Annotated in this window: 51 protein-coding genes and 1 tRNA gene (1 of these 52 running past the window's edge); 27 read left to right on the top strand and 25 right to left on the bottom strand. The window is 54.6% G+C overall.

What is annotated here, in order from left to right; genetic code table 11:
- The 8 genes from infC to ACXJJY_RS04390 form a co-directional block, all read left to right on the top strand.
- A protein-coding gene (infC, locus tag ACXJJY_RS04425) for a translation initiation factor IF-3 (RefSeq protein WP_456385527.1) crosses the window boundary here: on the top strand, nucleotides 1–521 show its 3' portion. The gene continues 73 nt to the left of window position 1, outside the view; only the last 521 of its 594 coding nucleotides appear in the window; its start codon lies off the left edge, out of view; it ends in the stop codon at nucleotides 519–521.
- 140 nt (nucleotides 522–661) lie between these two features.
- A complete protein-coding gene (gene rpmI / locus ACXJJY_RS04420; RefSeq protein WP_456385498.1) occupies nucleotides 662–859 on the top strand; it encodes a 50S ribosomal protein L35 in 198 nt (65 codons plus the stop codon).
- 119 nt (nucleotides 860–978) lie between these two features.
- Nucleotides 979–1,329: a 50S ribosomal protein L20 gene (gene rplT, locus ACXJJY_RS04415; protein ID WP_456385497.1), complete on the top strand. Its 351-nt coding sequence runs from the start codon at nucleotides 979–981 to the stop codon at nucleotides 1,327–1,329.
- 100 nt (nucleotides 1,330–1,429) lie between these two features.
- Nucleotides 1,430–2,440, top strand: coding sequence for a phenylalanine--tRNA ligase subunit alpha (gene pheS, locus ACXJJY_RS04410; protein WP_456385496.1), 1,011 nt, complete (start codon nucleotides 1,430–1,432; stop codon nucleotides 2,438–2,440).
- 226 nt (nucleotides 2,441–2,666) lie between these two features.
- Nucleotides 2,667–5,111 carry a phenylalanine--tRNA ligase subunit beta gene (gene pheT, locus ACXJJY_RS04405; RefSeq protein WP_456385495.1) on the top strand — a complete coding sequence of 815 codons (2,445 nt, stop codon included), beginning with the start codon at nucleotides 2,667–2,669 and terminating at the stop codon, nucleotides 5,109–5,111.
- Nucleotides 5,112–5,114: 3 nt separating this feature from the next.
- A complete protein-coding gene (locus tag ACXJJY_RS04400) occupies nucleotides 5,115–5,411 on the top strand; it encodes an integration host factor subunit alpha (RefSeq protein ID WP_456385494.1) in 297 nt (98 codons plus the stop codon).
- Nucleotide 5,412: 1 nt separating this feature from the next.
- Nucleotides 5,413–5,793 carry a MerR family transcriptional regulator gene (locus tag ACXJJY_RS04395; protein WP_456385493.1) on the top strand — a complete coding sequence of 127 codons (381 nt, stop codon included), beginning with the start codon at nucleotides 5,413–5,415 and terminating at the stop codon, nucleotides 5,791–5,793.
- An 88-nt stretch (nucleotides 5,794–5,881) separates the two neighbouring features.
- Nucleotides 5,882–5,958 (top strand) — tRNA-Pro (locus ACXJJY_RS04390).
- A gap of 92 nt (nucleotides 5,959–6,050) precedes the next feature.
- Here ACXJJY_RS04390 and ACXJJY_RS04385 read toward each other — a convergent pair.
- From ACXJJY_RS04385 to mtnA, 3 genes are all read right to left on the bottom strand, one after another.
- Nucleotides 6,051–6,866, bottom strand: a complete 816-nt coding sequence (locus ACXJJY_RS04385; protein WP_456385492.1) for an STAS/SEC14 domain-containing protein — start codon at nucleotides 6,864–6,866, stop codon at nucleotides 6,051–6,053.
- A gap of 216 nt (nucleotides 6,867–7,082) precedes the next feature.
- Nucleotides 7,083–7,730 carry a class II aldolase/adducin family protein gene (locus ACXJJY_RS04380; protein WP_456385491.1) on the bottom strand — a complete coding sequence of 216 codons (648 nt, stop codon included), beginning with the start codon at nucleotides 7,728–7,730 and terminating at the stop codon, nucleotides 7,083–7,085.
- Nucleotides 7,731–7,761: 31 nt separating this feature from the next.
- Nucleotides 7,762–8,859: an S-methyl-5-thioribose-1-phosphate isomerase gene (gene mtnA / locus ACXJJY_RS04375; protein WP_456385490.1), complete on the bottom strand. Its 1,098-nt coding sequence runs from the start codon at nucleotides 8,857–8,859 to the stop codon at nucleotides 7,762–7,764.
- A gap of 658 nt (nucleotides 8,860–9,517) precedes the next feature.
- On the opposite strand from mtnA, the gene ACXJJY_RS04370 reads away from it, so the two are divergent.
- The 5 genes from ACXJJY_RS04370 (at nucleotide 9,518) to ACXJJY_RS04350 (ending at nucleotide 18,134) form a co-directional block, all read left to right on the top strand.
- Nucleotides 9,518–11,602 carry an HDOD domain-containing protein gene (locus tag ACXJJY_RS04370; RefSeq protein ID WP_456385489.1) on the top strand — a complete coding sequence of 695 codons (2,085 nt, stop codon included), beginning with the start codon at nucleotides 9,518–9,520 and terminating at the stop codon, nucleotides 11,600–11,602.
- Between the two features lie 223 nt (nucleotides 11,603–11,825).
- The gene (locus ACXJJY_RS04365) at nucleotides 11,826–13,730 is read left to right on the top strand and encodes a response regulator (protein WP_456385488.1); all 1,905 of its coding nucleotides are present in this window, start codon (nucleotides 11,826–11,828) and stop codon (nucleotides 13,728–13,730) included.
- A gap of 213 nt (nucleotides 13,731–13,943) precedes the next feature.
- On the top strand, nucleotides 13,944–15,803 hold the full coding sequence (gene sppA, locus ACXJJY_RS04360) for a signal peptide peptidase SppA (RefSeq protein WP_456385487.1): 1,860 nt from the start codon (nucleotides 13,944–13,946) through the stop codon (nucleotides 15,801–15,803).
- Between the two features lie 315 nt (nucleotides 15,804–16,118).
- Nucleotides 16,119–17,087, top strand: coding sequence for a hypothetical protein (locus ACXJJY_RS04355; RefSeq protein WP_456385486.1), 969 nt, complete (start codon nucleotides 16,119–16,121; stop codon nucleotides 17,085–17,087).
- A gap of 120 nt (nucleotides 17,088–17,207) precedes the next feature.
- Nucleotides 17,208–18,134: a universal stress protein gene (locus ACXJJY_RS04350; protein WP_456385485.1), complete on the top strand. Its 927-nt coding sequence runs from the start codon at nucleotides 17,208–17,210 to the stop codon at nucleotides 18,132–18,134.
- Nucleotides 18,135–18,360: 226 nt separating this feature from the next.
- Here the strand turns inward: ACXJJY_RS04350 and ACXJJY_RS04345 are convergent, their stop codons facing one another.
- Nucleotides 18,361–21,210: a M16 family metallopeptidase gene (locus ACXJJY_RS04345; protein ID WP_456385484.1), complete on the bottom strand. Its 2,850-nt coding sequence runs from the start codon at nucleotides 21,208–21,210 to the stop codon at nucleotides 18,361–18,363.
- 173 nt (nucleotides 21,211–21,383) lie between these two features.
- Between ACXJJY_RS04345 and ACXJJY_RS04340 the strand changes: the two genes are divergently transcribed.
- From ACXJJY_RS04340 to dinB, 3 genes are all read left to right on the top strand, one after another.
- Nucleotides 21,384–22,211 (top strand): SDR family NAD(P)-dependent oxidoreductase, encoded by an 828-nt coding sequence (locus ACXJJY_RS04340; RefSeq protein WP_456385483.1) that lies wholly within the window; start codon nucleotides 21,384–21,386, stop codon nucleotides 22,209–22,211.
- Nucleotides 22,212–22,322: 111 nt separating this feature from the next.
- Nucleotides 22,323–22,592, top strand: a complete 270-nt coding sequence (locus ACXJJY_RS04335) for a hypothetical protein (protein WP_456385482.1) — start codon at nucleotides 22,323–22,325, stop codon at nucleotides 22,590–22,592.
- Nucleotides 22,582–23,718: a DNA polymerase IV gene (gene dinB / locus ACXJJY_RS04330; RefSeq protein WP_456385481.1), complete on the top strand. Its 1,137-nt coding sequence runs from the start codon at nucleotides 22,582–22,584 to the stop codon at nucleotides 23,716–23,718. The genes ACXJJY_RS04335 and dinB overlap by 11 nt, the downstream gene beginning before the upstream one ends.
- Before the next feature lie 29 nt (nucleotides 23,719–23,747).
- Here dinB and ACXJJY_RS04325 read toward each other — a convergent pair whose 3' ends face one another.
- Complete coding sequence (locus ACXJJY_RS04325; RefSeq protein WP_456385480.1) at nucleotides 23,748–24,005, bottom strand: hypothetical protein; 258 nt, start codon at nucleotides 24,003–24,005, stop codon at nucleotides 23,748–23,750.
- Nucleotides 24,006–24,189: 184 nt separating this feature from the next.
- Nucleotides 24,190–24,384, bottom strand: a complete 195-nt coding sequence (gene rpmB, locus ACXJJY_RS04320; protein ID WP_267926312.1) for a 50S ribosomal protein L28 — start codon at nucleotides 24,382–24,384, stop codon at nucleotides 24,190–24,192.
- A gap of 709 nt (nucleotides 24,385–25,093) precedes the next feature.
- On the opposite strand from rpmB, the gene ACXJJY_RS04315 reads away from it, so the two are divergent.
- The 5 genes from ACXJJY_RS04315 to ACXJJY_RS04295 all read left to right on the top strand — a co-directional run bounded on the left by ACXJJY_RS04315 (nucleotide 25,094) and on the right by ACXJJY_RS04295 (nucleotide 31,110).
- A complete protein-coding gene (locus ACXJJY_RS04315; RefSeq protein ID WP_456385479.1) occupies nucleotides 25,094–27,418 on the top strand; it encodes a PAS domain S-box protein in 2,325 nt (774 codons plus the stop codon).
- On the top strand, nucleotides 27,415–28,059 hold the full coding sequence (locus ACXJJY_RS04310) for a response regulator (protein WP_456385478.1): 645 nt from the start codon (nucleotides 27,415–27,417) through the stop codon (nucleotides 28,057–28,059). Before ACXJJY_RS04315 ends, ACXJJY_RS04310 begins: the two co-directional genes overlap by 4 nt.
- A gap of 265 nt (nucleotides 28,060–28,324) precedes the next feature.
- Nucleotides 28,325–29,674: a cytochrome c biogenesis protein ResB gene (gene resB, locus ACXJJY_RS04305; RefSeq protein ID WP_456385477.1), complete on the top strand. Its 1,350-nt coding sequence runs from the start codon at nucleotides 28,325–28,327 to the stop codon at nucleotides 29,672–29,674.
- A gap of 66 nt (nucleotides 29,675–29,740) precedes the next feature.
- Nucleotides 29,741–30,592, top strand: a complete 852-nt coding sequence (gene ccsB / locus ACXJJY_RS04300; RefSeq protein WP_456385476.1) for a c-type cytochrome biogenesis protein CcsB — start codon at nucleotides 29,741–29,743, stop codon at nucleotides 30,590–30,592.
- A 116-nt stretch (nucleotides 30,593–30,708) separates the two neighbouring features.
- A complete protein-coding gene (locus ACXJJY_RS04295; protein WP_456385475.1) occupies nucleotides 30,709–31,110 on the top strand; it encodes a cytochrome c3 family protein in 402 nt (133 codons plus the stop codon).
- 250 nt (nucleotides 31,111–31,360) lie between these two features.
- Here the strand turns inward: ACXJJY_RS04295 and glyS are convergent, their stop codons facing one another.
- The 14 genes from glyS to ACXJJY_RS04225 form a co-directional block, all read right to left on the bottom strand.
- On the bottom strand, nucleotides 31,361–33,439 hold the full coding sequence (gene glyS / locus ACXJJY_RS04290; RefSeq protein ID WP_456385474.1) for a glycine--tRNA ligase subunit beta: 2,079 nt from the start codon (nucleotides 33,437–33,439) through the stop codon (nucleotides 31,361–31,363).
- Nucleotides 33,432–34,175 (bottom strand): GTP cyclohydrolase, FolE2/MptA family, encoded by a 744-nt coding sequence (locus ACXJJY_RS04285; protein ID WP_456385473.1) that lies wholly within the window; start codon nucleotides 34,173–34,175, stop codon nucleotides 33,432–33,434. The genes glyS and ACXJJY_RS04285 overlap by 8 nt, the downstream gene beginning before the upstream one ends.
- 276 nt (nucleotides 34,176–34,451) lie before the next feature.
- Nucleotides 34,452–34,817, bottom strand: coding sequence for a response regulator (locus ACXJJY_RS04280; protein WP_456385472.1), 366 nt, complete (start codon nucleotides 34,815–34,817; stop codon nucleotides 34,452–34,454).
- An 11-nt stretch (nucleotides 34,818–34,828) separates the two neighbouring features.
- Nucleotides 34,829–35,827, bottom strand: coding sequence for a galactose-1-phosphate uridylyltransferase (gene galT / locus ACXJJY_RS04275; RefSeq protein ID WP_456385471.1), 999 nt, complete (start codon nucleotides 35,825–35,827; stop codon nucleotides 34,829–34,831).
- 162 nt (nucleotides 35,828–35,989) lie between these two features.
- On the bottom strand, nucleotides 35,990–36,352 hold the full coding sequence (dksA, locus tag ACXJJY_RS04270; RefSeq protein ID WP_456385470.1) for an RNA polymerase-binding protein DksA: 363 nt from the start codon (nucleotides 36,350–36,352) through the stop codon (nucleotides 35,990–35,992).
- Nucleotides 36,353–36,385: 33 nt separating this feature from the next.
- Entirely contained in the window at nucleotides 36,386–36,922 is a 537-nt protein-coding gene (moaC, locus tag ACXJJY_RS04265) for a cyclic pyranopterin monophosphate synthase MoaC (RefSeq protein WP_456385469.1), read from the bottom strand.
- Complete coding sequence (gene dnaJ / locus ACXJJY_RS04260; RefSeq protein WP_456385468.1) at nucleotides 36,923–38,053, bottom strand: molecular chaperone DnaJ; 1,131 nt, start codon at nucleotides 38,051–38,053, stop codon at nucleotides 36,923–36,925. It abuts the gene before it with no gap.
- Between the two features lie 142 nt (nucleotides 38,054–38,195).
- Nucleotides 38,196–38,462, bottom strand: coding sequence for a DNA-directed RNA polymerase subunit omega (gene rpoZ / locus ACXJJY_RS04255; RefSeq protein WP_456385467.1), 267 nt, complete (start codon nucleotides 38,460–38,462; stop codon nucleotides 38,196–38,198).
- Nucleotides 38,463–38,608: 146 nt separating this feature from the next.
- Nucleotides 38,609–39,913, bottom strand: a complete 1,305-nt coding sequence (locus tag ACXJJY_RS04250; protein WP_456385466.1) for an adenylosuccinate synthase — start codon at nucleotides 39,911–39,913, stop codon at nucleotides 38,609–38,611.
- Nucleotides 39,914–40,241: 328 nt separating this feature from the next.
- Nucleotides 40,242–40,835: a hypothetical protein gene (locus tag ACXJJY_RS04245; RefSeq protein ID WP_456385465.1), complete on the bottom strand. Its 594-nt coding sequence runs from the start codon at nucleotides 40,833–40,835 to the stop codon at nucleotides 40,242–40,244.
- A gap of 102 nt (nucleotides 40,836–40,937) precedes the next feature.
- A complete protein-coding gene (locus tag ACXJJY_RS04240; protein ID WP_456385464.1) occupies nucleotides 40,938–42,524 on the bottom strand; it encodes a multiheme c-type cytochrome in 1,587 nt (528 codons plus the stop codon).
- A 156-nt stretch (nucleotides 42,525–42,680) separates the two neighbouring features.
- Nucleotides 42,681–43,886 (bottom strand): NrfD/PsrC family molybdoenzyme membrane anchor subunit, encoded by a 1,206-nt coding sequence (nrfD, locus tag ACXJJY_RS04235; protein WP_456385463.1) that lies wholly within the window; start codon nucleotides 43,884–43,886, stop codon nucleotides 42,681–42,683.
- Nucleotides 43,886–44,686, bottom strand: a complete 801-nt coding sequence (locus tag ACXJJY_RS04230) for a 4Fe-4S dicluster domain-containing protein (protein ID WP_456385462.1) — start codon at nucleotides 44,684–44,686, stop codon at nucleotides 43,886–43,888. The genes nrfD and ACXJJY_RS04230 overlap by 1 nt, the downstream gene beginning before the upstream one ends.
- The gene (locus tag ACXJJY_RS04225) at nucleotides 44,683–45,231 is read right to left on the bottom strand and encodes a hypothetical protein (protein ID WP_456385461.1); all 549 of its coding nucleotides are present in this window, start codon (nucleotides 45,229–45,231) and stop codon (nucleotides 44,683–44,685) included. The genes ACXJJY_RS04230 and ACXJJY_RS04225 overlap by 4 nt, the downstream gene beginning before the upstream one ends.
- 413 nt (nucleotides 45,232–45,644) lie before the next feature.
- On the opposite strand from ACXJJY_RS04225, the gene ACXJJY_RS04220 reads away from it, so the two are divergent.
- The 3 genes from ACXJJY_RS04220 (at nucleotide 45,645) to tatC (ending at nucleotide 47,461) form a co-directional block, all read left to right on the top strand.
- Complete coding sequence (locus tag ACXJJY_RS04220) at nucleotides 45,645–46,001, top strand: nitrous oxide-stimulated promoter family protein (protein WP_456385460.1); 357 nt, start codon at nucleotides 45,645–45,647, stop codon at nucleotides 45,999–46,001.
- 237 nt (nucleotides 46,002–46,238) lie between these two features.
- Complete coding sequence (tatB, locus tag ACXJJY_RS04215; protein WP_456385459.1) at nucleotides 46,239–46,742, top strand: Sec-independent protein translocase protein TatB; 504 nt, start codon at nucleotides 46,239–46,241, stop codon at nucleotides 46,740–46,742.
- Nucleotides 46,739–47,461, top strand: coding sequence for a twin-arginine translocase subunit TatC (gene tatC / locus ACXJJY_RS04210; protein ID WP_456385458.1), 723 nt, complete (start codon nucleotides 46,739–46,741; stop codon nucleotides 47,459–47,461). Before tatB ends, tatC begins: the two co-directional genes overlap by 4 nt.
- A 23-nt stretch (nucleotides 47,462–47,484) precedes the next feature.
- On the opposite strand, the gene ACXJJY_RS04205 is transcribed toward tatC, so the two are convergent.
- The 5 genes from ACXJJY_RS04205 to ACXJJY_RS04185 form a co-directional block, all read right to left on the bottom strand.
- Nucleotides 47,485–48,693, bottom strand: a complete 1,209-nt coding sequence (locus tag ACXJJY_RS04205) for a tetratricopeptide repeat protein (protein ID WP_456385457.1) — start codon at nucleotides 48,691–48,693, stop codon at nucleotides 47,485–47,487.
- Nucleotides 48,694–48,742: 49 nt separating this feature from the next.
- Complete coding sequence (locus ACXJJY_RS04200; protein ID WP_456385456.1) at nucleotides 48,743–49,768, bottom strand: radical SAM protein; 1,026 nt, start codon at nucleotides 49,766–49,768, stop codon at nucleotides 48,743–48,745.
- On the bottom strand, nucleotides 49,765–50,256 hold the full coding sequence (locus ACXJJY_RS04195) for a nucleoside deaminase (RefSeq protein WP_456385455.1): 492 nt from the start codon (nucleotides 50,254–50,256) through the stop codon (nucleotides 49,765–49,767). The genes ACXJJY_RS04200 and ACXJJY_RS04195 overlap by 4 nt, the downstream gene beginning before the upstream one ends.
- Nucleotides 50,257–50,315: 59 nt before the next feature.
- Nucleotides 50,316–52,487 carry a PAS domain S-box protein gene (locus ACXJJY_RS04190; RefSeq protein WP_456385454.1) on the bottom strand — a complete coding sequence of 724 codons (2,172 nt, stop codon included), beginning with the start codon at nucleotides 52,485–52,487 and terminating at the stop codon, nucleotides 50,316–50,318.
- 268 nt (nucleotides 52,488–52,755) lie between these two features.
- Nucleotides 52,756–53,508 carry a substrate-binding periplasmic protein gene (locus ACXJJY_RS04185; RefSeq protein WP_456385453.1) on the bottom strand — a complete coding sequence of 251 codons (753 nt, stop codon included), beginning with the start codon at nucleotides 53,506–53,508 and terminating at the stop codon, nucleotides 52,756–52,758.
- A 338-nt stretch (nucleotides 53,509–53,846) separates the two neighbouring features.
- Between ACXJJY_RS04185 and ACXJJY_RS04180 the strand changes: the two genes are divergently transcribed.
- The 3 genes from ACXJJY_RS04180 (at nucleotide 53,847) to ACXJJY_RS04170 (ending at nucleotide 57,418) form a co-directional block, all read left to right on the top strand.
- Nucleotides 53,847–54,197, top strand: coding sequence for a hypothetical protein (locus tag ACXJJY_RS04180; protein ID WP_456385452.1), 351 nt, complete (start codon nucleotides 53,847–53,849; stop codon nucleotides 54,195–54,197).
- A gap of 312 nt (nucleotides 54,198–54,509) precedes the next feature.
- Entirely contained in the window at nucleotides 54,510–55,622 is a 1,113-nt protein-coding gene (locus ACXJJY_RS04175) for a sensor histidine kinase (RefSeq protein ID WP_456385451.1), read from the top strand.
- Nucleotides 55,619–57,418 (top strand): sigma 54-interacting transcriptional regulator, encoded by a 1,800-nt coding sequence (locus ACXJJY_RS04170; protein WP_456385450.1) that lies wholly within the window; start codon nucleotides 55,619–55,621, stop codon nucleotides 57,416–57,418. The genes ACXJJY_RS04175 and ACXJJY_RS04170 overlap by 4 nt, the downstream gene beginning before the upstream one ends.
- Nucleotides 57,419–57,671 lie beyond the last annotated feature (253 nt).

Below are 57,671 nucleotides of genomic sequence, written 5' to 3'. Positions count from 1 at the left end.
CGCAGAAACAGGAAATCAAGATCAAGGTTAACGAACAGATTACCTATCCGGAAGTTCGGCTCATAGGTGCCGACGGAGAACAGCTGGGCATCGTCTCCACCAAGGAGGCCGTAGACAGGGCGTACGATCAGGATCTGGACCTGGTCGAGGTGTCAGCCTCAGCCAAACCTCCGGTCTGCCGGATAATGAACTACGACAAGTTCCGTTACGAGCAGAAGAAAAAGCAGCAGGAAGCCAAGAAAAAACAGACGGTTATCGAGACAAAGGAGATCAAGTTCAGGCCAAAGACCGAAGAGCACGATCTCAATTTCAAGATAAAGAAAATCAAAAAGTTCCTGGCTGCCAAAAACAAGGTCAAGATCACCATGCGCTTCCGGGGCCGTGAAATCATTTATGCCCAGTCCATTGGTCTGGACGCGCTGAAGAAAATCGCCGATGAACTGCGCGACGACTGTGTCATTATCCAGGAGCCGAAGATGGAAGGTCGTCAACTGGTCATGTTTGTCGGTCCGAAAGCTTAATGGCAACGGCGGACCTGGTTGGATCGGTTTTTTGACCACCACTTTTTTCGGACAGACGACAGGAATGCATGATCCCGGCCTTATAATAGAAAATATTTGATTACCGGCCAGAAAAGCTTGACATAGCAAGGAGATATACCATGCCTAAAATGAAAACAAACCGGGGAGCGGCCAAACGCTTCAAGGCCACAGGTTCCGGTAAAATTAAGAGAAACAAGGCCTACAGCAGTCATATTCTGACCAAAAAGTCCACTAAGCGCAAACGTAACCTGCGCAAATCCTCTCTGATCTGTAGTGCTGACATGAAGGCTGTACAGCGCATGCTGCCCTACCTGTAAGCAGATAAAGAAGACAAAAACCCTGTCTTCAGACAAAAGAGTCAGTACGAAAACACATTGTTCTCCCGGAACTTTAATCGTGAAAGGGATGACAGAAAAACATTATCTGGAGTAGAAAGATGCCTCGCGTAACACGTGGATTCAAAGCCCGACGCAGAAGAAACAAAGTCCTGAAAATGGCCAGGGGGTACAGGGGTGGCAAGCATCGGCTCTATCGGACCGCCACCGAAGCAGTGGACAGGGCACTCTGTTTTGCCTATCGCGATCGCCGGACAAAAAAACGTGAATTCCGTCGGTTGTGGATCACCCGCATCGGCGCTGCCGCCAAGATGAACGGTACCAGCTACAGTAAGCTGATCCATGGCCTGAAGGAATCCGGCATTGAACTGGACCGCAAAGTCCTGTCCAACCTGGCCATTGTTGATCCCAACGCCTTCACCCAGGTTGTAAAGGCTTCCGGCGTCAACTGAGAGATCGGGATAGAGTCATCCTGTTCCATCAATTGATGAAAACCAGCGGCCGTACAGGCCCTTCTGGAACCTTCAGAAATATTATCCACTTCTCTATTCAATGGAAGAAGAACTAAAACGCCTCAAGGCTGAGGCTGAAGAGGCCTTGGCGGCCATCACCGATGCTTCCGACCTTGAGCCGTTCCGTGTCCGGTTTCTAGGCAGAAAAGGATCGCTGTCCACAGTCATGCGCCGGCTGGGACAGGTTCCCAGGGAGGACCGGCCCCGCCTCGGACAGCTTGCCAACAGTATCAAGCAGGAGATCTCGGACCGGTTCGAGTTCCTGAAAGGTTCACTCGCCACTGGTGATACCGGACAGTCCAAAGGCAGAGAAGACCTCAGCCTGCCGGGACGCAACCTGCCCTTTGGCAAGCTCCATCCCGTCACCCAGGTCATGGAAGAGATCTGCGCCATTTTTGAGGGCATGGGCTTTGCCGTGGCCGAAGGCCCCGATGTGGAGCTCGACCACTACAATTTTGAGGCCCTGAATATTCCCAAGCACCATCCGGCCCGTGACATGCACGACACCTTTTATGTCACGGAGTCCATCTTGCTGCGTACCCACACCTCGCCCATGCAGGCCCGGATCATGGAGACACAGGATCCACCCCTGCGCTATATTGCCCCGGGTAAAGTTTACCGTTGCGATTCTGATATTACGCATACCCCGATGTTTCACCAGGTTGAAGGATTCCTGGTGGACCGGGATGTTTCCTTTGCCGATCTGAAAGGCGTCCTCACCAGTTTTACCCGCCGGATGTTCAAGGATGATCTGGCCCTGCGTTTTCGCCCGAGTTTTTTTCCGTTCACCGAACCAAGCGCAGAGGTGGACATAGCCTGTGTCATCTGTGGCGGTTCGGGTTGCCGGGTCTGCAAGAAGACCGGGTGGCTGGAAATCCTCGGGGCCGGGCTGATCGACCCCGAAGTTCTCAAAATGGTCGGCTATGATCCGGACGAGTATTCCGGGTTCGCCTTTGGCCTTGGAGTGGAACGTATTGCCATGCTCAAGTATGGCATTGACGACATCCGTCTCTTTTACGAAAACGATCTTCGCTTTTTAACTCAGTTTTAACCCATAACAGATTATAGTGCGGGCAGCGATCCGACTTCTGTTTCGGAAACTGACGCATCATAGCTGGGCTAAACAGCTTGCTTGTTGTTCCGGCCCAGCGAGGTTTGTTCCGAGAAAATTATCCGGTATCCGGCCAAAAACCTTGTCCCGTCCCTGACGGTGTTCAGGGTTTTCATGATTCGTAGTGCAGGAGCTGCTGCCCTGCTGGTGTGTAACAGGTATATTCATGAAATTCACCATCAACTGGTTAAACGAGTATGTCCCGGTCAAGGACCTGGACCCTGCCCTGCTGGCAGACAAACTGACCATGCTCGGCCTGGAAGTAGAAACCGTGCAGGAGCTGTACAGGGGCGTGGAAGATATCGTAACAGCCCGGATTCTCCAGGTTCGCAAGCACCCCAATGCGGACCGATTGACCCTGTGCGATGTTGAGGTGGGCGATGAAACCATCCAGATCGTCTGCGGGGCCCCCAATGTCCGCGAGGGGCTGGTCACCGCCCTGGCCCGTCCGGGTACGGTTGTCGGCTCCATGAAGATAAAAAAGGCCAAGGTCCGAGGCGAAGTCTCCATGGGCATGCTCTGCTCGGAAAAGGAGCTGGGGTTAAGTGAGGATCACTCGGGAATCATTGAGCTGGACGACTCCATTGCTGCGGGCTTGCCCCTGGTCGAGGTGCTCGAGCTTGACGACACCATGATCGAGATCGATCTTACCCCGAACCGGCCTGACTGCGCCAGCGTCATCGGCATCGCTCGCGAGATTGCCGGCATTACCCGGCAGGGGCTGACCATTCCGGTGACCGATCGCGATGTGCCTGTACCGGACAACGACGGCCAGGAATTTTCGGTCCGTATCGACGAGCCGGAACTTTGCCCACGATACGCTGCCACCAAGCTTGTCGGCGTCACCATAAAACCTTCCCCCTGGTGGCTCCGGAAACGGCTCATGGCCGTGGGCATGCGTCCCATCAACAACATCGTCGACATCACCAACTACGTTATGCTCGAATATGGCCAACCACTGCACGCCTTTGATTTCCAGAAACTGGCCGGTGGCGCCATTGTCGTCCGATGCCCATCAGGGGACGAGATGACCTTCACCACCCTGGATGGCGTTAAGCGATCAATATCACCAGATACCCTCATGATATGCGACCGGGACAAACCGGTGGCCGTAGCCGGGGTCATGGGTGGACTTGACTCTGAAGTGACCGACTCCACCACCGAGGTGCTGCTGGAGTCGGCCTGCTTTGACCCGGTTTCCATACGCCGCACGGCCAGAAAACTCAACCTTCCCTCCGAGGCTTCCTACCGCTTCGAGCGGGGTGTGGACCCTGGCGGCTGCGCCAGGGCCATGGAACGGGCTGTCCAGCTGATGGTTGAACTTGCCGGAGCCAAGGTGAAAGGTGCGCCCAGGGATATCTATCCGGGTAAAAAGGAACCCCTTATCCTCAATCTGCGTGTCCAGCGGGTGTGTCAGCTGATCGGCATGGAGCTTGGAGCCACCGAGATCGCCGAATATCTGCGCGGTATCGGCTTTGTAGTGGAGGGCTCCGGAGAGGTACTCAATGTGCAGGTGCCCAGCTTCCGAATCGACATCGAACGGGAAGTCGACCTGGTTGAAGAAATCGCAAGACTGGTAGGATACAACGATATCCCTACCACCCTGCCCAAAATCACCATGGACTATCCCGAGCGTGATCCACTGCGGACTCTACGCCAGGACATTGCCGACCTCCTGCGGTCCAACGGTTTCTGCGAGGCCATCAACTACTCCTTTGTTTCGCAAAAACACTGGGACATGATGAGACTTGGCGAGGATGATCCGCGCCGCCAGGCTACCCGGCTGCTCAACCCGCTCACCGAAGAGCAGGCCGTCATGCGGTCCATGCTGTTACCGGGACTGCTGGAAAATATCCGCCGTAACATCAATTATCAGCAGACTGATATCCGATTGTTCGAAATCGGCAAGACCTTTATCCAGCGTAAACAGGGGCACCAGCCTGAAGAGCGTTTTCAGCTCTGCGTGGTCATGAGCGGTAACCGGTATCCCGGCGCAAGGCCTCTTTACTTTTCCGGCTTGCAGGCAGACTTTTTTGATGTTAAGGGAGTGGCCGAATCGCTGCTCCGGGAACTGCGGATTGCCGGCTCCGACCTTGCAATCGAGTTCAGAATGGTTGAAAGCGGTGCTGTCCAGCCATACGGTGATCCGGAAGCTTTTCTGACCATCATGGACAAAAACACGGAAATCGGCAGACTGGGTCGACTGCACCCGGCCACGGCCAAGCAGTTCTCCATCAAGCAGGAAGTCTATTTCCTGGAAATGGACGTGGAAACGCTCTGTGGTCTGCCAAGGGCTGAAGTGTCCTTCAAGCCGCTGCCGAAATATCCAGCCGTGAAAAGGGACATCGCCCTGGTAGTGCCAGAAGGAGTACCGGCCGGTGAACTACTGGAAGAGATTCACGCCCACAAGGCAGAGTTGGTCGAGCATGCAGACATATTCGACGTGTACCGGGGGAAGCCCATAGAACCCGGAATGAAGAGTGTCGCCCTGACCGTGACCTACCGGTCTTGGAAGAAGACACTGGACGATGAAACGGTTGACAGATTTCACGATAAAATTGTAAGCTCACTGATGTCCCGCTTTGGCGGTCGATATCGGGAAGGACAGTAAAAGATGAAGAAAAAAAACGTTACTCGCAAGGAACTTGCTGTAGCAGTCAACGAACAACTCGGTGTATCTCAGCGGAATGCCGCTGAAATTGTAGACACTGTCTTTGCCACCATGAAAAACACCCTGGTGGAGGGCGAATCCATCAAACTGGTCCAGTTCGGCACCCTGACCGTACGGGACAAATCGCCGAGAAGAGGTAGAAATCCACGGACCGGAGAGGCCATGACCATCACCAAACGTAAAATGGTATCCTTTCGGTCCAGCAAACGGTTGCGGGAACGGCTAAATAACAGCAAGTGATGTGAATACACACACTGCCGGAAGTTCAGTCCAGATACCGGAAAAAAAATACTTCCGGATCGGTGAGGTCAGCAAGCTCGTTGGCGTCGACCCGCACGTACTGAGATACTGGGAGTCTGAATTCAAGACCATCCGGCCCCGACGGGCCAAGTCCAAGCAGCGACTCTACCGTCGCAGGGACGTCGAGACCCTTCTTCTGATAAAGACGTTGCTGCACGAAGAGGGATATACCATAGCAGGAGCCCGAAAGGTACTGGCCGACGGCGGCAGACGCCCGGTAGTCCCGAAACCAGGGCCCGTGCTCACCGGATCAAGCGAACGGCTGGCCTTTATCAGAAAAGAACTGCAGGCCATCCAGGACATTCTTAGTCGCAGGGGATGAAAACTCGAGAAGGCTGTTGACATACACAGCCGCAGGATGCTAAAAGAGACACCAGCAATTCCGGACCTGATCCCGGTCCAGCAGATATCGGAACGTAGCGCAGCCTGGTAGCGCACCTGAATGGGGTTCAGGGGGTCGGAGGTTCAAATCCTCTCGTTCCGACCATTCAATGAAAACGGCCGCAACTTTTTGCGGCCGTTTTTTTCTTTTTGATGACCACCGAAAATCAGCACTGGTGACGACTTGCGCGAAAACTGCTAGCGCACGGTGAGGACATCACAACCGCTGTGGTGGACGAGGGCATTGGCCACCGAGCCGAGAACCCTCTTCATCCCCCTTCGGCCACAGCTGCCGACCACGATAAGATCGACGTTGTGCTGGTCCGCATATCTGGGAATGGCCACCTTGGGTGCGGAATCAAGGATCACAATCTCTGCCTCCCTGGCTCCCAGTTCGTCCGCCCACTGCCGCAGCCTGTCCTCGGCCCGTTTGCGATATTCCTCGTGTCGCGCCAGCCATTCCTCAACAAAGACCGGCTCGTAGAATTCATCGTAAAGTGCCGGGTCGTCAACCACGTAGACAAAGCTCAGTTTTGCGCCGTAGTTCCCTGCCAGTTCCACAGCCCTTTCCGCTGCCCGCCGGGCATGGGGGGAGAAGTCGGTGGCCAGTAGAATATGACTGTAGGGCTTGAGCGATTCTATCGTCTCCTGCCCTTCCTCCTCCTTGAGCCAGGCCAGGGCCTCATCCATGCCACCCCTGGGAAAAAACTTGATTTTGGCATTAAAGATCAGACTGGTGAGCCGGCTCATCCACTCCAGCCAGCTCGAATCTCCGACTACTGCTATTTTCTTGAAATCTCCTGCATGTGCCAGGCCGAACTTGAGATCATCCCAGGCAGCCCTGGGTTCCCAGCCCTGGAAATCTTCGAACACGGCCAGCATCGACACCGGCCCCTCCCGCTCGATAATCTTTTCCAGGACCGGAAGGAAGGCTTTGTAATCTTCATCGGTCAGTTTACCTGTCGCCTTGAAGGCAACCACCCCGTCTATATTCACCGGTAGTTCCTGAAACATGATGCACCTCCCAACGGATCATTTCACCCTGCCGGACACAGACGCTGCCGAAAATTTCCGCAAAGCGCCCGGTCACGATACCTCCCGCCTGCACATAGAAAATACGCATTATTTGCCGGCTGTCAAACCATCAAGTCCGTGGCAGAAACCTGCAAACTCCGGGCATGTCAATCACATGGTTATAAACCCTGTAACGAAATACAACGGGATTTCCTGTCAGGAAGAGGTCTGGCGATAACCGCTGAAAAGATCCAGGACCTCACTCATCTGTTCGCGGCTGAGCAGGGGGGGATCCCCAATCTGCAGGGCCTGGCCATACATACGGGCGAGGGTTTCCACCTCAACGGCCAGGGCCAGAACAGATTCCAGATCAGAGGCGTAACAAACCATACCGTGATGGGCCAGCAGGCAGGCAAAACGGCCACCAGCCAGGGCGTCCAGGACATGGTCCGAAAGCTCCTGGGTACCGAAAGTGGCATAAGGTGCCAGTTCAATGGAGTCGCCACCGGCAACGGCAACCATGTAGTGAAATGGTGGAATGGACCGCTCAAGACAGGCCAGGGTCGTGCACCAGGGAGGATGGGCATGAAGAATGGCCCCTGCTTCCTCCCGGGCCAGGTAGATATCGCGATGCAACCGCCACTCGGACGAGGGTCGTCCCTTTCGGCTTTCCGCCATACCTGCGAGGTTCATCTCAACCATATCGGCAGGCCGGCACCGGTCATAGGGCAGGGCCGAGGGGGTGATAAGAAAGCCGTTTTCCGTACGGACAGAGAGGTTTCCGGACGTCCCCTGGTTGAGGCCAACGCTGTTCATGGTCAGTGCGGTCTCGATGAGCTGTCGGCGCAGAATCAGTGGAGCCATAACGGGTCGATCCCCATCTGTGCCGGAAACATCAGGTCCCTGCTTTTTCAGGATAGAGTCCGGCAAGCCCCTCCCGGCTTGCAGGACAGACACCACGCTCGGTGATCAGCCCGGTGACCAGGCCAGCCGGGGTGACATCAAAGGCCGGATTGGCGGCCGGGGTCTGTTGCGGAGCAATGAATACCCCTGTAAGGTCACCGGTTTCCCCGCGACCCCAGACCCGCAAGACCTCATCCTGGTCCCGTTCCTCAATGGGAATCTCCATACCATCGGTCAGGGTCCAGTCGATGGTGGATCCTGGCAGAGCGACATAGAAAGGGATATTGTTGTCGCGGGCGGCCAGTGCTTTGAGATAGGTGCCGATCTTGTTACAGACATCCCCGCCGGCCGTGGTCCTGTCCGTCCCGACAATACAGATATCCACCATGCCATGCTGCATGAGATGGCCTCCTGCATTATCGACGATGAGGTGGTGGTCAACTCCATGGACCGCCAGTTCCCAGGCCGTCAGGTGAGAGCCCTGGTTTCGGGGCCGGGTTTCATCCACCCAGACATGGACATCTATTCCCTCCAGAACCGCACGGTAGACCGGAGCCAGGGCTGTACCCCAGTCCACGGTGGCCAGCCAGCCGGCATTGCAGTGGGTAAGAATATTAACCGGCGTCCTTTTCCCTTTCTCTTCAAAGGCACGACGAATCAGCTCCACCCCGTGCCGACCGATGGCCTCATTGGTGGCCACATCCTCCTCGCAGATCCGACCGGCTTCCCGATAGGCGGCCTCGACCCTGTTCTTCTCAGGCAGTGGTTCAACAGCGCGGCGTATGCGCTCCACTGCCCAGCGCAGGTTGACTGCGGTCGGTCGACAGCGCACAAGCTGCTCGCCGATCTGGAGCAGGGCCTGATCAGAACTGTCCCGGCGCAGACCAAGACAGAAACCATAGGCTGCCGTGGCCCCGATGAGCGGCGCACCGCGGACAAGCATGTCGCTGATGGCCCGACAGGACTCGGCCAGGGATTCCAGCCGCACCACCTCGAACCGGTGCGGCAAACGGGTCTGGTCGATAATTTCCACCCTCCAGCCGTCATCGGCCAGCCAGATGGAATGATAGTGGCGATCCCCGACCTTCATTATCTTACCTACCCCCTGGAGCAAATTTATTGAAACGGAAATTTTCCTGCGCAGTCTGTGAAAAATAAGAAACTTCCCCTTCTTACCTGTTCTCCTGTGGACGGGTCAAGAAAAAAGAAAAGACCTTTTCCCGGCATATCAGCCAGTGATTCGCGATTTACGGCCGTTCCAAAGGAAACGATAAAATTTCAAGCAGTTAACATCAACACCCAGAAAAATGGCTGCGCCGGGAGATAACATCGCAATTCTCACAAAGACTGGTCAGAAAATGGCCCGTCACTGGTACTCCCAGACAAGTTGTTTTTCCAGGACAAAGCGATATTATCCTTTTTGTCCACCGGCACAGAGTTTCTGTTGTAATCAAAAAAAACTTTTTTCTTCTGTTTCCTGGATTTAAAAAAACACCTGTGCTACATAGAAAAAGAGCCAATTATCGTGCTTCCGCTTCCCGTTTTCACGCTGGAAAGAAAAACCACGTAGTGGCATACACAACCAACCATGGGGAATTCCGTCCCAGAGGCTGACAGTTTACCACGTTACTTCTGATGAACTCGTGCAAAGTCCATCAAACTTGCCACCACCTTTACCTGGTCGCCAATAAATGAGTCCTGCAGAAACGGCCCTGAACCGCTTGAAGACATCCGGAAACCTGCCCAGCATGCCACAAGTACTGGTGCAGCTGATCGACGCCTGCCACAAGAAAGAGGTCGATTTGCGGGAAGTCAGCGGTATTGCCGAGCGGGATACCACCCTGAGCGCAAAAATCCTTCAGCTTGCCAACTCCGCCTTCATGGGCGCAAAGAGCAGCTTTATCGATATTGGTCAGGCTGTCATTTATCTCGGCGCCGACACGGTCAAGAATCTTGCCATCTCCGTCTCGGTTCAGCAGGTCTTTCGACGCATAGAAACCAATGGGCTGCTCTCCATGGACCGGTTCTGGTACCACTCCTGCCTGAACGCGATCATTGCCCGAAAACTGGCCACTGTCACCGGTTATACCAACCCCGCGGAGGCATACCTGGCCGGGTTGCTCCATGACATCGGCAAACTTGTACTGTGGATGGCTTTTCCTGGAAAATACGCTCCCCTGCTGCTCAAGGGCATCCGCTGTCATGACGGCCGACTGTCTTTTCTTGAGCAGGAAAAACTCCATATCAACCACTGCCAGGCCGGGGCCTGGCTGGTGGATGAATGGCGTTTTCCCACCCTGTTTGGTGACGCCATCCGCTTCCACCACCATCCAGTGGACGAACTGGTCGAGGCTCTTCCCCTGGTACGGCTGGTTTACCTGGCCGATCTCCTCAGCCATGCCGAAGCAGGGGATCCGGAGTGCGAAACCGTAGCCGAGCGCTTTTTCGGCCTGGATGCAAAAAAACTCTGGACCAGTCTGGAAAGCGTGGAAGAACAGGTGGAAGAGATGGCTGCAACACTTGGCATCCCCATCCCCGCTTCCCGACAGTCGTCACTCGCACCGGAGCCAGCCGCCGAGGCGCCCCACCGGGAGACCTCACTGGAACTGATCAGCCGGGTCCGGGATATATCCCAGCTGACCGGAGCCATGGGTCGCCTCATCCAGTCCGAAAACCAGGAACAGATCATCAGTGTGATCGAAGAAAGTCTCAAAATCCTGTTCAGCGAAAACAGATCTCTTATTCTCTGTCACGACCGGCATACAGGAGAACTGTATGGCTGCGCATCTTCGGACAACCCCTACTGCCGTGAAGCCGGACAGCTGCGTTTCCCGGTTGGTCAGCACCCCGGAAGCCTGGCCTGCCGGGCCGTTGAGTTCGGTCAGATCATGCACTCGTTCATGGACCAGTCAGACCAGGAAAAAAACATCCTCGACGAGCAGATCCTCCACCTGCTGGGGACCGATGGACTTCTTGTCGTTCCCCTGGTCCACCGGAAACAGGTGCAGGGTGCCCTGATCATCGGAATCTTCAAGGATTCCTACCGGGCCCTGCTGACCCACGCCACCCCGCTGCAACTCCTGGCTTCCCAGGCGGCGGCCAGCCTGTATATCGAACATCTCCACCGTGAAGAGGCCCGGCGGCTGCTCAATGAGCGCCTGGAGGCAGCCAGCCTGGTGGCGCGGAAAATTGCCCACGAAATCAACAACCCCCTGGCGATTCTCCGAAACTATATGAAGATACTGGATCTCAAGCTGGGCAAAAACCACCAGGTCAAAGAAGAGCTCACCATCATTGACAGCGAATTTGAGCGCATCGGGCAGATAACCGAGCAGCTGCGAGACCTCTCTACTCCGAAATCGTTTTGCGACCAGCAGGCCCTGGATCTCAACCGAACCCTGGAGGACATCATCAACTTGTTACGCATGGTGCTTGACAGGGACCGGAACATCCGGATGGAGTTCGACCCGGCCGATAACTTACCCCCGGTTGTTTCCGAAGCCAACGCCCTGCGCCAGGTTATGATCAACCTGTGCACCAACGCCGCCGATGCCATGCCCGATGGCGGCACCATCACCATTGCTACCCGTCCCGTGACCCTGGACGGTCGCGACCGGGTACAGATAACGATTACGGATACCGGGTCCGGGATCGATGCAGATATGCAGGACAGGATATTTCATCCAGGTACCAGCAGCAAGGGTGGCGGCCATACCGGCCTGGGCCTGGCCATAGTCCAGAAAATTATCCGGGACATGGGCGGAGAGATGACATTTGAAACCTCGACGCAAGGCACTACATTTAGTATTACCCTCCCGGCTCAGCATACATGACATCCAGCATTCCGGAATAATTCTTATTTTTTTAACCTTTTGAATTTATTGTGTTTGAATAGTTTTGAATGATTGTGCTATATATGTGAGCAGGTTCTCGAAAGAGAATATTTTCTTCAGGCACCGCTATGTTCCACTTTCTGGACACAGACTCTGCTGACAAGAGAAATCTTCCAAGGAGGCTGTAACCAGAGTTACCGCAAGTTGGCCCTGGCAAAACGGAATGGCGTACCACATTCTGATAATAGATGATGAACCGCAATTCTGCATCAGTCTCAAGATGCTCCTTGAGGCAGACGGTTATGCAGTTGACGTGGCTCATTCGGGACAGGAAGCGCTTTTTTTTCTCGAAAAAAAATCCTTCCATGCCACCCTGCTTGATATCGGCCTGCCAGACATCAGCGGTAATGAAATCGCCACCCATATCTCCAGTAACCATCCCAGCACAGCCATTATCATTCTCACCGGTATAGCCACAGTGGAGAACGCGGTGGAAGCCATGCGGCAAGGTGTATACGACTACCTGCGCAAACCCTGTGATCCCGAACAACTGCTTAGAATCATCAGCCGCGCCATAGAACACAAGAAACTCCAGTCCGATCTCCGGGCCAGTGAACGGCGCTTCCGGCAGCTCTCGGAAGCCACCTGGGAGGGCATCTTCATTTACGAGGAAGGGTGTCTGCTCCTGGCCAACCAGCAGCTGTGCGAGATGTTTGGCTACAGCGAGGAAGAACTCATCGGTGAACAGATATTCGACATCCTCCTTGATAGCAACAGTGTCCGGACCATGCCTCTCCAGAAGACCGAGGATGCCCTCGGTCCTTTTGAAGCCAAAGGCATAAAAAAGGATGGTACCAGGTTTCCGGTGGAGATCCGGGTGAAGCATATCGACTACCAGGGTAAAACGGTACAGGTGGCGGCTATCCGTGATATCTCAGCCCGCCGAGAGGCGGAACAGAAACGACTGGTACTGATGGAGAAACTGGCCGATGCCAAACGTATGGAATCCCTCGGCCTCATGGCCGGATCCGTGGCCCATGACCTCAACAACATTCTGGCCGGCATCCTCACCTATCCTGAGCTCCTGCTCCTCGACCTGGATGAGGATTTCAAGTACCGGGAGGAGATCAAGCTGATCCACGATGCCGGCAAACGGGCGGCGGCGGTGGTCAATGACCTGCTCACTGTGGCCCGGGGCGCAACATGCAAAAAGGAAGTGTACAACCTCAACGTCATCGTCTCGGGTTATGTCAACTCACCGGAATGCAGGGAACTGACCAGGAGATATCCGGGCGTCACCATTGAAACCGAACTGGAAGAGAACCTCTGCAACACCCGGTGCTCGCCCATGCACATCTCCAAGTCTATCATGAACCTGGTCACCAATGCGGCCGAGGCCCTGGAGAACAGAAAAGGCACGGTCCGGATACGCACCTGCAATATGAACATCAACAAGCCCATCCACGGCTACGAAACCGTCGATCCTGGCCGCTACGTGGTCATTACGGTGGAAGACAACGGACCCGGGATCAAGAACTGTGATATCGAACATATCTTCCAGCCCTTCTACTCCAAAAAGGTCATGGGTCGCAGCGGCACAGGACTGGGACTGGCCGTGGTCTGGAACACGATCCACGATCATGGCGGCTATGTGGACCTCGTCTCCAATAAAAAGGGGACCTGCTTTACCCTCTACTTCCCGGCCACCGAGGAGCAGTTTGCCGTTGCGGGCGAAAAATTTCCACTCCAGGTCAGCACTGGCTCCGGCGAACGCATTCTGGTGGTGGATGACCAGGAAAGTCAGCGGGAAATCGCCCGCCGGCTCCTCACCCGTCTGGGATACAGACCCTACGTGGTAAGCAGCGGAGAAGAGGCTGTAGAATTCATCAAAAGGAAATCCGTGGATCTGGTCATACTGGACATGATCATGGGACGGGGGTTGAACGGCTGCGAGACCTACCAGCGCATTACCCAGCATGCCCCCGGGTTACGGGCCATCATCACCAGTGGCTACTCCAGTCCCGAAGATATCAAAAAAGCCAGGGACCTCGGCATATCCCAGTTTATCAAGAAACCCTACTCCATGCAGGACCTCGGCCTGGCCCTGAAGCTTGAAATCGCGCAGTAAATCCCGTATCCTTCCCCTCTGACAGGCTTGAGCACTCCACATACTATGGTGCTCCATCTTAAGGCACGAAAAATTTTCTCGTAATACAGCAAGAACAGGAACAACTGGACGCAGTTTCAAGCTCGTCCCGGGTCACCTGCGGACTGAACCCGGCTCCATGAACCCTCCGGTGCCCTGTGCCCCCTGTTTCCTTTAAGAATGCAAGGAGATACAGTGAAAAAATTCTTTATTATGGTCACCGTCCTTTTACGCTGGATCTGGAAGGTTCTGACCACCGGACTGACTATGCTCGGCAGTCTCCTGACACTGGGACTCGTCTTTATGGTCGTCAGCGCCCTCTTCTACCATCCAGCCACCGAGGTCCCGGTGAATGCTGCCCTGATAATGCGTCCCGAGGGCAGGATCGTGGAAAAGAAATCGCTGATCGACCCCCTGGGTCGGGTCTTTGGTCTCATGGCCGGTGGACCTATGCAAAAAGAAACCCTGCTCCAGGACATACTCGATACCATCAACCAGGCCGCCGTTGATGACCGGATTCAGGTCATGGTGCTCGATACCAGTGCTTTGGAGCAGGCCGGTTTCAACCAGTTACGCGCCATCGGCCTGGCCATAGAACAGTTCAGGGATAGCGGCAAGGTTGTGATCGCCCGTGGACCCAGCTATTCCCAGGCCCAGTATTATCTATCCTCCTGGGCAGATGAAATCTATCTCAACCCCATGGGCAGTGTGGACCTGCGCGGTTTCGGGATTTTCAGACTCTACATGAAAGATCTGATCGACCAGCTCCAGGTCAGGATTCACATCTTCAAGGTCGGCTCTTACAAATCAGCGGTGGAGCCGTTTATCCGTAACAACATGTCACCCGAGGCCAGGGAGTCCAACCGGTTCTGGCTGGCCAATATCTGGAACCAGTTCACCTCTGATATCGCCAACCACAGGAAACTTGACCCGACCCATCTTGACGAGATAATCAACAACCTGCCCGACTATCTGCAAAACGCAGGCGGCGACAGTGCCAGGATGGCAGTGGACACGGGACTGGTGGACGGTCTGAAGACAGAAGAGGAGCTGGAACAGTATCTCAGAGACCTGGTCGGGCCGGCTGAGGACGGTTACGGGTTCCGCCGGATTTCTTTTCGCGAATACCTCGGCACCCTGACTCCCTCCTACACCATGGTCAAATCCGACCGGAACAGGATTGCGCTCATCATCGCCCAGGGCAACATCGTCTATGGCAACGGGACCCCGGACCAGATCAGTGCCGATAATCTTATCGCCCAGATACGCTCAGCCCGCCGCGACCGGAATGTTCGCGCCCTGGTCCTGCGCATCGACAGCGGAGGCGGCAGCGCCTTTGCTTCGGAACTCATCCGCCAGGAGCTCCAGCGCTTCCAGGATACCGGCAGACCCCTGGTCGTTTCCATGGGTTCCATGGCTGCCTCCGGTGCCTACTGGCTAGCTGCCGGGGCCGATCATATCATGGCCTCGCCGGTCACCCTGACTGGATCCATCGGTGTGTTCGGGGCCATGGCGACCCTGGAAAACAGCCTGGAACGTATCGGAGTGCACAGCGACGGCACCGGCACCACCCGCCTGGCCGGAAGCGGGAGCCTGGTTCGTCCCCTGGCCCCGGAGATTGCCCGCTCCATCCAATACGGGGTAGAACATACCTATAACCGCTTCCTTGATATTGTCGGCCAGGGACGGGGGATGAAACCTGACGAGGTGGAAAAAATCGCCGAGGGCCGCGTCTGGGACGGAAAAACCGCCCTGGAGATAAATCTGGTGGACAGTCTCGGCACCCTGAGCGATGCCGTGGACCAGGCGGCGCGGCTTGCGGAACTCACTGAATACAGCGGGACCTATGTACAGCCGCCCGGGACCTCTCTTGAGCGACTTCTCCAGCGGTTTGTCCGGCAGACCAGTATCCCGGGAACCGCAACCGCCATTTTTCCGACTTCAAACAGTGCAGCCCTCAACGCCCGGAACCTCTTGGATCTTCTTCTGAAGAAAACAGATCCCCGGGCCATCTATGCCCTGTGTCTGGTCCCTGGTCAGAACCTGTTGCATTGAGCCCGCACACTCCGTTTTTCGCGATATCCTCCCTGCGATGAAGAGACATCTCCATGAATCGCCAGGATGAACCTGTTCCTGAAACCGAACCGGCCTGGTAACGATCTGTTGAAACATTTTGTGATTACCATCAAAATCAAGAAAATAGCCAAACCGGCGGATAACATCGCCATTCTCGCGGAGACCGGGTAAAAAAGCCTTTTACTGGCACTCCCTGACAAAGAATTTTTCCAGGGATAAGAGGTGTTATCCTTTTCCGTGCGGTGCTGAGTTTCGATCGAAATTAAAAAAATCATTTTGTTTTCAGGATATCAAATGGAACCCGACACCATATCCATGCTCTGGAATCAGCTTGGCTGGCCCCTGGTCCGCCTGATCATTTTCATATCCATCGGGTTACTGGTGGCCAATTTCATCGAAGCCCTGAACTGGACCAGAAAGATGGCTGTCCTGGCCCGGCCACTGACCCGATTTGGCCGCCTGTCAAATATAACCGGCGCCTCTTTTTCCATGGCGTTCTTTTCAGGGGTTGCCGCCAACACCATGCTGGCCGAGGCTTACGACAAACATGAAATCAGCAAAAAAGAGTTGGTGCTGGCCAACCTGTTCAACAGCCTGCCCACCTATTTCCTCCACCTGCCTACCACTTTTTTCATCACCGCTCCGTTACTCAAAAGTGCTGCTTTTCTCTATATGGGTCTCACCCTGTCAGCCGCGATTCTCCGCACCCTGTTTATCACTGCTGTCAGTCATTTCATTCTCCAGGGCGAGGGGATGAGCCACGATTCCGATTCTTTGGCAAAAAACAGTGACCATTCAATCAAAAATGCCTGGCAACGGACCTGGATACGATTCAAGCGTCGAATACGCAAAATCATTCGCTATACAATTCCCATCTATATTACCTTTTTTCTCCTCAACCGGATCGGCCTGTTCACTGCCCTCGAGGAATTCATGGCCGCCCATCTCTCCTTTCTTTCCTGGCTCTCCCCCCAGGCCATGTCCATTGTCGTGCTCCACATTGCAGCTGAATTCACCGCTGGCCTGGCAGCGGCAGGCGCCCTGCTCCAGGATGGGGTCCTCGGTGCCAGAGAGGTCGTCCTGGCCCTTCTGGTCGGCAATGTACTCTCATCACCGGTCCGTGCGGTCCGCCACCAGTTTCCTTACTATGCTGGCATTTTCCAGCCCCGACTGGCCATGCAGCTCATTCTCTACAGCCAGAGCTTCAGGGCCTTAAGCATTATCGGCGTAGCAATCGCCTACTACTTTCTCAGCGCGAACTGACATCCAGCCGGAGGCACGAAGATTTTTTGCACACACCCTGTATGTTTCCTTTAAGCTCTGTGGTATAGTTGCGCCTGACTGGAAGATACATGTACCTGCGAAACAGATGGGGAGGAAGCCGTGGAAAAAAAGATACTCGTGGCCATTGACGGCTCTGTCTACAGCTCCAGCAGTCTTGACTACCTGATCAGACAGTTTGCCAACGACAGGGATATCTGCGTGCACCTGCTCAGCATTATTTCCTCTGCCGGCAAAGACGACAACTGGATGTTTGAAGTTGATTCCCTGCGCCAGCATTCTCCCTCCGAACATCGCAGAAAACTGGTAGCAGAAAAATATCTCAAGGATGCAAAATCACGCCTGGTACGTAACGGCATGACTGAATCCCGGATCAGCCATGAAGCCCTGATTACCACATCCAGCGTTGCCACCGCCATCCATCATTATGCTGTTCATGGCTTATACGACAGTCTGCTGGTGGGCCGTCGCGGCATGGGCATGGTGAGCGAGATGCTCATGGGCAGTGTCTCTTCCTACCTGGCAAAAAAATGCCACGAGGTTCCCCTGTGGATCATCGATGGCGAAGTGACATCGCGTCGTTTTCTCCTTGCTGTCCATTGTGTTCCCGCCTCTCTGCTGGCTGCCGATCACCTGGCCTTTTTCATCTGTTCAAACCCGGACACAGAGGTTCTCCTGTACCACTCCAACGCCCTTTTCGGCACCAGGGCCAAATCCAGACAGGAAGACTTTCATAAACAATGGGGAAAAGAGTGGTGTGACAAGTACCTGGATCTGGACGATCATCTTTTCCAGGCCCACACCCAGATACTCATTGAGGGAGGTGTACCGAAAGAACGGATTACCCGCCTGCCCACAGGCACCAACCTGGAGGCCAGCCACGACCTGCTGCGCAAGGCCCGGAAGCACCGCTGCGGAACCATTGTACTTGGACGTCGGGGCCGAGACGCCGACAAGGGGGTCCTGGGCGGTGTTTCGGACCGAACCATGCAACATGCAGAAAACATGGCTGTCTGGCTGGTGGGATAACTTAAGTGACTTGTACATTGTGGCCAGGCACTGAGCATACATAAGGACGTGATGTCACATTAAGAGGCTGTTGAAAAACGTAACGAGCGAAGATGAGACACGGAAAAATGAGGCGAAAAAGCACAGTGTACATGGAGTACATGTCCATTTTGAGCCGAATTTTGACGCAGTATCATCAAGCGTAGTAGTTTTTCAACGGCCTGTTAAAGAGGAAGCGCTGAACAGATCATGGCTTTGTTTCTGATTTCAAGATAATACCGGCCATCCGGTCCGGACCGAGATACTTTTCTGCCAGCCCGGCAAGCTCCTCGGGCCTGATACTGGCAAAATCCTGCTGGATAGTCAAGGGCCACCGAAGTTGATCCGGATGGCGGCCAGAAAGAACCAAAACCGACTCCAGCCAGTAGCGATTTGTACGCATCATATCACGGATGGAAGTCAAGGTGGGTTTGAGGGCTCGCTGCAGCTCTTCGGCCGATACACCCTGGCGGGCGATATCCGCGCCGACCTGCGCCATCCGTTTGAGCAGTACCTCGGCCAGGGCCGGATCAACGATGATCATGCTGCGAAGTACACCATGCCCCGGATCAACGCGGCTGGAACGGTTGTATACCACCGGTGAATAGGTGGCCCCCAGTTTTTCCCGGACCTCGCGGCGCAACCTGTCACTGAGAATCGATGCCAGAACACCAAGCCGCCTGGTCCTGGAAATATCCCAGAAATCATCTGTTTCCCAGGCAGAAACCACCAGGGCCTTCTCGGTCTCGCTCTGCACGGTACGCTTAAGAGTTTTTCCGGCCGGGAAGACAATATTTTCGCCCTTTGCCCCAGGCTCAAGGGTTCTCCCGGATGCGCCGAAATACTTTGAAACAAGGGTGAGCACCTCTTCCGGCTCCACATCACCGACCACGGAAATCTCCAGCCTGGCCCCGGCAAGGATCGGACGGAGCCAGGTTTCCACATCTTTCAGGGTCAAGGCCATGAACGTCTGGCGGTCCACCAGGCCATAGCGCTGATTTCCTCCGGCCAGAAACACCTCGCCAACCAGCTGCATCACACCTTCGACCGAGCTCTCCATCTGATCATACATCTGTCTGAACCGATCCATGGACAGCCGATACGCTTCTTCCCGGAAACCAGGATCCTCCAGCTGCGCCTGGATCAGCTGCAGGAGCAGTTCCAGCTCCTGATTCAGTCCCTTACCGCTGATCCGGAAACTTTCCTCGTCTACCTGGAAACGGATTTCGGCACTATGCCCTGCCAGGGACCTGGCAAGCTGCTCCCGCGTCATACGTCCAAACCCGCTCTCCGACACCACGCTCTCGGCCAGACGATCCAGTCCGGGAGTCGGCACTGCCAGACGGCCGTCACCAAAACTGACCACGACCCTGACTTCTCCGGGCTCAAAATCAGTCTTCTTCACATTCAGACGGGTCCCATCCCCAAAAACCCATGTTTCAGCGTCAATCTGCCGGTGAATCGTGTGGCCGGTCACTTTTCCCGGCTCTTTAGCAGGAGAAAGATAGGGGAAAGCAGCAGACTCCTTTTCCACCCAGGGCGACACGGCTCTTGAAAGCGCTGAATTGTATGTGCGCAGAATCTGCTGTTCCGGAGCCTTCCTGCCCTGACCCAATTCAGCGTCGCCAAGGACCTCGATCAATCGGTTATCACGATTCCACAGACCCCTGAAGGCCTGATTGACATCTTCCAGGGTCATTTCTTTGAGCAAGTCGCCATAAAGAATCTTTTCCTGCTCCGGTGACTTGAATACCCGATTATCATTGAGGTGATCCACGAGCTGTGAAGCCAGGTCACTGCTTCTCCGGCTGGCCTTGGTCTGCACCTGCTTTTGCAGATCAGCCATGATCTCCCGTTGGACCCGTTTCAGTTCAGCCGGAGTAAAACCATATTCCAGGGCCTGCTTAAGAGTGGAAGTAAGCAGAACCAGAGAATTTTCCCACTGGTCAGCATCGGTCACAGCGCGCAGCGTGGTGTATCCCACCCGTTGCAGCAGATCCCCGTAATAGGCTTGGGCACTGGTAAGCGGACTCCCGGGCCGGGCCGTCAGTACCTGCAACCGGTTATTCAAAATGGCCGCTGCCACGTATCTGGAAAAAAACTTCTTTTCCCATTCACGGGTATCCGGCTCTGGATTCCTGTCCCAGACACTTTCCAGGTAAATCTGGGTTGCCCCGAGTTCCGGTTCGTGCAGATAGAAGACCTCGGTTCCTCTGCGGGCCACCCTGCCGAAATCCGGGCACCGGGGAAGGACCTCAGCTGCCCGCAGGCCGGAGAGCTGCTCACGGAGCATGACGTCAACCCGGTCGGGATCCATATCTCCAACCACGACCAGAATCATATTTTCCGGCCGGTACCAGGCATCGTAGTAGGACCTGAGCATCCTGCTGTCAGCAGCCAGCAAGGTCTCTTCCGTGCCTATAATATCACGATTGGCAATCCTGGTTCCGGCAAAGGCAAAATGCATCCGTTCAAGGGCGACCCTGGACCGGGCGGAATCTCTAGCCCGTTTTTCCGCCAGAATAATTCCCCGTTCCCGATCCACCTCTTCCTCAAGCAGGAGTGCGCCACGGGCATAATCAGCCATGATCAGAAGCCCTTCACTGATCCGCTGTTCACTGTTATCAGGCAGCACCAGTTTATAGACCGTCTCGCCATAGCCGGTATGGGCATTGGTATCGGCCCCGAATTCCATACCCACAGACTGGAGATATTCAACCAGGGTGCCAGGGGGAAAATGGGTTGTACCGTTAAACAGCATATGCTCCAGAAAATGAGCAAGACCTCGCTGCTCTTCCGTTTCATTGACAGAACCGGCCTGAACGTCAAGATACATGGCCACCCGGCCCCTGGGCTCCCGGTTTTTCATAAGCACGTAGCGCAGCCCATTTTGCAGGGTGCCGAAGCGAAGGGCCGGATCCGGTTGCAGATCACTGGTGTCCTGGGGCCAGCCCTTGCTGATACAGGACCGAGGGAGTTCACCACCAGCCCCCTGCGCTCCTGATCCGCTGCCAAGGACAAGCAAAAGGGTGGCAAGCAGCGTACAGTACGTATACAAAACGGATTTGATATGTCTCATAATGATCAAGAGGATGTTTGGCGCAGTATCATCAAACGCAACAGTTTTTCAAGGCCTGATGAATATCACCCTGGAAACACCTTGCTCCGGAGGTGAGTTTGGAATACATATTCCCATTTGACACCCTATAGAATATAATTCACGCTAGCAAGATGAATCTCAAAGGAAAAAACGGTCTGGTCCTGGGAGCCTCCCGGGATATCGGCCTGGCCATAAGCAGGGCTCTGGCCGATTGTGGCGTCCGGCTGGCCCTCATATACCACGACTGGCCCGAATCCTCGACCCGGATGGTCAAGGAATTCACGGCCCGGCAGGAAGGACACCTGTTCCTACAGGTCGATCTGCGCAGCCCTGAAGCCGTGGAGGAGATGGCACAGCGACTCTCTCAGGAATTCGGCAGCCTGGAGGTGCTGATCAACAACATAGAGCGCGGCGGCATGCCGGCGGTCCACGGCGCCTACACACGGCCGGTCAACCGGGACCAGTGGCAACTGGAAATGGACACCACCCTGCACGCCAAATACCTGGTGTTCAACAGCTGCCTCCCGCTGCTCAAACAGGCTGACGAAGCCGTGGTGGTCAACATCTCTTCCATTGCCGCCATAACCGGCCGCTCCGGACCGGCCGGCCTCATCTTCAGCGACGGCTACAGCGCCGCCAACCGGGGAGTGGCCGCCCTCACCCAAACCTGGGCCAGGCTGGGGGCACCGTCCGTGCGGGTCAACGAGTTGATGCTCGGCCTCATCGACAGCCGGCACGGTCAGGGAACCAGGGGCTGGAACGAGGCCTTGAGTAACGCACAGAAACAGGCCCTGCTGGACCATACCCTGGTGGGGCGGACCGGCACACCGGAGGAGGTGGCACGGGCTGTTCTTTTTCTCGTTGAAGCTGATTTCCTGACCGGAGCTACCCTGCGACTGGACGGTGGTTTTGTCCTGGGCGGAGAACGGGTCCCACCTGTTCCCGACGGCATTATCTGATTCTTTACATACGAACTCAAACGACTCCAGGACAACCCGTAGTCCGTGCCAGCCAACATCATCCGGTGATGGCAGAGATATGGATAAACAACCATCGCCCTTTCCTGATCCATGCCCGACAAAAACGCTGCCCTTGCCACCGCCCTGACCCGATGCCGAAAACTTGATCCTGGCCAGGCCATTGAACTGCTGACCTGGAAAAGGGACAGGTCTGTACGTATCATTTGTCTGGAGGAAGGGCGATTGCGGATAGAGGAACGGGGCTTTGAGAGACAGGATTTCGTGGTAAAGTCCGCCAAGCTCAAAAAACTGCTGCGGACTCTCATCAAACGCGAATTTCCACGCAGCCACAAGATTCGTATGACCATCCATGGTGCGTAAGATCATCCACATCGATATGGACGCCTTTTACGCCTCGGTGGAACAGCGGGACAACCCTGCTCTGCGCGGCCGGCCGGTGGTGGTAGGTGGCGATCCCCGCGGTCGAGGGGTGGTGGCGGCCTGCTCCTACGAGGCACGCCGCTTCGGAATCCATTCGGCCATGAGCTGCGCCAGGGCGGCGCGTCTCTGTCCCGAAGCGGTCTTCGTCAAACCACGCCGGGAACGCTATCAGGAGATATCGACCCGGATCATGGCAATATTCCATGAATACACCGACCTGGTGGAGCCTCTCTCCCTGGACGAGGCCTTTCTTGACATCACCTGCAACCGCAAAGACATTCCCTCGGCCACCTGGGTCGCCGAGGCCATCCGCCACGATATCGCTGCCCGAACAGGATTAACGGCGTCAGCCGGTGTCTCGTGCAACAAGTTCCTGGCCAAGGTTGCCTCGGACTGCAACAAGCCCGACGGGATCACCGTGATCACCCCGGAACAGGTCCTGTCCTTCATCAGAAGCATTGATATCGGTAAATTCTACGGAGTTGGCAGGGTCACCAAGAAAAAGATGTATGCCCTGGGCATCCGGACGGGAGACGATCTGCGAAGGTGGAGCCGAAAAGAACTGGTGGCCCATTTTGGCAAATCAGGACTGTTCTTTCATGACATCGTCCGGGGTATCGATCCCAGGCCAGTGTGCCCGGTGCGGGAACGAAAATCCCTGGGCACCGAAACAACTCTGAAAACCGATACCAGAGACCTGGACCTGATGCTGAAGCTGCTGGCCGAACAGGCCCGGCAGGTGGCCGCTGCCCTGCAGGAAAAAAAATGCATGGGCCGCACCATCACCCTCAAGCTTCGCTACCACGACTTCACCACCATCACCCGCTCCAGGACCCTGGGGCAGCCCACGGACCGAGCAGAGGAGATCTTCCCGGTAATCCAGGTTCTGCTCAAGGCAACCAATGCCGGGTGCCAGAAGGTGCGGCTGCTTGGCATCACTGTCTCCAACCTTGTCTCCAGCAAAAATGGCGCTCCGCAGGGACGGCAGCTCGTTCTCCCCTTCTGCGGCCCGATACAAAAGAAAAAGCCGGGGAGCAGCAGCTCCTCGGCTTCATGGATCCAGTAACAGAGACGAGGTCCCGGGGCGGGATGGACTCAGATGTCCAAGGCCCAGTCCGGGATGCGATGCAGGATGTAATTGGAAACAACCTCTTTTTCCTCTGTTTTCTTCACCGGACCGACCGCTTCCATCACCTCGTCGAAATCAAACCAGCAGATCTCTCGATCATCGTGGTTGTAAACGGTGAGAATGCGATGGTTCGGCTCTTCGATGTCTTCCTCTTCCTGGATTGCGGCAACGATCTTTATTGCTTCCTCGTAGGGCAGAAAACGGATTTCTTCTTCCTGGCTCATGGTTTCCTCCTTGGTTGTATACACGTAACTGCGTACCAGCAAAGGACCACAATGAACACCCGGTCCCTGTTGTGCACAGCCAGAACCGGACATTCAGATGATCTCATGTTAGCCAGCGGTGGCAAAAGAAAGGGGCGAGAAGAAAAAATCCACTCGCCCCATGACTCATGTTCTGCCGGAACAATCAGGCTGGTTTGACTACAGCTCCGGAGCGGATGCAACGGGTGCAGGCGCGTACACGAACGGTGCTGCCATTCTTGGTAACCATACGAACTTTCTGCAGATTCGGCAGCCAGCGGCGACGGGTCTTGTTATGGGCATGGCTGACGTTGTTTCCAGTGGCCGGACCTTTTCCACAAATATCGCATACTCGTGACATGATATATTCTCCTCACAAAGGGTTGTTTCTGTGTGAAACAGATATATATACCCTGCAAGGAGAAAAAAGCAAGTTCTTTTCCCTGCATGCCGTTTTTTCCCTCCAGTGGACACTACCCCTGACAGATCCAATCGCCCCGAGGTGCCACAATGTCGGAATATCACGATATAATAGCGTTTTGGACGATGCAATATACCGTGAATCCGGTATTCAATTATGGTTCTCTCCGGCATATAAGAGTAATCAGGAGGTAATTATGAAAGACGTAAGCCAATACCACAACTGCATTAAGTCAGGGTTACCCATATCCAATCCCACGGTATGCCGCATGTGCCGACGGTCCTGCCGTTATGCCGGCAGCCGGGGAAAGAGATATCCTGCCAGCAAAACAGCGAAACCGCCCCGTAAAACAGTGGCTCACTGAACAGAGCGGGAAAACGGAGGTTGTACGTTGCCAGACAACCCTCCCGGCCATGGCAGGCCGGAACCTGAATCAAGCAGGATCTGGTCGAAAGTTGCCCAGACAAGTTTATCCTCCTTTTAACCGATAACTCTCATTCGATGGTACTGGCCGACAATAATTACCTTCTATCCTCCTCCACCCACAGGCCCGGCATCGTCCCGGGCCTGTGGTGTTTCTTGCGCTTCCGTGCTCGTCTGGTTATATCTGATTGAATCGACCGCTTCACCCTCAATCGGACCACCATTCATGCTGAGCAGCCTGCGCGGTAAACTCATCTTCATCTTTGTCATTCTCACCGTCTCGGTGGTTATCGTCAGCAGCGGCTATGCCCGCTACAAGCAACGCCAGTTCGCCCTGGACCGGGCCAGAGAAAGGGCCCTGGTGGATCTTGAACTGATGGAGAGCGATATCCAGTCCGTACTCCAATGGGTAATACGTGATCTGCTTGTCCTGCGGGACATGCCCAATTTACAGAAGTTTATCAACGCCACCTCCATGCAACAGCGCCACATGGCCCTGCGCGACCTGGGTGAAGAATTCCTGGCCCTGGCCAGGAATCACTCAATCTTCCAGCAGATACGCTTTCTCGACGATCACGGTTGCGAGGTCATCCGGGTCAACGTCAAGAACAAGAAGACCTGGCTGACCCCACCGGATCAGCTCCAGGACAAAAGCGGCCGCTACTATTTCCAGGAAGCCATCCAACTGGTACCGGGCAAAGTCTACATCTCCCCCATGGACCTCAACATGGAGAAAAATCAGATCGAACGTCCCCTTGTCCCGGTCATCCGTTATGCCACCCCTGTAATGGATCGTCATGGCCAGAAACGCGGCGTCCTGGTTCTCAACATCTTTGGCTCTGTCTTCCTGGATCTGCTGACAGAACAGCAGATAAACTCCCCGCGGGGAGAACAGTACTTTCTCCTCAACAAAGACGGCTACTTTCTCTTCCACCCGGACCATTCCAAAACCTTTGGTTTCATGCTCGGTACCAACGAAACCCTGTTCCGGTACGAACCCGAACTGGAACAGTGGATAACCAGCAACATCAGCGGAATCACCATCCGCAAAAGCCAGGAGACCTACAAACAAACCCTCTACGCTTTCAAACGCATCAACCTGGCCACCTCAACCAATCCGGCAGTCCCTGCGAAGCATAAATCCCCCGCGGGCATCCATCCCGGTAAGAACGAAAGATACTGGATCCTCTTGACCACGGTGGACGATGCCAACCTGTTAATGGGATTCAACGAGTATGTCCAGTCGTTCATGCCATTCACCATCCTGCTCATCGTCATCTGCGTCGCCATGGCCGTCCTGGTGGCCTGGAACTGCTCCCGGCCTGTCGAGTCCCTGGCCAGAGCCGCCGGACGGATCCAGCGGGGAGACCTTTCGGCCCGGGCCCGGGTATACACCAGTGATGACATGGGACGGTTTGGCAGACTCTTCAATGAGATGGCTGCAAAGCTTGAGCAGACCATCCACAAACTTCGTCTCTCTGAGACCAAGTACCGACAGATTTTTGAAAATTCCCGCGACTGTATCTTAGTCACCGATACCATGTTCAACATCATCGACATCAACGGGGCTGGCCGCAGACTGATCGGTATCGACGACCAAAACCCGATGCACCGGCTGACCCTGGGCTGCTGCAAGTCTCACCCGGAAGAAGGCGACAGTATGTCGGCCATCCATGATGCAATCCGCGACAAAGGATATGTAAGGAACTATGAAACCAGGCTGGTCCGGGCCGACGGCAGCACCAGGTTCTGTCTGATGACCGCCACCGCACGCTACGATGACTCAGGGAGCCTGATCGGTTATGAAGGTATCCTCAGGGACGTGACCGAGGAGAAAAAGCAGCAGGAAGAGAAACTCCACTTCCACAAGAAACTTCAGGAGGAAATCGTCCTGGCTGAAGAACGGGAACGTCGTCATATCGGCCAGATACTCCATGAGGAAATGGCGCAGAACCTGGCCCTTGTCAACCTCAAGCTTCAGGAAGCGGAAAAACAGATCCACCACCGTCCCGGGGACTCGAACGACAGAAGGATCAGCGAGCTGCTCGGGGAAATCCGCGAGGTCATCAACCTGATGATCCGTCAGATCAGAACCATGATCTTTGACCTCTACCCCACCGTCCTCGACACCCAGGGACTGGCGCCGGCCATGCTCTGGTACACCGACAACTTCACGAGAAGGACCGGGATCAACGTCTCAGTGTATGGCCCTCCTGGAGAACTGGGTCTTTCCGAGTCACAGAAGATCTACCTCTTCCGCTCTTTCAAGGAGCTTCTTCATAATGCCTGGAAGCATGCCCAGACCAAAGAAATTGTTGCAACCCTCCAAAAAAAGGGCAATCATGTCCGGTTGACAGTGGATGATGAGGGCCAGGGCTTTGATCCGCGCAGCCTGCAATCGTCAGAACCCGAGATCCAGGGTATCGGTCTTATTTCCATTCGCGAATGGATCACGGCCATGGGCGGCAGTTTTTCAGTGGAATCCGAACCAGGCAAGGGTACGCGCATTGTTATAGATGTTCCTCTGAGTACAGACAACAACCCGACATGATAACCACTTTTCTTGCAGACGACCACCAGCTTTTCCGCCAGGGACTGCGAACCCTGCTGAAATCCACCCAAGATATTGAAGTGGTCGGAGAGGCCAGTGACGGCCAGCAGTCCCTCGCCCTGATCGAAGAGCTCCAGCCAGACGTGGTTGTGCTCGATATCGCCATGCCCGGACTGACCGGAATCGAGGTCGCCAAACGGCTGATAAAAATCGCTCCGGATACCCGATCCCTGATTCTGACCATGCATGCTGACTGTTTTTTTGCGGTAGAAGCGCTCAAGTCCTCGGCACTTGGCTTTATGCTCAAAGAAGAGAGCTTTGACATGCTGATCGGTGCCATCCGTACCGTGGCTGCCGGAGAGATGTTTGTCTCCCCCACCCTTGAGACCCCGGTTCTCAGAGAGTTCATCAAAATGGCCCGCCATTCCACCGATGGTTCCAGAAACATCCTCACCGAACGGGAACGAGAAATTCTTCAGCTGGTAGCCGAGGGCATGACCAACCAGGAAATCGCTTCCAAACTCTGCATCTCCACATCCACTGTGGATACTCACCGCAAGAATATCATGACCAAACTTGACATCCACTCGGTGGCCGGGCTGGTTAAATACGCCATCCGCCACAAGATAGTCACCCTCTGACAACTACTCCTGAGCATCCCTCCTGCTCCACACAAAAAAAACAGTTGAGACCTGGAGGCAAAAAGTGGTAATAGTAATTATCAGTCTTATTAAAAATGGACCTGAACCGATCCCGGCGGCCAGACATCCGGGAGCAATGCCACCGTTTGCGCCAGTGTATTGTGTATTGACAGGTCACAGATGTTGTGTTAGCAGAAACATCCATGCCACAGTGTGCGAACAGGCACATAACCCATTAAATATTCACTGATCCAAAAATATTCCCATGTCCCCAAAAAAGAAAAATCCTGTCTGGGCGTTTTTCGCCTCGGTCAAGCTGGCACTTTTCCTGCTTTTCATCCTGGCCGCCACATCCATCATCGGAACCATCATTCCCCAGTCCAAGCCCATGGAGTTTTATGTCCATGAATATGGAGAAAACATGGCCCGGCTCATGCACACCCTGGGTATACCGGACATGTACAATTCCTGGTGGTTTCTTGGCCTGCTCACCTTCTTTTCCCTCAACCTCATAGTCTGCAGCCTGGAACGCATCCCCACGGTCTGGAATATCATTCACAAGGACAACCTGGACATAGACCAGGCCAAGCTCGTCCGGCGCAAAGTCAAAAAAGAAGTGACCCTGCGCAACCAGAAAGATGAGGTAGTGTCCAGGGTTGCCTCGTTTCTCAAATCCAAGGGCTGGAAACCTGTGCAGCGGGAAAAAAGCGACGGAGTACTGATCTTTGCCGAAAAAGGACCCTGGACCAGGTTCGGGGTCTACATCGTCCACACTTCCATCCTCATCATTTTCATCGGAGCCATTATCGGCTCCCCCACTGTGGCCAGGAAGATCTTAAAGGACCCGACCTTTGCCTTCAAGGGCTCGATCATGATCCCGGAAACCAGGGAGTCCGATTCGATCTTTGCCTTTGACACCGGTGAAAAGATTCCCCTTGGTTTCATTATCCGCTGCAACTACTTCAACATTGAGTACTATTCCAATGGCATGCCCAAGGAGTATCTTTCCGACCTCACTGTCATCGAGGATGGCAAAGAGGTCCTGCACACCAGGATCGAGGTCAACAGCCCCCTGACTTACAGGGGGATCACCTTTTATCAGTCCAGCTACCAGCCCTATAACGACTTCATTGTCCGGGTGGTGAATGAGAAGACCGGTTCCACCTTCGAGTCGGTCATTCCTCCGGCCAAACAGATCCGCTGGAACGAAAGTGGAATCGTCTTTGGTATCCTCAATACAGAGCGGTTGGGTGATGTGGTCAGGCGGGTCAAGGTATGGTTCACAGACAACCAGGGCAAACCGTCCATCTTCTGGATCGAGGCCGGACGGGAGGCCATTGTCGAGCGACCGTCCGGAAAATACGTCTTCTCGGCCAAACAACTCTACGCCACAGGCCTCCAGGTTGCCAAGGACCCCGGTGTCTGGTTTGTGTATATCGGTTGCGGCATGATGCTCCTTGGCCTCATGGTCGCCTTTTTCATGTCCCATCGAAAGATCTGGGCCTATATCCGGGAAGAGGACGGAATCACTCGGGTTCTCTTTGTCGGCTCCGCCAACAAGAACAAGCTTGGGTTTGAGAAAAAATTCCACGGGATGCTGGACGATTTCTCCTGAACCTGATCTGTACGTTATGCTGCCTGGCAGCCTTTCAACTCATATCAACCCAATAGCGAGATAACTATGAACAGCTCACAGCTTCTTGGTATCACGACGCTTGCCTATCTACTATCATCGGCGTTCTACCTTGCCCTGTTTGTTTTCAAAAACAAAAAACTGGGCACCATCGGCCTGGTTATAACCCTTATCGGCTGGGTCAGCCAGACCGCTGGTCTTGGCCTGCGCTGGCACGAATCCTACCAGATGGGCATTGGCCACGCGCCACTGACAAACATGTATGAATCCCTGGTCTTTTTCGCCTGGTGCGTTGTGCCGCTCTACATTTTTATGGAGCTCAAGTTCAAGACCAGCGTGATTGGGACATTCGCCATGCCCTTCGCCTTTGTGGCCATGGCCTATGCCTCGTTTGCCAAAGGAATAAACCAGGAGATCAGCCCCCTGATTCCAGCTCTTCAATCCAACTGGCTGATCGCTCACGTGGTCACCTGTTTCATCGGCTATGGGGCCTTTGCCGTAGCCGGCGGCCTGGGTATGATGTACCTGCTCAAGAAATCGGCCATCAGGCGGGGTCTTGCGCCAGATAGCCTGACCGGATCGCTGCCGGACCTGAAGCTGATAGATGATATGACCCACAAGACGATTGTCTTTGGCTTTCTCTGGCTCTCCGCCGGTATCATCACCGGCGCAGTGTGGGCCAACGAAGCCTGGGGCACCTACTGGAGCTGGGATCCCAAGGAAACCTGGTCCCTGATTACCTGGTTTATCTATGCATCCACTCTCCATGCCCGTTTTACCCGTGGCTGGAGTGGTACCCGGATCGCCTGGCTCTCCGTCATCGGTTTCATTGCCGTCTTTTTCACCTATTTCGGCGTTAATTTCTGGCTTTCAGGCCTCCATAGCTACGGGGCCGGTTGATGCCCCAAGCCACCAAAAAGCTGGCTTGACAGCTCCACCCTGCCGTGCTATAAAATTATTGATTTTATGAATCACCATTCAGCAAAAATGTGATGTATACCAAGAGGAGGAGAAGTATGAAAAAATCAATCGTTTACGCAGTAGCTACGGCCTTTGTGTTCAGTGTGGCCTTAAGCGGCCTGTCCATGGCCCAGGACAAGGGACCGGCCGAGATCACCCTGAAATCCACCATTGATGGCGCCAAAAAGCCCAAACCAGTGCAATTCCCCCATGCCGAGCACCAGAAGAGGCTGGAATGCGGTGAGTGTCACCACACCAAAGGTGCGGACGGCAAACAGGTGCCCTACTCCGAGGGGATGGAGATCAAGAAGTGCGAAAGCTGCCACAACAAGGGTGCCGGAATGCCCAAGGGTCTGCAAACCTTCAAGGCCGTTGGCCACAAAAACTGCAAAGGCTGTCATAAAGGAACCGGCAAAAAAGAGCTGACCAAGTGCTCCACCTGTCATCCCAAGAAATAACCTGCTGACAGTTAGAGGCAAACAACAAAAAAAGGCTGCTCAATTCGAGCAGCCTTTTTTTTGTGTATTTTTTGTATTGTTACAACAGGGTCCAACAAGACCGGTGGCCATGATCAGGGCCGCTTGAAACATTATCATCTCAAGGTGTCCTGCAAGGGAACACACCGCCTGGAGCGGTGTATCCCGGCACTGGACAACAGGCAGGTCAGCTCTTCACGATCTTATTGCCAAAAGGCCTGTTCAGCGACCTCTACCCCTCCGCATGCATCTTGGAGATATCGCCCACCTTCAGGACAAGCTGGCCCAGGGCGGTGAGCAGATTGAGCCGGTTCTGCCGCACGTCCGGATCCTCGGCCATGACCATGACCTGGTCAAAAAACCGGTCCACCGGTTCCTTCATCCGCAACATGGCCCGCAGCGATGCCTCGTATTCTCTTTTCTCAAGCAGGGGTCCTGCTGTTTCCTGAACTTCCAGCAAGACCTGGTAAAGATCCTTTTCCGCCTCCTCGACAAACAGATTCGTATCTACGGTTGATTCTGCATTGTCCTTGATGATGTTTCTTATCCGCTTGAACGATCCGGCAAGAACAGTGAACTCTTCCCGGCTGCGTATCTCTTCCAGAGCCCTGATCCGGGCCAGACAGTCAACCACATCATCAAAGACAACAGAAGTTGCCGCCTCCACAATCTCGGCCCGTGTTCCCGAAGCCACCAGATCGTTGGTAAAGCGCAGGCGGATAAAGCGAAGGACCTCGTCAATGATCTTTTCATCCCGGTCATGCCCGAGCAGGTCCCTGTACCCCTCAAGAGCATAACCGATTACCGCCTTCAGGGAGAGGGAGATTTTGAGCCCTGATATGATATGCAGTAAACCCAGAGCCTGGCGCCTGAGCCCGAAGGGGTCCGTGTTACCGGTTGGTTTTTCACCAATGGTAAAGCAGCCGGTCAGGGTATCGATCCGATCAGCAATACCGATAATGGCACCCTGAAGGGTGGCCGGCAACTCGCCTCCAGCACGCAAAGGAAGATAATGTTCACTGATGGCCCGTGCCACTTCCGGCTTCTCACCATCCAACAGGGCGTACTCCCGCCCCATAACTCCCTGGAGCGAAGGGAACTCACCAACCATCTCGGTCAACAGGTCAGTCTTGCACAGCCAGGCAGCCCGCACTGCATCCTCCTCGATTTCCGGTGCCAGCTCCCGGGCCAGCATACCGGCCAGCCGGGCAATACGGGCGGTTTTTTCTTTCATGCTGCCAAGTTTCTGCTGGAAGATAATGCCTTCCAGGGCATCGATCCGTCTGGCAAGCGGGGTCTTCTTGTCTTCGTTGAAAAAAAAGAGACCGTCTTCCAGGCGGGCTCGCAGGACCCGTTCATGGCCAGCAACCGCCACTCCCCGATCCTCGATACGTGTGTTGTTCACCGCGACAAAGAGCGGCATAAGGGAACCGTTCCTGTCCTGGACCGGAAAATATTTCTGGTGCTCGCGCATGGAAGTGATCAGAGCTTCGTCAGGTAATTCGAGAAATTTTTCGTCAAAACTTCCGCACACTCCCCAGGGAATCTCTACCAGGTTTGTGACCGTATCCAACAGACCATCGTCGAGTACCGCTTCACCCTCCGACGTACGGCCAGCCACTGCCTGTTTGACCTCGCTGATCACCTGACGCCGCCTCTTTTGCGGTTCCACCAGCACGGAATGCTCCAGGAGCCTTTCCTTATACTGTGCAAAGCCAGTGACCACAAAACTCTCCGGAGCCATGAAACGGTGTCCCCGGGTCTTGTTGCCGCTCACCGTGTCTTCAACCCTAAACTCCACCACCTGTCCATCATAGAGGGCAAGGAGCCACTGGATGGGGCGGGCAAAGGCCAGCGACGTATCGGCCCAGCGCATGGACTTTGGAAAGACCATTCTGCGGATCAACCCTTCCAGAATTTCCGGCAGAAGCTCAATGGTTTCCCGTCCCTGAACATGTTCAACAGCCATGAGATACGGCCCCCTGGGAGTCTCCACAACCTGAAGATCCTCCACCGTGACCCCGCGGGAACGGGCAAATCCCATCGCTGCCTTTGTGGGATTACCATCTGCATCAAAACCGGCTTTTTTCGAAGGTCCGATATGTTCCACCCTTCTGTCCGGCTGCCTGGACTGGAGATCTTCCACACAAAGGGTGAGTCGTCGAGGGGTTCCCACCGTATGAATGGGGCCGGAATCAAGCCCGAGCTCGGACAACCTGGCCGCACAGGCCTGCTCCAAAAACACAAGAGCCGGTTGGAGATAGCCGGCCGGGACCTCTTCGGTACCTATTTCAAACAGCAGTTCATTCATTGATTTCTTTTATACTTGTTGAAGGTGTTTGATTAGATGAAGTGACGCTGGCAAAGGTGGCAAAACCGCTGGCGAAATTTTCCACCACCACCGAGAACCAGCGAATGGCTGGCTGATCAGCCAGTATTTCACCCAGCTGACGACAGACCGTCTCCACCGAGTCAGGCAGGTCACTTCTGCCGGCCAGTCCCTGCTCCACAAGACTGATCAGATCTTCGATCCAGATAAACTCCCGGAACCGGACCGCGACCCTGGCCGTTCCCCAGCGGCCCATGGACCTGGGCAATCCCCCCTGGTCAAGACTTGAACGGGGAACCGTGATCGGGACATCGATTTCCAGCACCAGGTCATCGCTCTGAGCCAGGGAGCCATGCATCCGGCACTCATAACGCTCGGTACCGATGGAGTCGAGCGAGGAGTCCCGCTGGAGAAAATAGGGAAATTCAATCTCCATATGCGCTGCTTCCGCATCAAGCCGGTCCTTGGTCTCCTCAAGAATACGGTGGAAGCTCTCCAGATTGATCCGGCCGTGGAACCGGTTCAGGATCTCCACAAAACGGCTCATATGTGTGCCCTTAAACCGGTGTGGCAGGTTGACGTACATATTGACCGTGGCCACGGTCTGCTGCAGCCGATGCTCCTTGTCAAGAACGGTCACAGGATAGGAAATGGTTTTGACACCGACCCTGCGGATGTTGATGCGTCGATCGTCGCGGAGGTTCTGGATATCCTTCATGACCGGTTTCCGCTTAACGGATTCTTCCCTGTGGAGGATTCTGGACATACCACGAAAAACACGAAGTGTGCGACACGGTCCCGGCATTGCACACTTCGTGTTGTACGGGATGTGAGTTTCTTTCCTTCTCTGTCCGGCTCGATTTTCTCAAGCAGGCACGAATCTGACAATCTCTGCAGGGGCAGACAAGCCGGAGCAGTATCTCTTTATGCCACAGAGAGGCCCCTAAACCTGCTTTTCCATACGGACAAAACAGCCGGCAGACCAGGAGGCCGCTTATGAATCGAGATACTTGTGGACCGCTGACTTGAGCTCATCGAGGTTGGCTGACTTGACGATATACTCCTCCGAAGCCCAGGTGCCGAAATCCTGTTTGTACTCCTGGTAGGCAGAGGAGAGAATCACCGGCAGATCCGGATTGATTTCCTTCATCTGGCGCAGCACTTCGATTCCGTTCATTCCCGGCATATTGATGTCCAGGATGACCAGATCCGGCGGATTGGCCTTGAATTTTTCGAGGGCTTCCTCGCCGTTATAGGCCGTATCGACATCGAACCCTTCATCCTCGAACTCCTCCCGGTACAGGAGCTGGATACCCTCTTCGTCATCCACGAGCAATATACGTTTCTTCCTGGTCTCCACTGGTACTCCTCCTACAGGGCCTCGCGCAGATACCGGCAGGCATCTTCCGGAGGCATGGGATTGATATAGAAACCCGATCCCCACTCAAAACCAGCTATGCTGGTCAGCTTGGGAACAATTTCAAAATGCCAGTGATAATGCTCCAGCGGCTGTGAACGAAGTGGCTGGGTATGGAGCACAAAGTTGTAGGGCACGTTGGGAATACAGGCATCAAGGCGCCTTAAGCTCTCGGAAAAGATATCAGTCAGGGCGCCCATGGTCCTGTCATCCTGATCGATGTACGATGAGCTGTGCCGCCGCGGCAGGATCCACATCTCAAACGGGGTTCGCGGCGCAAAGGGGGTCACGGTCACAAACAGTTCATTACCGCAGACCAGCCTGATGTCCTGCTGGATCTCCTGACGGATGATATCACAGAAAATGCAGCGGTCTTTGTACCTGTAATAGGAAAGACTGCCGTCAAGCTCGGAGGAAACCATGCGTGGCAGGACCGGCAGGGCGATAAGCTGGGAGTGGGAGTGCTCCAGCGACGCTCCGGCAGCGCGGCCGTAATTCTTGAACACCATGACATAGCGGAACCGGTCATCGCGGGCCAGGTCCCGGATCCTGTCCCGATATGCCCGGAAGGTGAGAATCATCTGTTCATGGGGCAGATAGGTGAACTGCTCTTCATGCTCCGGAGTCTCGATGATGACCTCGTGGGCCCCGATACCGTTCATCCGGTCATAAAGACCTTCGGCCTGCTTGTCCAGCTCACCCTCGATAACCAGGGCCGGATACTTGTTGGGCACCGCTCGTAACTGCCAGCTGGAAGAATTGGGCGGCATACCAGGCTCCCGACCGTAAACCAGAACCTCATCAGGAGTGGTTTTTTCATTTCCGGGACAGAGGGGACAGAAACCACCCTTGGTCGGGTAATCTTCAACGATAAAATCAGTGGGGCGTTTGGACCGTTCCTTGGCAATGATGATCCAACGGCCCAGGATCGGATCCTTGCGGAGCTCTGGCATGATATCTTTTTTCTAATCCTGTTCTCAGGTGGACACAGAAACGTATCTGCTTTTGTGACACGGCATGCCCGCAGCTGTCCGGGCTATCAGGCTGTTGAAAAGCGACTACGCTTGATGATACTGCGTCAAAATTCGTCAGGTATGCGAGCCCGAAGCCTGCGCTTATCTGCCCTGGGCTTTTTCAAGCTGTTCCTGTTTGGTTTTGCAGTCTATACATAACTCGGCAACCGGCCGTGCTTCAAGACGTTTTATGCCGATTTTTCCACCGCAGCCGTCACAGATGCCATAGGTGCCCTCTTCTATACGGTGCAGGGCTTCGTCGATCTTGTCCATGAGTTTCCTTTCACGGCCCCGGATACGCAACTCGAAACTTCGATCCGATTCGACAGTCGCCCGGTCGTTGGGATCAGGAATATTGCCGCTCTGGGTGGATATCTCGGTGAGGGTCTGCTCCACATCCGAAATAATGGCCTGCTTCATGTCCAGCAGCTGCTCCTTAAACTGCAACAGATCTTTCTTATCCATAAATAGTCCCCGACAGGTAATCGTTCCCGGAATTCAGAGGCCGGCTGACCGACCGTCATCGTTTACATCCTGTTTTTCCCTAGGCACTTGCCTGCAAAAATCTCCGCTTTTGCCTCCGCTCTTGTGAACCAACCTGATCTCAGAGAGTTCCATGCTCTTGTCCACCGCTTTGCACATATCATAGATGGTGAGTGCGGCCACCGATACGGCGGTCAGGGCTTCCATCTCCACTCCGGTTCGGCCGGTTATGCCGACAGTGGCCTCGATATGGATGGTCCGGCCATCGTCTGAAAAGCGAAATCCTATATCCGCGCTGGTGATGGCCAGCGGGTGGCAGAGGGGAATGAGCTGGTCCACCTTCTTGGCCGCCATGATCCCGGCGATCCGGGCAACCCCGAGGACGTCGCCTTTTTTCATGGTTCCTTCCCGGACCATGGCAAAGGCCTTTTCAGACATGGTAATCCGCCCTTCGGCCGTGGCCCTGCGGACGGTCTCACCCTTGGCGCTCACGTCCACCATCCTGGCATTGCCACTGGCATCAAAGTGAGTGAACTTCGACTCTGCACCCATCTACGCTTCCTCGGCCTGCTGTTTCTTTTTATGTTTCTTCAGGTGACCGTGAAACAGGCGGGAGAAAAAACCGCCCTCTTCTGATTCCTGATCACAGGCCGAATCGAACTGGTGCAGTAATTCCTTTTGTTCCCTGGTCAGCTTCCTGGGAATCTGGACCTGGACCTCGACCACCATGTCACCCCGACCACGGCCGCGGAGACTGGGCACCCCTTCACCGCGCAGGGTGAAACGCTGTCCGGGCTGAGTGCCGGCGGGAATTTCCAGAGTAGAGGAACCGTGGATCGTCGGGACCTCCACCTTGCAGCCCAGGGTCGCCTGAACCATGGGAAGCGGATAACGGAGATAGATAGTCTGATCTTCCCGTTCAAAAAATTCATGACGCTGAACATGGAGGACCACGTAGAGGTCACCGGAGGGTCCCCCCCGACGGCCGCCCTCGCCTTCACCACGCAACCGCATCTGGGCTCCGGTGTCGACGCCGGCCGGGATATTGATCTTGACCTTTTTGGTCCGGTTGACAAGACCCTGTCCGTTGCAGTCGGCACACGGCTCCAGGATAACCTGCCCCCGTCCATGGCACTGGGGACAGGTGGAACTGACCTGGAAAAATCCCTGGGAACGGAGAACCTGCCCCCGCCCACGGCAGGTGGGACAAACCTGAGGGCGATAGCCCGGCCTGGCCCCGGTTCCTTCACAGGTCCAGCAGGTTTCCCGCTTGGTAATCTCCACTTCCTTGCTGGTTCCGTGCACCGCTTCCATGAAGGTGATCTCCATATCATAGCGGAGATCATCACCCTGGATGGGGCCATCGGGATTCCGGCGGCGGGTATTAAAGCCAAAGAGGTCACCGAAGAGATCGTTGAACGACGAAAATATGTCGTCACTGGGTCCTGAATAACCGGAGTTTTTCAGTCCCTCGTGGCCGTAGGTGTCATACACGCGCCGTTTCTGCTCATCACTGAGAACTTCGTAGGCCTCGGCGGCCTCCTTGAAACGGGCTTCTGCTTCCGGATCATCGGGATTGCGGTCTGGATGATATTTCATGGCCAGCTTGCGGTAGGATTTTTTAATCACTTCCATGCTGGCATCACGGGAAACCCCGAGAATCTCGTAGTAATCTCTGCTCATGATCGTAATGTTATCGGCAGCAGCCGATTATTTTGAAGTAAAGCGGACACGATCCCTCCTCGGACATTACCGGGATGGTTGCGGAAAGAAAGACCGGAGTGGTTGTGTCCGGTATTCCTGGTGCCTGGAGCAAGGATCTGATTCAGACTGCTTCAGTTCCATCGGATTCCACGGTCTCGGCATCCGAAGCCGATCCACGCTGCTTTGGCAACTCGAGAATATTATCAAAAGTTACCTTGCCCGCCGCGATTTCCCGCAGGGTCATGACCACCTCTCTGTTCTTTCCCTCCACCAGGTACGGTTCACCCTCGCGGTGCTGACGGATACGTTCAACAGCAAGGTGAATCAGGGCAAAACGATTGTCGTCACCGACAGTGGCGAGACAGTCTTCAACAGTAATACGAGCCATGGCTGGAAAACCTCCAAAAGATTATCAGGTAACGAATCCAGACGATACATTACATGACAGTACAGGGTATTTTAGCAAATAATCATTTTTATTTTTTTGGCAAGAATCCCATCCTGCCAAAATGAAACTCGAGGGGACCCGGGCTGTTATTTTTCAAATGGATTGCGCAGCAGCAGGGTCTCGTCCCGGTCCGGACCGACGGAAACAATGACCGGCGCAACTCCGGTAATATCCTCGATCCGTTTAATATAGTCCCTGGCGTTTCCTGGCAGCTCTTCAAGGGAACGGACCCGGGTAATATCCTCGGTCCAGCCGGGCATTTCCTCGTAGACCGGCCGGGCCAGAGCGGACTTGCGGATGTTTCCGGGCATGCAGTGATACTCCTTCCCCTCCACCAGGTATTTATTGGCAATCTTCAGGATCGACTGACCCGAGGGGACATCGAGCTTGGTGATGGCCAGACCGGTCAGGCCATTGAGGCGAACCGCGTCGTTGGCAACCACGGCATCGAGCCAGCCACATCGACGCCGACGGCCGGTGGTGGCTCCGAACTCACGCCCCTTGGCCTGCAGTGCGTCACCCACCGGGTCGCCTTGAGGAAGCTCTGTGGGAAACGGTCCCTCTCCCACCCGGGTGGTGTAGGCTTTGAGAATACCTATGACCTCGTCGATGTGGGCTGGACCATAACCAGCGCCGATACAGGCGTTGCCGGAAATGGTGTTGGACGAGGTGACAAAGGGATAGGTCCCGTGATCAATATCGAGCTGGGTCCCCTGGGCGCCCTCGAAAAGGATGTTCTTTCCTTCCCGCCGGGCCGTGTCCAGAGTCGTGGACACGTTGGCGATAAAGGGCTCAAGCCGTCGGGCAAAATCCTCGAATTGAGCGCGGATACCATCAAGGGATACCGGTTCAGCATCATATTTTTTTGTCAGGAGGAAGTTTTTTTCCTCCACATTGGCTCGAAGTTTGTCGAGAAACAGTTCCGGGTCAAGCAGGTCTCCGGCCTTGATGCCAAAACGTCCCACTTTGTCCATGTAACAGGGACCGATCCCCCGGCCTGTGGTCCCGATCTTCCGCTCCTTGGAAAGCGAGGCCTCCCGGGCCTGATCCAGGCTTTTGTGATAGGGCATGATCAGGTGAGCGTTTTCACTGATCATCAGCCGCTGAGGGGTAACCGGCCGTCCCTGGGCATCGAGACCAGCGATCTCTTCGAGCAGCACCCCGGGATCGATAATCACCCCGTTTCCGATCATGCAGATCTTGTCTTCATAGAGGATGCCGGAGGGGATGATGTGAAAGATAAATTCCTTCCCGTCTACCACCAGGGTATGACCGGCATTATTACCGCCCTGAAAGCGAACAATACAATCCGCGTATTTTGTCAGCAGATCAACTATCTTGCCCTTGCCTTCGTCTCCCCACTGGGTGCCGACCACTACCACACTGGCCATGATAAACTCCTGAGATTAAACTTGAGGCTGTCTTGAAAAATTAGGATTTTCGTCCAGGATCAGAGCTCAGGGAAGGGAAAAAATCTTACCGCAGACATAATTGCGTGGATAAAATTTTTCACCTGCCACAGAGATCAAGCGAAAAGACAATTTTCCAGGGTTGCCGGGATACAAAATAAAAGGCCGACCGGTATGCCCGAAGGCCATACTGGCAGCCTGAAAAACCGGAGAAATATAGCCAGGAATAACAGAAAAGTCAAACGGTGAGAAAAAAAACCCCGAATTCAGGGCTGAAATCACCGACAAAGGAAAAATCTGGCAGGCAATGCTACTGCTGAGTACTCTGCATGAACTCCTGCAGAAGAGGATCAGAGGAAATAATGTAATAGATGACCGCTGGCTCCTGGTCGTCGGCACCGGCATTTGAAATGGTAATCGAACTGGAGAACTTGACTGTGGCCAGCACTTTTATTCTGCCGTCTTTCTTGGCAATGTTGAACTGGTCTTCGCTGATCTTGCCATCCTTGTTCCAGGCCCAGTAGATCATCTTGTCATGGGCCATGGTCGTGGGTTCGCCAAACCGGTCCAGAAGATCGACAATCATGGCCTTGACCTCGCCGGAACCTGCACTTTCATTACGGTGGAACAGGGCCAGCACCGTGCCGTCTCTTTTTGCCGCCACAACCCCGGTTCCGCCATCCATGAACTTGACAGTGCCCGGATAGGCGTCGTCCATAGCAGTATTCATGGCCCTGTTCATCTGGGACGCGGTCAGCTTTCTGCCAAGAATATAGTCACCGATGCCAAGGCCGAGTTCGGCAACCGTCTCGACCTGCGAGCCAACAGCGCCTGCAGTGGATGGCATCTGAAAAAACAAGGCCAGCAACAGGGATACCAGACTGATGGTTTTAAAAAATTTCATGATCAGGTTTTTCTTTTTTTCTTTCCTTGCTAAGGAAGTCCCCGGACTGCGGAGGGTGCAGCCCGGGGAACGGGATGTCAGGTCTCAGAGTCTATCGGCTGTTTACTGCTTATACCGGTCTGCCTGCTCGGCCTGGATAGCCTTCATAACGTCGGCCCCAAAGCCTTCCTGACGCCACTTGTGCTCGGGCCGGTTCAGAATCTCGCCAATGGCCTTCTCGTACTTGGCGGTCATGCCATGCTCGGTGGCAAGCTTCATCAGCTCCGGCAGGAACTTGAAGTAGAACACCTCGGCGACATCGTACATTCCGTGCCAGTGCGTGTAGTCCGGTCCCTGCATGGCTGCACCGTGACGGGCGCGCCGTCCCTGATGGTGCCACAGCTCCCACCAGTACCAGCCCAGGTCGGTATGGAAGGTGGAGCCTTTAATCAGGCCGTCCTTCTTGGCCATGCCGTACAGTTTCTTGGCAGGCTTGGCGAATTTTTCGTTGTAGGTCACAACCAGGGCGTCAAACTGCTTGTAGAAATTATCTACCTGCTGCATACCGTGGCAGGACTTGCAGACACCCTTCATGTTGTTACGCCGGTCTTCCCAGGAGATAACCTTCTCGACCTGCTTCTCGGCGGTGATCTTTTTCCACTTGCCGTTCTCGATGACAAAGGTCTTGTAGGTTGCCTTCTGACCGGGCTGCGGCGGAATCTCGCCCGGAATGTCAGCCACGGTGCCGTCGGTGAAGATGGCCCGATTCAGCTTGACCGATACTTTCGGACGCAGGGTCCAGGAAATCCGGTCACCAACGTTATGGGTGTTCTGGGCAATGCCGCCATCCAGCTTCACATAGGAACCCATGTGACAGGTGGAACAGGTCGGGGCGGTGTAGTAATCCTTGCCCAGAACCCAGGTACCGTTCTTGAGAATGTTCATGCCGTTCATACCACTCTCACGGACGGCGGAGTAGTAGGCAATACCGTGCTTGGACTCCTCGTAGACCTCTTTCTGCGGATGATCAGGACCGAGATGGCACTTGCCGCAGTTCTCCGGCTGACGGGCTACTGAAGATCGGAAGGAGTGTTTGGAATGACAGGCCATGCAGGAACCCTTGGTTCCGTCCGGGTTGAGCCGGCCAATACCGGTATTGGGCCAGGTCATGGGATCAAGCATAACGGCCCTGGCCTCATTCTTGAGCGGCTTGCCGTCCTTGTCTTTGAGGGCCTTGACCACGGAGCCATGGCACTGCCAGCAGCCATTGGCCGCGTCGGCCTTGTCTTCCATGGAACAGATAACTTCACCCAGGACGTTGTCCAGGGAAGCCATGATCTGGCCGGCGGTGGCATGATGGGAGTTAACCATCTCCTTTACCTCGCGCTCATGGCAGTATCCGCAGTCGCGCGGCGAGAGAATAGTCTTGATGAAGGCGCCCTCATGCTCATAACCAAATGCATCACCTTTGTCGGCGGCATGGCAGTTGTAGCAGCCGATCTGGCCGTCCTTGGCAGCCGCATGGGGCGAATGCTGCCACTGTTTGACCAGGGAGTTATTTTCCTTGAGATGGCAGTTGACGCACTTGACGTTTATTGCCTTTGCTTCCTTGTTCTGGGTGTCCTTGGACTGCTCGGTGGTCGCATATGCGGCACCGGCGGCAAAGAGTCCCAGGACAACCATGCAAAATGTCTTTTTCAAATGTTTCATACAGTTTCCTCCTGATATGGAACTTCGTTGGGCAATCCTCTGATGGACCACCAAGTCCACCTGCAAAGTGTTTTTCTCTGCAGCTTCACCTCCTTTGTCTCTACGTTCAACAACCTCCTTGCAGTTATGTGTCTTGTTTCTCTTGATTGCGGACCATTATTCCCCCGAGGCGGCGGACCCGGAGACATACGGATCATCTTCCTGCCAGAAGGGGAAAATCTTGCTCAGGATATAGAGAATCACCAAGGGCAGAACCATGATGATAATGGCCGGCAAAATACCCTCTTTCTCAAGCCACTGGGGCTGGAAAACCACCGAGCCGCGCTCGCTCTTGGACATGAGCTGACCGCCGATGACCACGTTCCACCGCATGAGCAGAACTTGAAACAGAATCATCAGGGAGACCACCGGGGCCAGGAACCTGAGCAGCCCGTCGCCGATCCTGAACAGGTTCATGAAAGTCAGGATAAAAAATGGGATCACAGAGAATATGCCCACCTGCAGGACCCAGAAGCTCGTATACAGCGGCCCCCAGTAAAGCTCGTGCAGGGCATGCCAGTGATGGGTGGCCATATAGGCATGAGAGAATAGCTCCAGCATCTCGAAGGTGAAGTCGAGGATAAAAAATCCCCACAGATACTTGATGCAGGTGCGAATACATTCCAGGTCCACCGGCCTCCCCTTGACCTTCATGATGAACATGTAGGCTACGATGATACCGGCGATACCGGAGACACATGCAGAAAGGAGAAAGATAACCGGCATGAGCGGTGTGGCCCACATGGGATTGGCCTTGACCCCGCCGAAGATAAAACCGACATAACCGTGGAGCACACAGGCCATAGGTATACCCAGTCCGGCGAGAAAGGATATGATCCTGTGGTCGAGATGCAGAGCGCGGGATGACAGGTTGTCACTGCCAATGCTGAGCACGTTGTAAACCGTACGCATGAAACCGGAAGACTGGTCCTTGAGCACGACCAGCGTCGGCCGGTAAATGAAGAGAATCTCCAGGATCAGGACAATGGCATAGGCGGAATAGATGTACCCGAAACCGGCCATGGCGGAGGTGGGGCTCGGAGTGAGCATCATGTTGAGGGCCCGCTCGGGATGACCAAGATGGTTCAGAAGCGGGAGGGTCGCACAGGCCAGGAAGGCCAGAGCGAAAACCAGGGAAAAACGGGCAATGGGCTTCAACGCCTTGACATGGAAGACATGATAAAGCGAGGAGACAATAAAGGCTCCTGCGACGATCCCGGTAATATAGGGATAGAGGACGATCATCAGGCTCCAGTGCACATGGAGATCATTGGGAAACGCGTATCCGATGGCACCGGTGGCCGTTTCAGCAAGTCCGTGCATTAGACAACCTCCCTTCTCAGGCCCACGTAGTGGAGCGAGGGCTTATTGCCCATGCCCGGTTTCAGTACAGACACCACGTGTGGCTGATGCAAAATTTTGTATACTTCCGAATTTCTGTCGTTCACGTCACCGAACTTGCGCGCCTGAACCGGACAGACGTTGACGCAGGCCGGAAGGAGCCCCCGGCGGACCCGGTGGTAGCACCAGGTACACTTGTCTGCGGTCCTGGTTTTCGGATTGATGAAACGCACCGAGTAGGGACAGGCCTGAACGCAATAGGAACAGGCCACGCACCGTTTCTGGTCGATCAGGACAAAACCGTCCCTGGTCTGATAGGTTGCCCCCACCGGACAGACCTGGACACAGGACGGCTTTTCACACATGTTGCAGAGCTTGGGGACGAAAAAGGTATCCCGTACCGGATAGGGAATATCGGTGCGCGGGTCCTGATAACCGTCCAGCCCGCCGTTGGGCGAGTCGACATAAACATTGTCATGGTCGTCGATCACGTAACGCTCAACCCAGGTGCGGTAGTTTCCGTCCGGCACCTGGTACTCGTTCTTGTCGGCCACGCAGCAGGAACCACAGCCGATACAGCGGGTGATGTCGACGATAAAGACAAACTTCTTTCCCTTGATAAAGGGTCCCTCCTGCTCCCGCATCCCAGGGATCTGCTCGGGGATGTCCATCGCCCCGGCAGGAATCACCAGGAGCAACGACCCGGCGATGGTTCCGCCAAGCACCTTCTTGATAAAGGCCCGCCGGTCCCGGCTTATCTCAGACTGAATTGCATCCATCATTTGCTTTCCTCCTCGACACCGACAATGGCCCTGGCCTCACGAACCCACATCATTGGCGCGTGGACATTATGACACTGATTACATGTATGATCCGTGCGCACATGCTTCTGCTCCAGATGCTCGGGCATGGAGATCATCTTGATGGCCTCTTTGGGCCGGGCCCGGATAATCTTGTTATGACAGCGCAGACAAAGGGTTTTAATCTCTTCGCCCTGCTTCTTGGGCAGCCTGGCAATGACCTTGCCGTCCTTCACATGGTCGGCCACCGGCCCGTGGCAGAACTCGCAGGAAACCGTGCGATGTATGCCCTCAAGATGCATTTCCCGGATATAGGGATGACAGGCAAGACAGGCGGCGTTGGTACCGTTGCGAATGGGCCGGTTGATCTCGTCCTTGACAGCACCTGCGCGATAATGGCCGTACCTGCCAAAAGATTCGGGAATCACCATGGACCTGACCGTCACCCCCACCACAGCGACAACGGCCAGGACCAGGACAATTCTGATCACATGTGTATTGTATTTCGACTTGTACTCTGGGTGCACGTGAACCTCCCTGAAACTGGACTGCTTGAACCTCGGGTTACAGTGGGTTGTTCTTGTAAAAGCAAACCCTGTTCCACTTTGTTTTTTTCTTTATATTCATGCCATTACAACAAACACCAAACCACATGGTTACCACTTGGTAACACACAAAAACATATTGCGTTACCGAAAGGTAACCTCGGTTTTATCTAACAACAGACCGACTGTCTGCGGGGCAAAATGCAATAAAAATGGACTTTGGGGCACATGAAAAATATTTTTTCTAGATGGTGAGGGTGAGAACTTGCAGGGGGTTGACGTAGATCAAGGCGTGAACCGGAAAAACTTGCTACCATGAACAGATAAAATCTTCTGATATACTCGTAGCTGGTTATACTGATACCGGAAACGACCCATGAAATACGAGGCTGACAGTGACAAGACAATTCCGTTCAAGACGAATGCAGCGCGAGGCCCGAACCGTGGAAGTGATGATCCGCCACTTTTGCCGTGATAAACACGGGAGTGGTCAGGAGGGGTTGTGCGACCAGTGCCGGAAACTGCTTGACTACGCCTTTCTGCGTCTTAAGCACTGTCCTTTCCAGGAAGGAAAGACAACCTGCGGCAAGTGTCCGATACATTGCTACAAGCCGGGAATGCGACAGAAAATCCAGGAAGTCATGCGCTATGTGGGGCCACGGATGATGCTCACCAACCCACTGATAGCCCTGGGACACGCCCTGGACGGGCTCCGCAGAAAACCGGTAAAAAGGCGCTCCTCAGCTCCTTGACACCGGTAGGTAAATCCCGTACAGTGTGCCAGGTATGGATTGGACTCTTCTCAGAGTCTGCTTCCGGACCGATTTTCCCTTGCAGCACCGTGGCTCTCGCCCGGCCCTGTTACCTTGACCGTCATGACCGGCTCCTGAAACCGGGGTCCGGCTCAAACAAAACGTACGCTTCCACAGAGAAGACGGAAGCTGTTCCAGGCGATGGCCCTGACCTCTGACTTCTGAATCCGGATAGATATGTTTGGCATCGGACTTCCTGAAATGATCGTGATCCTGGCAGTGGCCCTCATCGTGGTGGGGCCTGACAAGCTGCCGGACCTGGCCCGGTCCCTTGCCAAGGGGGTCTTTGAGCTGAAAAAGACCATGAATGAAGTTAAGGCGAGCCTGACCGAGGAAAGCGAGGTGCTGGGGGAAGTCCACGGCGAATTGAAAAAAACCACCGCCGAGCTGCAGGAGCAGTTGCTTGACAACGAGACCCAAACCTGGAAACGTCCTGAACCGGAAACCCCGAAGGCGGAAGATGTGGAAGTAATCGACCTTCAGCCGGTGGAACAACGGCCCTGGGAAGCCGATGCCCTGACCCCGCCCGGTGACGCGCCAGTGAAGGACAAGGCGGACGTCGACGCGGGAGATCAGCAGGGTCCCGACAGTGAACCCGCGGCCAGGGAGCCTGAAATCGCCGCTGACATGCCCCGGCAACGCAACAAAGCAGACAAAACCACCCCTGACCAACCTGCATGATCGCAGCGCTCGAACATTTCGCCCCCCACCACAGGGAGTTGCGCCAGCGACTCATCCGTTGCTTTCTGGCCATCGGCGTCACCACGGTGATCAGCTATCTCTTCATAGACGAACTGGCCGGTTTCTGCATGCAGCCTCTCTTTCATGCCTACCCCGACCTCCAGCGGCTGGTCTACACCAAACTGACCGAAGCCTTTATATCCTATCTCAAGCTGTCCTTCATGGTCGGCCTGCTGTTCAGCTCGCCGGTGATCCTCTATCAACTGTGGATGTTTGTGGCCCCTGGATTGCTGGACCATGAAAGACGTATCGCCCGCCAGGTCATCATCTGGGCCACCATGCTCTTTGTCATAGGCGGACTGTTCGCCTATTTTGTCGTGCTGCCGCGCACCCTGATTTTTTTCATGAGTTATGCCGGAGACAACCTCCAGCCCATGCCCAAACTGGGACTTTACCTCACCTTTGTCGCCCGGATGGTCATGGCCTTTGGCATCGCCTTCGAGATTCCTTTTCTGATGGTCATGGCCGCCCGAACCGGGCTGGTGCCAAGGGAACATTTCAAGGCCAAACGCAAATATTTCTACCTCGCCATCGTCATCCTGTCCTTCCTTCTCACCGCTGGCGAGCCGACTGCCACGGTCCTGCTCGCCTTTCCGCTTTTCGGCCTCTATGAAGCCGGAATCATGGCAGGAAAAGTTTTTGGCAAAAACAAAAAATAAAAAAACTCTGGTAAACCGTACTGTTACCCCCTCCTGATCAGGCCAAACACATTGCCACGGATCCACTGGTGCCGCTCCTTGCGGGTGGGGACATCTTCCCGGCAGGCCACTGTCCACCCGGTCTGTTCGCCGACTTTTCTGATATACTCGGGATGATAGGCATAACGGCCACTTGGCTGTAGTTTCCACTCCCCTTTCTCCAGGTACTCGGTGGAAAAAAGGAACAGACCACCGGGCCGGGCCCGGCCCGCCAGAACCTGAAAAAACTCATCCAGAGCACCCATGTAGATGAGAACATCGGCGGCCAGAAAAAGATCGTAGCAGACATCCACGGACCGGAGGTACTCGACGATATCCCCCACATGAAGATGCTGATATATCCTTTTTTTGCGGGCCATCACTATCATTTTCTCCGAAAGATCAATCCCGTCCAGACGGGAACAGACTCCCTGGAACGCCATACCGGCAAGGCCGGTGCCGCAGCCAAGGTCCAGACCAAGCTCATAGTGGCTCCGGCGCCCATCAAAGCGGTCAAACACCGCCCTCATTTTCAGCGGCAGGTCATAGCCCAGATCCAGCACCAGATGCTGTTCGAAATTATCCGAATACTGGTCAAAAAGATCCCGGACATACTCCCTGGGCGCGGATCCGGGATTATCGCCACTGAGTGCCCCGAACATGTGCCGGGCTGAGGGATGATCTGGCTGCAACTTAAGGAGCAGACCATACAGCTTCCGGGCCTCCTCGAAATGGCCGTGAAGATGCTTCAGATAGGCCAGGTTATTGAGGCCGGAGACATGATCCGGCTTCAGCTCTATCAGGTGTTCATAAACATCCATGGCCAGTGACATCTGATCGCTGTCCTTGTAACAGCAGGCCAGGTTGTACAAGACCTCTGCATCCTTCGGATGCAGAGCCAGCGCCTTGAGATAGGCCTCTTCGGCCCGGGAAAACTCATGGCACTGTTTCAAAGCCAGGCCCAGGTTATACCAGGAGTCCACATCCTCCCGATTCAGCTCCACCGCCCGGTGAAAGGCTTCGGCCGCCTCCCGGTACAGCTCAAGTTCATAGCGCGCCAGACCCAGGTTGTAGTACACAGGCGCGGCCTGCGGTATCATTCCAAGCAGTTGTTCGTAGAGGTCGGCAGCGGAGGCACAGTCTCCTGCCTGGTGCAGGTCCACTGCCCGGCGGTACAACTCTTCCAGATCAATGGCTTCGCTTGGTGTATTCATGGATGGACAGTCGGTATGGGTTGAATGGCGATTTTGGCAACAATCAGGGTCAGACACAGGGTTCCATTTCCTGCTTGAGCAGACAACAGGAGATACGATGCCTGGGTCGTCCGTCCGGAAGGTAGTCTATGTTATCGGGTTGCAGGAGTTTATTCATCACGCACCCTTCTGGAATATTGAGAGTAAAAAAACGGTCTTCATTGAGGCCATGGCGGCGGATCAGCCGGTCGTCTTCAATACACATGGAATGGACCGGATAATCTTCGCACAATGGACAGCGATAGACCCGGCCGTTGGGGAAGATGAAAAAATTTTCCGCCACCAGGCCAGCACACTCGAAACCTTCCTCCGGGTCGAGGTAAACCTTGGGAAAGGTGACATGTATCCCCAATCGTGCGGCATGGGCGGCAACTTCCGGCACCACGGTCAACCATTGCCGGGGATCCACCTGCCAGCCAGTGGTCGGGTCAGGAGCGCCGGTGGCAGGCTTACCCCGCAGACCGATCACCTGAATAAAAAACCGCTGAACCCCGAGGGAAGCCAGCAGTTCAGGCATCCGGTGCAGGTGTTCGATATTGAGAGCGGAAACCGTATAGATCACACTGGTACGAAACCCTTTTAGACCGGCTTTCTGCAGATTTTCCGTGCAGGTGGCAAAGACACCCTCACCACGGATCGGGTCGTTGATCGACGGATCCGGTCCATCGAGACTGAAACTGAGAAAATCCAGCTCGTCGGGTGCCACCCGCTCGAGCAGGTCGTGGAACAGGAAACCGTTGGAGTCCACGGTCACTGCAAAACGCATCATCTTGGCCGCCCGGATAATCGAGGCCAGCTCCGGATGCATGGTAGGCTCGCCGCCAAGCAAAACAAGATTGGTCTCCTGTGCCGGACGGGCAAAGAGTTTAAGCCAGGTAACGGCCTGGTCCCGACCCAACATGGCGGTTCCATGCTGGGATAAATTGATATAGCAGTGACAGCAGGAAAGGTTGCAGGCGGTGAGCAGGTGCAGAAAAACGTTGCGCTCCCCTGGCTTGAACTGCACCGTCCTGGCTCTGGGTTCAATGATCATCATCGTTCCTCGCTGAATTGCGAAAGGGTATAACTGGCCAGGAAGCTGCCCTGCCAGTAATCGTGCTCCTTGAAAAATTGCTGAAAAAGGGCCATGCTCTCGGCCCGCAGTATTCCGGGAACAAGCTCCACCTTCATTGCGGCATAGAGTGGCGGCAAATGGTTGAGCTCCAGACAGGTCCCGCCGCCCATCACATCCTCATACCCCCAGACAAAACGCCGGATACCGGAGAGCAGCATGGTGGCATAACACATGAGACAAGGCTCCATGGTACTGTAAAGAGTGACCCGGCCAAGGTCGATGTCCGGTTTTTTCTCAAGCAACCGCCGCAGGGTGACCACCTCGGCATGGTCGATCTCATTGCGTCTCTCGCCCCGGCTGTTGCGACGATGTCCACGGGCCAGGACATTGTCGTCTGTCACCAGTACGCAGCCCACCGGGAATTCACCCTCGGCCAGGGCGACACCGGCCTCATCAAGGGCCAGTTTCATGTAATCTGTATCCCGTGGATGCGGTTGAAAGCGACGCGGTCCCTGTATGTTTAGTTTGTTCATGAATCGTGGTTGGTTCTGGTCCGGTCCGACAGCGGCAGGGTTACGGTAAAGATTGTCCCCTGCCCCGGCCGAGACGTAAAACTGATATCACCGCCATGTTCCTTGACAATACTGTACGACACGGCCAGGCCCAGACCAATGCCTTCGACTTCAGACTTGGTACTGAAAAAGGGCTCAAAGATCTCGCGGTCATAACGGGGGTCAATACCAATCCCGGTATCAGAAATCGAGACTTCGATCATGTCCTGGCCATGCCAGGCCGTAGCCACTCTCAAGGTGCCACCCACATCGGTCATGGCATCCATGGCGTTCATAACCAGGTTGACAAAAACCTGGATCATCTGATCTTCGACAACGAAAACCTCGGGCAGGTCCGGGGCGTAATGTTTCTCCACCTTGACGCCGCTGGTCTTTATATACTTGCCGTGAAACAGCAGTACCTTATCAAGGACCTCATGAATGGCAACTGATTTTCTCAGCCCGCTGGACGGCCGGTTGAACTGCTTAAGATCGCGAATCAGAGTTTTAAGCCGATCGCACTCGGCCAGTGCCAGTTCCATGAGCTGGCGCTGGTTGGAATCAAGATTGGTGGCCTGGAGGATATCCTTTATGGCAAATCGGATCCCGAGCAGGGGATTGCCGAACTCATGGGCCACCGACGCCGAAAGTCGACCGATGGCCTCCATCTTCTGGGCATGGTTGAGCTGATCCTTCAGTTCCATCTCCCGGGTCACATTCCTGGCCAGGTAAACAATCCGGTTGATGGAGCCATTATCACTGCGGATCGGTGCCACCACGGCCTCGACCTGGAGCACCTGGCCCTGCCTGGTTCGAATTTGAAAAAAACCATGCCAGAAACGTCCACCCAGTACTTGCCGCCGCATCTGCCGATACAGATCCCGGTTCTCCGCGTCATTGCCAAGAAAATAGAGCCGCCGCCCCACCACAGCCTCGCTCTCGTATCCCACCACCCGTTCAAACCATGGATTGACATATTCGACCAGCCCTTTCCGGTCCGCAACCACGACAAAAAGAGGGGCATACCGGACCGCGGCGCTCAAGAGCCTGGCCTCCTGCTGCAGCTTCACCTGTTCGCTGATATCAGCCAGAAAGACCACCGCTCCGGTACAGGAGGATCCGGAAAAAACAGGATAGGATCGAAGTGAAATAAAAATCGAGGAGCCATCCTGCCGTTGAAGCTGACAGTCATTGTCGGCACAGGAGTGTTTCTCGGCAATGGCCCGGAACACCAGTTCCTCAAGGGGATCTTTGTCCGACTCTCCAGCATAACCACAGCGCAGGATAGAACGTATATCCTTTCCCAGGACATCCTCCTGGTTCCTGACGCCGGAAATTTCAACAAAGGCTTTATTCACAAACACACAGATGCCCTGTTGGTTGATACCGACAATCCCCTCCTCGGTGGCATCAAAAAAGAGTCTTAGCCGCTCCTCGCTCTGACGAAGCGAGGTGTATGTCCTGTAGCTGCGTTCCTGCATGGAATTCATCATGGAAACCATCTGATCCAGCTCATCGGGATGCTTGCTGGTTTTCCGGTCCAGACGCAGAGGGGGGACAGGGCGGTGTATCTGAAGATTTTGAAGATGCTCCACCATATGAGAGAGATGGCGGGTAACCAGACGCTGAAAGAGGATGATGACAAAGGCGGCGACCAGAAAGGTTTTCAGGCCATTGGTGGCCAGGATGACAATAACCCGGCGAACCAGACGGCTGTAGACATTATCGAGGCTGGCGGCGACCTTGAGACTGCCGATAATCTCTTGCCGACCATGCTGGACATACCTGAGAGGATACGTCCGGACCACGGTGCGCCTTCCACCAGGTTGGCCATGAACCCAACGAGGTTTTCCATCCATGATGATCACGGCATAGACAATGTCAGGTCCCTGGCTGATGGCATCGAGCTGCAGCAGAACCTGAGTATCGTCCATGACCCAGACGCTCTGCGCAATACCGCGGAGATACCCCTGCTCTATCTGGTCAAAATATCGATTGATGCCTGAAATATCCTGGCGATAGTCCAGGAAAAGCTGCAGTCCTGTCCCGAGCACGGTGATAACCGAGCTGCACAGGATAATGTAAATGATAAGCTGCCGGGCAATCCGGTCAGGTTTGAAGATTCCGTAAATGGAGAATCGTGATAGCAAGGGTTGTCTTGAAGATTTTTTTTGTGATTACCGTCAAAATTCAGAAAAAGGCCAAACCGACACAGATTATATCGCAAATCTTACAGAGACAGAAAAAAACACCTCTCACAGGTATCCCTGACAAATAGTTGCAAGAGCAAGGCAAGGTTATCCTTTTCCGCACCAGTACTGAGTTCCGATGGTAATCAAAAATTTAAAAAAACATGAGGCAGGATTCCAGCAGGAACAGGATATGCAGGGCACTATGGGTCAACTGGGAACAGGACTGTCACCTTTGCATAAAAGCGTCGATAGTCTTTCGAATGAAATCGAAATCATCCTGCTGCAGCTTATCATTGGCCTCCCGGAGCCGCTGAACAACGACATCGTCAGTATCAATGTTTGCCGCAAGGTAGTAACCTTTTTCGCTCATCAGCAGGACCGGCTCGAGCACATCTGGAGAAATCCCCTCTGCCTTGAGGGCATTGAAGATGGTGTACTCATTGCCGGTTATGAGGTCGGCGCGGCCACTGAGAAATACCCGCATCTGTGCTTTCTTGTTCTTGGTGATGATCAACTCATGGCCGTCCTCGAAACCAAGGGCCTGAAGCTTCTGGGTCAGGGCATAGCCGAGGATCACAGCGGTGGTGTATTGCTTGAGATCATCCACACTGTTAATGACAATGTCTCGGCGGTCCCTGAACTTGTAGAGCATTGTCCGCTTGGAAAGAATAGGACCTATCCACTTGAAGAGCTTTTCACGCCGGGGGGTACGGTTGATGGTATAAATAAAGGTGCCCGGATTTTTCAGGACCATATGATAGGCCCGTTTCCAGGGATAAATCTCTATTCTCGGATCCATGCCGGCCCGGCGGAATATTTCCCGTACTATTTCCGTGGCAATGCCGGTGACCCGGTTGTTTTCGAGGTAATGAACCGGAGGCAGGTCTTCGGTGTAGACGGTATACGTTTCGCCGCGGCAAACGGAGGCCAGCATAACAAGACCCATCAGCACCGGAAGCCAACGCGAAAACAGCACCATGAATGCTCCGTAATCCATCCTTCAGGACAGCAGAAACCGCGACATCGTCACGTCGCCCAATCATCAACCAACAACCCATAATGTCGACTAAAACGTATGCAGTTCTATACCATATACCACTCCGTCACGCCAGTATCTTCTACGGAAACAACCTACACTGCCAGGGTTTTCCGGCAAGTCGCACCCTCTTCCTCCTGCTGCGGGCGCAGGAAGGAAATGGCCTGGCCGGTGGCCCGACCGTTGTGATTTGACCCCCAAAAAAAAATCTACCATCCTGTCCCAGGTATGCTATAGACGCAAAAACATGTCGATGACAAACCACTCAAAGGAATGAACCGATGGAAGACTTCAAAGAACAATGGACTCTGCAGACGGCAATGGAAATCCTTCAGCATCCGACCGTTGACTCCAGGACTTGGGCCGAAGCCGTGGAATGGCTGCTGCTCCATGGTCCACCCGAGATACGCCAGCTGCTGCAGCAGGCGGCAGGCCATGCCACAGCAGAATGTTTTCCTGAGCTGAAGCCGGAAGGATTCACCGCCGATGGCGAACCCTGTTATAATATTTCCGCGGTGGCCAGGACCCTGGGCATCAGCGAGGAAGAAGCGGCAAGAGTTATTACGGAAAAAGAGAGGCAACACGGTGTACGACAGCTCTTTGAACGCAGCGAGACCAGAAAACTTCAATGATCCCCCTGACAGGCACAAACGGTCTGACATTCATGCTTTTGCCTTTCAACACAATGTGGTAATTTGAAAAAATCGGACAACGATCTGAGTTCAAAAAATAAAAAAATAAATACTTTTCTGATTACCTCCGAAACTCAGCATCAGTGAAGAAAAGGACAACACCGCTGAATCCAGAGAAAAGCACATGCCAAAGAGCAGCAGTGAGAGAATCAGTCTTGTCCGGCAGCTCTGTCGATATGCGAGTTATCTTCCTGATCAGCCATTTTCTGAAATTGGATGGTCATCACAAAAACTTACCGAGGTCTGTAATACATGGAGAAAGGCTGGGACCAAATCTGCGAGACACTTGAATATCCCCTGTTCATTGTCAGGCCAGACGGGATCATCACTGCTGCCAACCAGGCTGCTGCAAAGGCCTCCCGCAGACCACTTGAGGAAATCATCAACAAGGGAATCTGCTATATCATTCATGGAGGCCGCCTGCCCCATATCCGCTGCCCCCTGGAAGAATTCCTTCTGACCGCCAAGACGTCCAGAATTATGGAGACCCGGCTTCCGGGGCTCTTCGGCGATTACCTGCTCTCTATTGCACCATCCCTGGACGAAAACGGTGACGTTTCCTCCTTTCTCCTTATCGCCAGGGAGCTGTCCGGAGAAGAAGCCCGCAAGGTGGAGTATTACCGAACCGCTCAGCTGGCATCTATTGGCGAGCTGGCTGCCGGGGTTGCCCATGAGGTGAACAATCCCATCAACGGCATCATAAACTTTGCCCAGCTCCTGCTCGACGAGGCTGAAAACCCCGAGGAAAAGGAGATTCTTGGCCGCATTGTCCGGGAGGGCGAACGCATCGCCTCCATCACCTCCAAGCTGCTCTCCTTTGCCCGCACAGGAGGCAGCGAACGGGAGCCCCTGAATATCAAGGACGTCCTGGACAACTGCCTTGCCCTTATCCAGCACCAACTGAAAAAGGATTCTATTGCAATTTCAACAAGATACGAAGACAACCTGCCCGATATTATCGGTAACAGCCAGAAACTGCAGCAGGTTTTCTTCAACCTTCTCAGCAACAGCCGCTATGCGCTGAATCAGCGCTACTCCAGCCCCTCACCGGACAAAAAAATCACTATCAAATGTGCTACGGTTACAAATGAACTTGGCATCTTTGTCCGGGTCACCATCAAAGACCTGGGCACCGGTATCCCTCAGGGTCTTCTCGACAGAATCATACTTCCCTTCTTCACCACCAAGCCGGCAGGGGACGGGACCGGTCTCGGCCTCAGCATCAGCCATGGTATCATAAGAGACCATGAAGGAACCCTGCGAATTGACTCTGTCCTGCACCAGTATACCACTGTAACGGTTGACCTGCCGGTGGCCGCCAGCCTCCATAGAGCGCTTCAACAGGAGGATAACGATACAACATGATTGACAACGACAAGAAGCTGGCCCACATCCTCATTGTTGACGATGAGGAATCCATCCGGATGACCTTTGAAATCTTTCTGACCCGGGCTGGATACCAGAATATCTCCACAGCCACCAATATCCGTGAAGCCCTGGCTGCAGTGAAAAAACAGAAACCAGACCTGGTCATCAGCGATATTGTCCTGGTTGGAGAGAGCGGCACCGAACTGCTAAGCCGGTTGAGGAAAATGAACATCAACTGCCCGGTGGTCATGGTTACCGGTTTTCCCAACCTGGAATCAGCGGCCAAGGCGGTCCGCCTGGGTGCCTTTGATTATATCCCCAAACCGGTCAACAAGGACACCTTGCTCCACTTTACCCGCCAGGCCCTCAACCACCGATGGCTGCAGAAAGAAAAAGAAAGACTCATTACTGAAAACGAACAGTACCGCAAGTACCTGGAAGCGGTTTTCCGCTCTGTCCAGGATTGCATGGTTACCGTTGATACGGAACTCAATATCGTTCAGGTCAATGACACGGCCAGGAAATGCATGCTTGCAGCAGCACCCGACGGCAAACTGCCGACCAGCTTGTACGGAGTGACAGGGCCACTTGGAAAAGCCTGTCTGGAGGACGCAAAAAGGGTTCTTGAAACCAGGAAAGAGGTTCGTGAACACCGGATCGAATGCCAGCTCCATGATGGAGAACACAAAGTCCTGAGCCTCAACGCCGCACCAATACAGCCCAATGGTCATTCCTTTACAGGCATCGTCCTTGTTGCGCGCGACATCACCAACACTCCCCCACCGGATCACGGCAAGCAACGTGATTCATTTCATGGCTACGTTGGCCACAGCCAGGCCATGCAGGAGGTGTACAACCTGATTGAAAACGTAGGGCGTGTGGATACCACAGTGCTCATTACCGGAGAGTCTGGTACCGGCAAGGAGCTGGCTGCCGAAGCGCTGCATGCGGAAAGTCTTCGCCGCGACAAACCCTTGATCAAAGTCGACTGCGCATCGATCCCCGAGGATATCCTTGAGAGCGAACTCTTTGGCCACCGCAGAGGCGCGTTCACCGGGGCGGAAAAAAACCGCCAGGGCCGGATCCTCCAGGCCGAAGGCGGCACTCTGTTTCTGGATGAGATTGGCGATATCTCTCCCCGCATGCAACTGAGACTTCTGAGGTTTCTCCAGGAACGAACGTTCTACCCCGTGGGCCAGGACCAGCCGATCCAGGTTGATGTGCGGGTTATAGCCGCGACCAATGCCGACCTGCGGGAAAAAGTCGCCAGGGGCGAGTTCCGCGAGGACCTCTATTATCGCCTTCGCGTTATCGAGATCAACCTGCCCCCCCTGCGAGCCAGAAAAGAGGGGATTCCCATGCTGGCCAACCACTTCCTCAAAAGTTTCCAGGAAAAACTGGGCCACAATATCAGTGGCATTTCAGACCAGGCCATGGAGGCCCTGGTGCATTATTCCTGGCCCGGAAATGTACGCGAGCTCAAACACGTAATCGAGCGTGGCTGCGTCCTCTGTACCGGTGAGACCATGGCGCTGGAACACCTGCCCTCAGAAATCCGTAACAATGAGGCCTCACTGCCTCTTGCCTCCCTGGAAGAACCACCCGCAACACTCTCAGTGCAAAAGCAGCACCCCGCCTCCCCGGGGGATGCCACAACTCCAGCGAGGCCTGAAGAAAAAATCAGGGCTGCGCTCAAGCAGGCAGGAGGCAACAAGTCCAAGGCTGCCCGCCTGCTTGGCATCGACCGTTCCACCCTCTATCGAAGAATGCGGCGCTACAACATCAGCGACTAACGCAACACAACTGTAGCATGCGACACAGCAACAGTGTTGCATGCTACAGTTGTGTTGCGCACCATGCGCAACACCCCCGCGCCACATCCATACCGACCCTACGCCATTCATCCACAGCCTCTAAAAAAATTACACTACGGTTTCAAATAGTTACCAGCGAGACACATTAAAAAATCCTCTCTGCCTGCAATCTGGCCCCCCGCTTGCAATATAAGGGGCAAACGCAACACACTGACAACCTATGGAAAGACGG

This window comes from Desulfolithobacter sp., assembly GCF_054025815.1.
Note: the sequence above shows the minus strand (reverse complement) of the source record. Positions and strands in the feature narration are given on the sequence as shown.

Bases quoted from the DNA above. Each gene is read 5' to 3' on its own strand.
- ACXJJY_RS04195 (WP_456385455.1), bottom strand. From the start codon at position 50,256: ATGAAACTGGCCCTTGATGAGGCCGGTGTCGCCCTGGCCGAGGGTGAA.
- glyS (WP_456385474.1), bottom strand. From the start codon at position 33,439: ATGAATGAACTGCTGTTTGAAATAGGTACCGAAGAGGTCCCGGCCGGC.
- rplT (WP_456385497.1), top strand. From the start codon at position 979: ATGCCTCGCGTAACACGTGGATTCAAAGCCCGACGCAGAAGAAACAAA.
- ACXJJY_RS04230 (WP_456385462.1), bottom strand. From the start codon at position 44,686: ATGATGGATGCAATTCAGTCTGAGATAAGCCGGGACCGGCGGGCCTTT.
- ACXJJY_RS04295 (WP_456385475.1), top strand. From the start codon at position 30,709: ATGAAAAAATCAATCGTTTACGCAGTAGCTACGGCCTTTGTGTTCAGT.
- resB (WP_456385477.1), top strand. From the start codon at position 28,325: ATGTCCCCAAAAAAGAAAAATCCTGTCTGGGCGTTTTTCGCCTCGGTC.
- ACXJJY_RS04310 (WP_456385478.1), top strand. From the start codon at position 27,415: ATGATAACCACTTTTCTTGCAGACGACCACCAGCTTTTCCGCCAGGGA.
- ccsB (WP_456385476.1), top strand. From the start codon at position 29,741: ATGAACAGCTCACAGCTTCTTGGTATCACGACGCTTGCCTATCTACTA.
- ACXJJY_RS04340 (WP_456385483.1), top strand. From the start codon at position 21,384: ATGAATCTCAAAGGAAAAAACGGTCTGGTCCTGGGAGCCTCCCGGGAT.
- ACXJJY_RS04245 (WP_456385465.1), bottom strand. From the start codon at position 40,835: ATGAAATTTTTTAAAACCATCAGTCTGGTATCCCTGTTGCTGGCCTTG.
- moaC (WP_456385469.1), bottom strand. From the start codon at position 36,922: ATGGGTGCAGAGTCGAAGTTCACTCACTTTGATGCCAGTGGCAATGCC.
- ACXJJY_RS04175 (WP_456385451.1), top strand. From the start codon at position 54,510: ATGGAGAAAGGCTGGGACCAAATCTGCGAGACACTTGAATATCCCCTG.
- ACXJJY_RS04385 (WP_456385492.1), bottom strand. From the start codon at position 6,866: ATGTTTCAGGAACTACCGGTGAATATAGACGGGGTGGTTGCCTTCAAG.
- ACXJJY_RS04185 (WP_456385453.1), bottom strand. From the start codon at position 53,508: ATGGTGCTGTTTTCGCGTTGGCTTCCGGTGCTGATGGGTCTTGTTATG.
- ACXJJY_RS04400 (WP_456385494.1), top strand. From the start codon at position 5,115: ATGAAGAAAAAAAACGTTACTCGCAAGGAACTTGCTGTAGCAGTCAAC.
- rpoZ (WP_456385467.1), bottom strand. From the start codon at position 38,462: ATGGCTCGTATTACTGTTGAAGACTGTCTCGCCACTGTCGGTGACGAC.
- tatC (WP_456385458.1), top strand. From the start codon at position 46,739: ATGATCGCAGCGCTCGAACATTTCGCCCCCCACCACAGGGAGTTGCGC.
- nrfD (WP_456385463.1), bottom strand. From the start codon at position 43,886: ATGCACGGACTTGCTGAAACGGCCACCGGTGCCATCGGATACGCGTTT.
- galT (WP_456385471.1), bottom strand. From the start codon at position 35,827: ATGCCAGAGCTCCGCAAGGATCCGATCCTGGGCCGTTGGATCATCATT.
- ACXJJY_RS04365 (WP_456385488.1), top strand. From the start codon at position 11,826: ATGGCGTACCACATTCTGATAATAGATGATGAACCGCAATTCTGCATC.
- mtnA (WP_456385490.1), bottom strand. From the start codon at position 8,859: ATGAAGGTCGGGGATCGCCACTATCATTCCATCTGGCTGGCCGATGAC.
- ACXJJY_RS04250 (WP_456385466.1), bottom strand. From the start codon at position 39,913: ATGGCCAGTGTGGTAGTGGTCGGCACCCAGTGGGGAGACGAAGGCAAG.
- pheS (WP_456385496.1), top strand. From the start codon at position 1,430: ATGGAAGAAGAACTAAAACGCCTCAAGGCTGAGGCTGAAGAGGCCTTG.
- ACXJJY_RS04285 (WP_456385473.1), bottom strand. From the start codon at position 34,175: ATGAAGGATATCCAGAACCTCCGCGACGATCGACGCATCAACATCCGC.
- ACXJJY_RS04240 (WP_456385464.1), bottom strand. From the start codon at position 42,524: ATGAAACATTTGAAAAAGACATTTTGCATGGTTGTCCTGGGACTCTTT.
- ACXJJY_RS04335 (WP_456385482.1), top strand. From the start codon at position 22,323: ATGCCCGACAAAAACGCTGCCCTTGCCACCGCCCTGACCCGATGCCGA.
- pheT (WP_456385495.1), top strand. From the start codon at position 2,667: ATGAAATTCACCATCAACTGGTTAAACGAGTATGTCCCGGTCAAGGAC.
- rpmB (WP_267926312.1), bottom strand. From the start codon at position 24,384: ATGTCACGAGTATGCGATATTTGTGGAAAAGGTCCGGCCACTGGAAAC.
- ACXJJY_RS04200 (WP_456385456.1), bottom strand. From the start codon at position 49,768: ATGATGATCATTGAACCCAGAGCCAGGACGGTGCAGTTCAAGCCAGGG.
- dinB (WP_456385481.1), top strand. From the start codon at position 22,582: ATGGTGCGTAAGATCATCCACATCGATATGGACGCCTTTTACGCCTCG.
- ACXJJY_RS04355 (WP_456385486.1), top strand. From the start codon at position 16,119: ATGGAACCCGACACCATATCCATGCTCTGGAATCAGCTTGGCTGGCCC.
- ACXJJY_RS04380 (WP_456385491.1), bottom strand. From the start codon at position 7,730: ATGGCTCCACTGATTCTGCGCCGACAGCTCATCGAGACCGCACTGACC.
- tatB (WP_456385459.1), top strand. From the start codon at position 46,239: ATGTTTGGCATCGGACTTCCTGAAATGATCGTGATCCTGGCAGTGGCC.
- rpmI (WP_456385498.1), top strand. From the start codon at position 662: ATGCCTAAAATGAAAACAAACCGGGGAGCGGCCAAACGCTTCAAGGCC.
- dksA (WP_456385470.1), bottom strand. From the start codon at position 36,352: ATGGATAAGAAAGATCTGTTGCAGTTTAAGGAGCAGCTGCTGGACATG.
- ACXJJY_RS04180 (WP_456385452.1), top strand. From the start codon at position 53,847: ATGGAAGACTTCAAAGAACAATGGACTCTGCAGACGGCAATGGAAATC.
- ACXJJY_RS04170 (WP_456385450.1), top strand. From the start codon at position 55,619: ATGATTGACAACGACAAGAAGCTGGCCCACATCCTCATTGTTGACGAT.
- ACXJJY_RS04370 (WP_456385489.1), top strand. From the start codon at position 9,518: ATGCCACAAGTACTGGTGCAGCTGATCGACGCCTGCCACAAGAAAGAG.
- ACXJJY_RS04205 (WP_456385457.1), bottom strand. From the start codon at position 48,693: ATGAATACACCAAGCGAAGCCATTGATCTGGAAGAGTTGTACCGCCGG.
- ACXJJY_RS04315 (WP_456385479.1), top strand. From the start codon at position 25,094: ATGCTGAGCAGCCTGCGCGGTAAACTCATCTTCATCTTTGTCATTCTC.
- dnaJ (WP_456385468.1), bottom strand. From the start codon at position 38,053: ATGAGCAGAGATTACTACGAGATTCTCGGGGTTTCCCGTGATGCCAGC.
- ACXJJY_RS04325 (WP_456385480.1), bottom strand. From the start codon at position 24,005: ATGAGCCAGGAAGAAGAAATCCGTTTTCTGCCCTACGAGGAAGCAATA.